We start from the raw sequence: 57,671 nt of genomic DNA, 5'->3' as shown, positions 1-57,671 counted from the left end.
GAAAACCTAAATCAAGCTCAGTTCTCAACTCCTGAAGGTTAGGACTGCTAATCTTCATCATGATCCTCTCTTCATCCAAACCACGCATCGCCAACCAGCTTGTCAGATGGGCGTTACCCAGCATCCCGCCGAATAATACTAGAACCGTCACCACTAGAGAAATGATTGTGTTTCGAATCATTGTTTTTCGTTTTGCCTTCTTAATTACTTTTGAAAGGTTCTGATCATCCTTTTGTTCCCATGGAGCTGTCATTCCACTTCACCTCTATACTTTTTTTGAAATTGCTTGCGGGCACGAAACAATGCCGATTTCACTGTATCTGTCGTAATTCCCAGAAGCTCAGCTATCTCCCGATAGGACAGCTCCAGCTCATACTTCATAATAATGAGTTGTTTATGGAGCGGTAGAAGCTCATCCAACACTCTTTCGATGTCTTCCCGTTTCTCTTTTAACAGCACATGATCCTCTGGCAATTCCATATCCGGCACATCTACATAGTCAATAGGAATGACTATCCGCTTGCGGCGGCGGCACAGATCATAGTAGCGATTGATCGCTACTTTATATAACCATGCACTGAATTTGTTCTCATCAATGGAATCAATATACAAAAGAGCCTTATACACCGTATCCTGTACGATATCTTCAGCGTCGGCTGCAGGTGCCCCGAGACGAATCAAGTATTTTTGAATTTCTAACATTTTAGGTTGAAGTATCTGATGTAGCTGCCCGGGCTTCATCCTGCACCTCCCTTCGTATGTATAACGATAAAGTTCTCGGAATGTTAGCTTATGAGGTGAAAAAAATTATAAAACAAAAGACGGCTGCCTCAGAAAGACATGCCGTCACATTTTAAAGAATGAATAAGGTTCCAGTACAATTCCTATATATCCGTAGGATTCATTGCCTGCTGAGCTGTAGATATGAGTATGGTTTGAACTTTCAGAGATTGTTTGTCAATAATGAAGCCTATATAGAACCCACCCTCCATATTATCCATTTCAAAAGGTGACAATCGGGGCTCATACACTCCACCCTTGTTCTCAAACCAGTAACTCACTATAATCCCGTATTCGTTATCCACTGCAACGTATGTACCGTATGCCTTTAGCACATCTTCCAATGTACTTATCCCAGGTCGAATATTGTTCAATGTACCTATATGGATTGGATCAATGCGCTCATTATCTTTGTCTATTTTCCAAGCGTTCAGCCGACCTTCGGTATCATAATGTACAGATACTTCTTTATACATTTCATTATTGAATACATCTTGACCTGTTGAATCCCCGTAATGTTCCTCTACTAACATTCTAGAACTCCCAAAATCAATAAAAAGATTACGTCCACTATCCGCTATTCCGAAATCACGATCGGTAACCGGAACCGCTATAAAATCCTTCAAACCTGTACCCTGTTCCGGTAATGACGGTAAGTGACTCCGATCCGATCGTCCTTCTGGACGAGAATTCACAGTATATATTCCCTTAAGCTTGAGCATTCTCATCCATTGTATAGCCTCTGCTCTTGTAAGCGGGAGATTTCCTTTGAAACCTACTAGCGTTGGCTCTCCGGGAAGTGGAAGTAGAGAGTTACCCAGCAAATAAACCACGGAATCCGTTTCGTTGTAATTCATCCCTAGACCAGATACAACTAACCTTGCGGCGGCCATTCTGGTGATTGGAGCCGATCTTGCCACTGGATATTGTAGTCCAGTAACTGGATGATTCCACCACTTAGCCATTCTATACGGTGCTGCTGTCCATTCTTCGCCTATGCTAGTAGCCTTTGGATAGCCGAAAGAAAGATAAAATAATTTCAAAAATTCCGCTTCCGTAATCGGCTGATCCGGTCGAAAGCTCCCATCATCATAACCAACCATCAATTGGTTGCCAAACGCCCAGCGCACCCAAGGCTCTGACCAGTGACCTTGAATGTCAGTGAACAGTGAAGATGCCGGATCCTCCTCACCGTCCTCGTCCACTTCTTCATATGTCCCTGTATTCTCGTACGTTGTCGTGTCAGCATGAACTCTATAACTCACGTTGCCGCATGTCACAATTGTCCCTGAGATAAGACCTAGTACCAATAGCTTCATTATCTTCATTTTAATAATCCCTTTCGTTCTTATCGGTAAGGGGTTCCTGCTCTCTTTGCCAGGTTTATCGTGATTCCCCTTTGTCTTAACTATCGGGTGAAATGTCTAATTCGTAAATATACTGCTCTCCTTTTTCACAAGAAGAACAAAAAAAGATCGCCCCACTTCATAGCGGGAACGATCTGGACGTATCTACTACTTAGACCTTTAATCGACGTTCGAAAGCTTTGGGGATAAGCATTATAGCAATTATACCTATAATTATCACCGAAAGGATTGACAAGGGTAGATGTAATATAGGGATGCCAAAAATGTTATAGGATACATATTTTTCGATTAAGGATCTGCTAACCATTACACCTGACGGCAAAAAAGAGATTATTTTGCCCAACATTCCAGGCAAAGAGAAAAGGGGAAGAATAACTACGAATGCTGCCAGTCCAAGACTGCTTAAGCTACTCCGACACAAAGCGGATATCAGCGCCGTCAATAACAATAGACCACATGCAGCCAGCAAGGTTACAGCATATTTCAGGGCAAATCCCTGCAGCTGGGTTAAGGCATATGGAGTCTCATCAAAATAAAAGTAACTATTCAGCGGGGCATTCCAGCCCACGAAGCCGAACGGTAAACAGGCCAGCAATGTGCAAATCCCGTAAAAAAGAGTAACCCAGCTAAACGTAACTATAAATCCAGCTAATAGTTTTGCCGCAACAATCTTCAACCTTCCGTATTTACTAGATAGAATAAGTGCATCCATTCTATAGTTTTCCTCGCCGGAGAACAGGGAGGCCAGTGCAAATACTAGAATAAGACCGATCAAAAGATCCCCGACGCCAGGCGAGCTCGAAAAAAATATATGTAATAAGTCCCAGTCCTCAGTTACATAAAACCCCCGTGGTTTTCCCTCCTCCAGCATGGAGAGCTTTTTAGTAACATCTCTTAGCGCATAAGATCCTGGTTCTTGCCTCTCCATTAAAACCTTCTGCTCTCTCAGCTCTGTTAAATTTCTGTTGAATTGATCTACCATATAAGCTGTACCAGCATAGTGTTGCTCCAGAATTCGTTTCATCTTCTCCTCTTTGGGCCAAGCGCTGTCTTCAGCATATTCTTCTTTGAGTCTAGGTGCGTATTTCAAAGCTAAATCTGGTTGAATCGGTCCTAGATGAGCGGCGATAGCTTCAGGCTTTTCCTTGTTTACAACCAATAGACTATCCGTACCGGATGGGTAGAAACTAACAAAACAAAAAGTGGCTAATGCAATACTTCCAGCTATAGAAATCCAGACTCTGGGAATCATAATTTTACGTAATTCAAACATCACCAGACGTTTCATGTGTGTCATCCCCTCCGAAAATAATGCATATATACATCTTCTAATGAAGGATTCACCATCAGTGCATTCTCAACTGGCAAAGTCTTGCTGACTACCCGAACCACTAGTCCAGTATCTGTCTGCTGCACATTCACTACAGTTCCATTCTCTTCGATTTGAGCCAGCAACCGCCCGGGGACATGTGCCTCCCAAACCTCTCCTTGCAATTCATTGGTCAACTCCTTAATTGTTCCTTGACGAAGTAACTCTCCTCGCCCCATCAGTAGCACCTGTTTAGCTATATGATCAACATCAGAAACGATATGAGTAGACAAAATAACGATGCGCTCATTTGATATTTCAGAAATTAAATTTCGAAATCTTACGCGTTCCGAGGGGTCAAGTCCTGCTGTGGGCTCATCCAGAATGAGGATGCCCGGATTATTAAGCAATGCTTGAGCGATACCGAGTCTACGTTTCATCCCGCCGGAATACTTACCACATTTTTTATCCATTTCTCCGGATAGATTAACCATTTGAGCAAGAACCTCTATACGATCACTCGCCTCCTTCTTGGTCAACCCCTTTAGGGCAGCAACATAATACAAGAAATCGCGAGCTGAAAAATGATTGTACATCCCCAGTTCCTGCGGTAAATAACCTATCTGAGCCCGGTACTGATCCCCCATATCATCCTTGTTTTGTCCATCTAAAAGTACATTTCCACGAGTCGGATACAGAATATCTGCAACAATACGCATCAGTGTCGTTTTTCCTGTTCCGTTAGGTCCTAGAAGACCATACACACCAGGTGACATAGAAAGGTTGATCGTATTTAAAATTCGCTTTTTGCCGAAATCATGTACAATATTACATAGTTTAAGCTCCAATCAGAAACCCTCCCCTGCTCAATATTCTGGATTGAAATCTCATGGCTAGGCTAAATACCACTGCCGACAGAACGCCCAGTCCCATTAACCAAAATAACTCGACCGACATCGTCCATCTCACTGCAAATTCTCCGGAAAATAAAATCATCCAAAAGAGAGGCAACATAAAGAGTACGGTCGTTAATTGTCTAAAATTACGTATCAGCGTGGATAATACTAACGCTACCGCCGCATTGTTTAGGATCGGGATGCACCATAGCAGGGTCATACGCAGCATAAACTCCGTTTCCCCTACCGGGGTTACCATAGCAGTTACACTAACGTTAATCAGTAGTGAGATCACCCCTGCCATAAGGAACCGAGCTTGCACATACCGATGCAATGGGATTCTAAAACTACGTGCGAGTTCTCCCATTCCACAGAGCGTATTCCGAGCCGTATGAGAGACGACCACCAGTAAAGGAATACAACCCACGATGGACAGAATGAACATAGGGCTAACAATCTGCATAACACTCAGCACCAAATATCCTACTACAAACAAGATCACACCAAGCACAACCTCTTTCCACCATCCCTGTGAAAAAAGAATCCTCAGCTGTTGCCGTGCAAATAAAGGAACGGGTGGTACTGGCGCAGGTAAAGCCCGCTTGGATTTTCTCCACCTGCTCATGGCTTCTTCTGCAAAACCGTCAAGGCGTGGCGGTTCAGGAATGCACCTGATATAATTCACGATCTCCTCTACAGACTCTGCTGTCATCTCATCCTGTAAATTCAGATTGAGGTAATCTTGATGGTTACGTTTAACCCTCATTTTCCTGCTCCTTTCTTTAGGGGTTGGGATATGTCCTCTTGCTTGGAATACCTTAGTAAATCACGTAATTTAATCAGCGATCGGCTTACCCTTGACTTCACAGTAGATTCAGGTTCATCAGTTACGGCAGCTATTTCTGCAAACGTAAATTCATATTTATACCTTAACAAGAGCGCATCCCTCTGTTCCTCTGGCAGTGAGTAAATCGCGGCATATACCTGCTTAACCTCTTCACGAAGTAATATTCCTTCAAGAAAATCTCCTTCGACTGTGATTTCATCAGATAAGCTTTGATTCAACTCTGCTTGCCGAGCACCTTTGCTGCGAAAATAGTCAATGCAGACATTTTGCGCGATCGCCATCAACCAAGCTCGGAAACTCCCCTGTTTATTTTGATAGCTGTCAAGCTTGGCCCATGCTTTTTCATACACTGTCTGTGCAAGATCCCAGGCCAATTCGTCATTATGTATTTTCCATCTGATGAATCGATAAATATCACTATAGGTATGCCGAATTAATAATTCCACCGCTGCCTCATTGCCCTGCTGCGCTTCTGTGACCCATTTGTCCTCCCCGATTTAATTCCCCTCCAATCTACCAATCTACCAATCTACTAAATATAACGAAATCGCCTACGAAGTAGACGCATCACATTAAAAAGACCAACCAGAAGGTTCTGGCTGGCCGAATATAAATTTTCCCTAGATTATGTCCCCGGTTCAAATTGTGAGTGAACATTTTTAGCTTGTATCTTAGTGAATTATATAACATTTATTCTATTAATTTCCATAGTGTACACTCATTACAAGTGGTCTTTTTGTGAAAATCTTCGTAAATGGTGGACCTCCTCTTGACCTTACATTTAATTAGACACCGCAGGTTGATTGAAAGCCACATGTCCGTTCAAAAAAATCCATAATAAAAAACTGTCGATTGCTAGACAATTATATAGAGCCAAGTTATAGTATTGATAATACTTTTAATAACCATTTTCAAAAGTCTAGAGGTGAATAAAATAAACCAAATCGCAAACAATTCAATTCGTGTTAAAAAGATAAATCAGGAGCTTATCAAGCAGGCCTTGAAATCGATGAAGGAAGGAACCAAATCCACGATTGCAAGTGCCACCGGATTAAGTATTGCTACCTGCGGAAATATCCTGAATGAACTTCTGGAGACTGGTGAAGTCATTGAGACTGAACTGGAGGCTTCAAATGGAGGCCGACCGGCCAGACGATTTATCTATAACGCTGATTTCTCCTATATTGCATGTATCTATGCCAAAATTGAGGATGGCCAGAAATCCATAACCTATGCGGTGACCAATTCAGTTGGTGATCGTGTGGATCATGGATGGATGGAATTAGAGTACGTAGATGCTGCAGCCATCGACCATCTGCTGGATACGCTTATCCAACAATATAACAATATCAAGGCAGTAGGGATTGGGATTCCCGGCCTTGCTCACCAAGGTGTCATTAATATCTGTGACATTAAAGAGTTAATGAATGCTCCCTTAGAATCACTGCTCAGAGAAAAATACGAGCTTGAAGTCACGATTGAAAATGATATGAATCTGACCGTTTACGGGTTCTATAAACAGCAGGATTATGAAGAGGATAAAACCATTGTCGTAGTGACCTTTATCAAAGGTGCTTTTCCAGGCGCCGGGATGATGATCGACGGGCATATCCACAAAGGTAATACCAGATTTGCTGGTGAAGTCTCTTTTTTACCGTTTGGAATCTCGCGTGAACAGCAATTGAGTAGCTTGGACCACACGGATACCTTCATCCCTTTGGCGGCTCACACTATATCGTCCCTGATTGCAATTATTAATCCAGAGACCATAGCTCTCACAGGAGAACAAGTCAAACAAGAGAATGTGCGGCCGATTTATCAACGTTGTCTGGAAGTGATTCCAGAGGAGCATATGCCTCACTTAATTGTGCTGGATCAACCTGATGATCATTACATGAACGGATTAATTGCGATCACACTGGAAAGCTTAACCTACTCGTTGCAGCTGGTTGAGAAGCGCCGGTAAAACATAAAACTAACATACACTTCAGGAGGAACTACGAATGGCAACAAACAAAGAAAACATGATTGCAGGAAAGCTATATATGGCAGGCGGTGAAGAATTAGCAAAGGATAACAAAAGATCCAGAATGCTCACTCGTTTATTTAACAATACGACGGAAGAACAAGGTGAATATAGAGTAGAACTACTCAAGCAATTATTTGAGTCTACAGGAGAGTCATTATATGTTGAACCTCCTTTCCGTTGTGATTACGGCAGTAATATTACCGTTGGCAATAACTTCTACGCTAATTTTGACTGCATTATCCTTGATGTAGCTAAAGTAACGATTGGTAACAATGTTCTCTTTGGACCTAGAGTAGGTGTATATACTGCTGGTCACCCCATAGATGCGGACGTGCGTATTAGTATGCTTGAATTCGGTACACCGATTACCATTGGAAACAACGTGTGGGTTGGTGGAAACGCAGTAATTAATCCTGGGGTAAAAATCGGCAACAATGTAATCATCGGTGCAGGTTCAGTCGTGACTAAGGATATCCCTGACAATGTAATTGCGGTGGGGAACCCATGCAAGGTATTAAGAGCAATCACCGACGACGATAAGCAACACTGGGAAAAACTTAAAGAAGAGTATTACAGAGACATTGAGCAATAAAGTAACCCGTTCTGGGAGGATCTCAATTTGAAAAAGCGCTTCGGGGGATTTAACAAGATTTACGCCATGCAATTGGCAACCATCTTTTTAGGATTTATAGTGTTTGGCATATCGGAAAATATTAAAGGACCTGCCATTCCGCGAATCCAATTCGACTTTAATCTGGACGAGAAACAGCTCGGCACCCTTTTATCCCTAAATGCATTAGGTTATTTGATCGCCTGCTCCTTTACAGCTGTATTGGTTCGGAAGTGGGGGATCAAGGCTGTCAGTATCATTGCTTTTGCATCCATGATATTCTCAGGAGTGTTAATCTATATCTCCCACAGCTATCCCTTCTTCTCAGCTTCTTATTTCCTGATGTACATCGGAAACGGAATGCTGGAGATTGGTCTTGCCATTTTGGGAGCACGCATCTTCGTAAAAAATACCGGGACGATGATGAACTTATCCCATTTTTTCTACGGATTTAGTTCAACCTTAGCTCCACTGCTGGCAACAGGACTCATGTCGGTAAGTATATTTGGCCATCCACTCGACTGGCGCGGAATGTATCTGATTATGCTAAGCTTATCTTTACTGCCTATTCTATCTGCCTTGCGCAGTACATTTCCGGGTGACGATCTTCCGCAAGAGGACCGGATCCCTTTAAAAACGTTGGTCCGCGATCCCGCTTTATGGCTGATGGTGCTTATTCTTTCTTTCGGTGTAGTGTCAGAGCTTGCAGTAGGTGGATGGCTAGTGAATTTTTTGGAAAAAGCATACTTGTGGGATACAGTTACAGCTTCTGGTATGTTGTCCACCTTTTTTCTCTGCTTCTCGCTAGCAAGGCTCCTGCTGGGGCCGGTTACAGATAAGATTGGTTTCAATCTATCGCTTATCATCTTTTCAGCCTTCTCTGCCTTATGTACGTTTGCTGCTATTTTGGGTGGGGAACAGCTCGCGTTTCTATTCGCAGCAGCAGGCATAGGTATCGCTATGATTTATCCGACCGTTATGGCGTTTATCGCAAAAAGGTATCCGCATGGCAGTGACACTGCCATCACCTTTACAGTTACACTAATGGGAGTCGGTAGCGTGATTGGCAACTATGCCATAGGTGCAGTAATCGAAGGTGTAAAGAGGCTTTACGGAGCAGAAACACAAACTGGCTTGCTACGTGGTCTTCAAGCTGGGTATGGTTTTATCGGCTTATGTGCAGCTATATGCGCGATATCCGGTTGTGTTTTATATCGTTATTTAAATCACCGCCAAGAACTTATCTAGAATAGTTATCACACTTATTTCTGCTCATCCATGCAAAAAACCTGCTGATTTTATGGCAGGTTTTTTGTTGCAAATAGCGACCAACCTCCTACCATCGGACTCAAATGTCCTTATTGGCTTCGAAATAGACAGAAATGAGGTTATTCGGACCCCATAGTCGTTATTGAGTTGTTTTTGTGCAAAAACCGCTGTCTTCTGACCAGATAACGCCTCCTGAGTCCGAACACTCCGCCTAATGAAGCTAAATCCCGAAATAGCGACTATACAGTCCGCAACAATGACCTCTGAGCTGGTGATCACCATCCCAACAATTATCGCAGACCTACCACCAGCTCCATTATTTTTCTAACAATCTGCTCTTCACCGCTACTAACCTTTTCCGTTGCAACTTCTCCCAAGGTTATATGATCGCCAACACAAACCGAATGTGCGGAATGTCTAAACATTTCTATATCATTAGCATCGTTACCAAAAGCAATAAATTGCTGCGGTTCTATGCCTAATCTCTTTAGTCCTGTCCATTTGTTCACACCTTGTGGACTTATATCCATAATATCTTCTTGTCCATGCTGGTAGATCACAATCGGCAGATTTTGCAGCTTATGTATAAGTTGTTCCCCGTTCAGACTGCTCAAAATAACTACCTTCACAATCTCATCCAGCTCTGATGGAGTTACATTTTTGGCGCGTTGTTCTGGATCTACATTTCTCCGGATGGGATGGTTCGCAGAACCCGAATATGCATAGTCCCAATGACTATCAATCAAATAAGTTGCATCAAATTCTTCAATCAAATTCAGGATGTTATCCGCAGTCTGTGGGTCAAAATGTATCGTCGAAATAACCTCCCCACCCTTTGCAATAAACGCGCCATTCCCGCCAACCATAGAAAAATGATGCATATGAGCAGGCAACACAGGCAATAAATCACGAATAGGCCGGGCTGACGCAAAAATAACCTCATGTCCTTTTTCAATTAGAGAATCCAAGGCTTGTACAATAAATCCACTCAAAGGTTTGCCACTAAAACAAATCGTCCCATCTAAATCAAAAATAAATTTCACAGTTAATAACCTCCCCTTTTTCTCTATATTAACGAGTTCAGATATAATGGAAAGGACCGATGTCCAAAAAGGAGTAAACGATGAAATCTATTCACGATCCAAATCTGATATCACATTACATTACACAATTTAATCTAGACCAAGTATTCACAACGTCAACACATGCTTTAATCCAGTTACTTGTCTATGAGCAGAATGAAATCATTTTGCGTGAGGGGGATGAGCTGGACGGAATTTATTTTCAAGTGGAGGGGCGTACCAAGGTTTCTTCTAGTGTGGGGACGGGAAAATCCTTGTTATTACGTTTCTGCTCACCCTTGTCATTATTCGGGGATATTGAATACGTGCAGGAAGTTGTGATCCAATCCCAAGTTGAAGCGGTACAACAAACCAGCCTCTTATTTATCCCGAAACAAAAGGTTGAGTCTGACCTAATGGATAACCACAGGTTTAAAGACTTGTTGCTAAAACATCTTTCTTACAAGCTTCTAACCTGCACATCCGCATCCCGAACGAACTTGCTGGGCTCTGTAGAAGAAAGGTTTGCAAGTTATTTATTGACCATTCAACTCCAACGTGAGTTTGGAAAAGAAATTCAGACACCCTATATCCCAGATATAGCCTCTTTGATTGGGACTACTCCCCGCCATTTAAACCGTGTCATTCAGCGGCTCACCGACATGGAAATTTTATATAAAGTTAAGCAAGAAATTGTTGTACTCGACTGGGAGCGTCTGGATGAATTATCTAACGGAATAAGATTTGAATAGCCTAAAAACCCCTCATTTAATTGAGGATAAAATGATCGATGTCATCATAACGGATATCGATCTTTTCTCCGTTTCTTTTGACAAGATTTATATACAGAGGAGCTGCATCAACACTTCCCCCACCCACCAGCACATGGTAGTTTTCATTAATTTCATATTTACGGATGTACAAGCCTGAACCGACATCTTCAAAGGGATAACCTTCAAAATCCTTCCACGACAACGCCTCGCCTTGCTGAGCTAGATCTCGTATTTCATCCATGGATAATATCGCAGCTTTTTTATCATTACATGCTGAAAGTATAATCGTCAAAGCAAACAATAACAGCATTATCAATTTACGCTTACTTCTCATTCATAAACCTCCAAACTCTATAATTTGTTATTTATAGGAAAATATAAGGTAATAATAACATAGCTTAGACTAGCTTTGAATGGAGTGTGACCAGTTCCATCTCTGAATGTTAGAAATTTAAGTTCCCCACAGCCTCCTCAGTTTCTTCCTGCAAATCTATTTTAAATTTGACGTTAATTTGTTATGTATGCTCTAATATAAATGAAGGGTGGAGCTGCATGTTATCATTTTTACTAACTTTAAAACGTTTATTCTCGGGCTTATGGAAAGCGCTCAAACGTAAAAATTTCCAAGCATTATTCTTATTAGTTTTGATGACGCTGTTGTCCGGAACCATTTTTTATGTCAAACAGGAAGGTTTGTCAGTCCTGGATGCTATTTATTTCTGCGTTGCAACGCTTAGTACATTAGGTCATCCAACATTTGTTCCCCAGACAGCACTCGGAAAAATATTTACGATCGTTTACATTATTGCAGGCACAGGGTTGTTCTTGGGAATGATCGGGTATATCGCTTATGAACTGATCAAACAAACCGATAAAGATAACAATTAAATAATGGAATCCAAACTCGTGACAGTATCAAGAGCCTTGTTAGCCGAAGCTAATGAGGCTCTTTTTTTCAAATAATCGCTTATATACTAACTTTCACCTAACTAAATCACATTTTTCATCTCATGTCACCCTTTAATTTTCGAGCAATAATTCATCAGTAAAGAAAATCGAGACCATTAATATTCATCTCTGGCGATCCTCAAATAAATAAAAAAGACCGTCTCTATTAGAGCGGTCGAAAATTTTAGAGCAAATTTGTAATAGATAAATTCACTCAAAAGAATTGCCCCCTATTACTTCATGGTGTAAAATATACTTTCGTTTAATTTGATAAAGGGGGCTTTAAATTTTAATGGCTTTATTTCTTACATACGTTTTGCTCGGCTTTTCCATCGCTCTCCCCGTAGGTACCATTACCATTGAAATGACCAAACAAGGCTTAAAAAATGGCTTTATGCATGGTTGGATTGTTGGCCTCGGGGGAATGACTATCGACCTCTTCCTAATTCTAGGCTTATACTTGGGTCTAGCTTCTATTCTTTCCATGCCTATCATACAAGTAATCATGTGGTTAGTTGGGGCTCTCTTCCTATGCTACGTTGGATATGACAGCATCAAGAATGCAGATCATGATATTTCCCTTGGAGGAGAGAAGACGTCCAAATCGCTGTTCTCTTCTTACAAAAATGGTTTGCTAGTGGCGATCTCACCAGGAAACCTGGTATTTTGGGTTAGTGTCTTTGGTACCGTATTGTCCGACTCCTTTGACCGTACTAATACGGGCAGCTTTTTACTAGTGGGATTAGGTATCCTGATTGGTATCCTGCTCCATGATATTGGCCTGATGACGATTGTATCCACCACACGAAAAGCAATGAACCGGACGGCTATTAAATGGGTGACTATCAGCGCAAGTGTTGTATTAATCGGCTTTGGCGGGTATTTCTTCTATCAATTCCTGCGGAGCCTCCATATTTTTTAACGTAAAAAAGCCGTTCTCTTTTAAAAGAGAACGGCTTTAAATGTCTTTTTCACAGAAATCCTTAGAACACCCGCTTCTGATTCCGATCATCAATAATAATCTGCACCGCTTCCTTAAACCGTAATGCATGCACAATCTCCCGCTCCCGCAGGAACTTAAGGCTATCCTGCAGATCCACGTCATCCGTCATGTCAATCAGCCACTGATATGTAGCCCGGGCTTTTTCCTCAGCCGCAATGTCTTCATAAAGGTCTGCCAAAGGGTCTCCCTTAGCTTGAATATAGGCTGCGGTGAATGGAACTCCGCTAGCATCCGTGTAGAACAGGGCATGATCATGCGCTACAAAATGTGGCCCTAATCCCGCTTCCTCTAATTCACATACCGAAGCATCCTTCGTCAGCTTGTAGATCATCGTGGCAATCATCTCAAGGTGAGCGAACTCTTCTGTAGAAATATCGTTCAACACGCCAATAACTTTATCTGGAATCGTGTATCTTTGATTCATATAGCGTAGTGCAGCGGCGAGCTCGCCATCTGCGCCTCCGTATTGCTCACTCAAATAACGCGCCATCCGGACATCACATTTACCCACCCGTACCGGATATTGCAGTTTTTTTTCGTATATCCACATTCGGGAACTTCCCTCCTCTAGAAAAATAGTTCCTTACGGTTATACTCCTCTTACACCTGCCAAGGCCAAGGGGGTTGATTCCATTCCCATGGACATTTAGAATAAGCGCGGCCAAAATTCTGCAGCGGACCATATAACTCCTGAAAATGATTCGCTAGCTTAGTTCGTTCCAGCGTAAGCTGATTAAATTGTTCAATACTTCTCAGATCGTCAGGATGCGTATTTAGGTATAGGTTCAACTCCACTAAGGCAAAATCAAGGGTCTGCAACTGTTCAAGCAATTCATAATAACGTTGGTCGCAAGGATTTGCCTCCATAGTCTATTTCCCTCCTCCTTTGCACTTGGATTCATACGGACTAAATAGTGCTGGCCAGAGCGTTCCATACTTCAGAGCCTCCTGCAAACTAAACTGTGGTAAATCGGGTGGCTGAAAGGTGATAAATTGATTGGGTGGAACTACATACGTCTTGAACGGCACCGGTGGGCAAGGATCAAACGGGCCCCTAAAGGGGGTATACCTCCGCAGCTGTGATTCCATCTTTTTTGTACCTCCTTTGTTCCTGTTCCTTCTTTAAAGACTCTGAACATTACTCCCTTAGCTAACTTATGACAGCAGGACACAATATAAAACGTTATTCACAAAAAAAGGCCATTAGCAATTTTTTTTGTGCAATGTGCATGACAAATAAGCTGTCTCCGGAAAAGTACCGAAAACAGCTTATAACTTGGGTTTTTTAGTATTCAGCTTAGGGCTTCGCTCTTTTGAACGAATCTTCGTGGGTAATCTCAAGGATATCCAACATAAATACAAAGATAGGAATACCAAGAATAAGTCCCCAGACACCCATATAATGCTCAGAGAACAACAACACGCTAAAGGTGAAAAACATCGGCAAATTCATTTTTGTGGACATCAACTTAGGATTCAAGAAATAGCCTTCGATAAAATGCAACACCGCAATAATCGCCAGCACATATGTAACTGTTATCAGACCGCCGATGTTGTAACCAATAATTAAAAGCGGAATGAGCGAAATCAAAAAACCAACTACCGGAATGAGACTGAGCAGAAAAATCAAAATCGCTAGGGCAAATAAATACGGGAAGTTAAGCAACCACAAGCCAATAACAGTAAGACAGGTATTGAACATGGCAATGAGAATTTGCGCTTCAATTACTTTCCCAAAGGAAACGATGAATTTTCGGCTGAAATACTCCAGATCTATATAAAACCAGGCAATCCTGCTCTCTCTCATCTTAGAAGTGAAACTGACGACCCGGTTCTTCTCCAGAATAAACACAAAGCTTAAAATGGTTGATAGAACGAAAGTTGCACCCCAGTTGCTAACCTGCAGCACATAATCGATGCCTCTTTTGATATAGGACTGATAGTTAAGGTCCCTGAGCATATCATACAAATATAATGTAATCTTGTTCTGCGGAAGATCCTCTGATTTGAGATTGGTGAGGAAGATGGCTAATTGCTTAATCTGCTCCAATATTTTAGGAAGATATTTTGCAAGGGCCAGTACAATCAATGCGATTAAAGCAAGGTATAAAATGACAATAATCACCTTACTGTTGACCTTCATGAATTTACCAATTCGTTTACTGAGCACAATCTGAAAGCTGTTCATGACAAAAGCAATCAGAAACGTCAGCAGTACCAGATTAAGCATCCCTCGAACCATGTACAGCAGCAACCCGATAAGTACGAGAATAAAAAAGCGTCTGGTAGTACTATTCGCGTAGAATCGCTTGAATACATTCATTGATCTTGCTCCATTCAATTGCGATTAATAATGTTAAACTTCAATGGCTATAAAAAGGAAAACTTAGCCCCCACAAAAAAGCCGATGGAAACAAAAAGGAGTGACCAGGTTAGCGCTCCTGCAGTCGTTATGAGTATATATTTTTTGAAAGACATAGCACTGATTCCAGAGATATAGCTCGATACATGCCTCAGACCTGGAATAAAATAAGCAATGAAAATCGCCCAGTTTCCGAACCGCAAAAACCATCTTTTCATACTGGCAAAACGCTTGGGTGTAAGGCCAACCCACTTGCCGAATTTTGCTACCACAGGTTGTCCTAGCCTTAAACCAATGGTATAGCTGATAAGCATTCCTGTGATGGATCCCATAAAACAAACCAATACGGAAAGTGAAAAATCCAAAACCATAACGGAGGATAAATAGCCTACAAACAGCATTAACACCTCATCAGGCACAGGAAGTCCGATAATCCCAAGTGCCATAAGGCCAAATATGGCTAAATATCCGTATTGTGAAATGAACTCTATAATCCAAGGCATGGTTGTATCACTTCCTGTTGAAGGATTTTTTAAGGGACGGAAATGGGATACGGCTGATCATCATTACGGACAGCAATGCCATTAATCCGATGACCAGTCCTGGTTTCATCCGTTCATCTAGTAAAGAAATCATCGACAGAATGACTCCAGCAGCAGTAATGGGCATCCCCACGAACCCTTTGGAAGGCGCCGACAGATTAAATCTGGCCAAACGAAGTGCCCCACAGATCAAAAAGAAAACTGCAGCTGCAGGTCCAATCCAGTGGGCATCTTCTAACCTATACAACAAGATAAGGAAGGTAGGCGCTAAACCAAATGATATAATATCCGCCAATGAGTCCAATTGTTTACCGAATTCACTAGTACATTGCAATATTCTTGCCAGTAATCCATCCAGTACATCACATATTGCCGCGAGCAATATCATTAATAAAGCTAGGCTATATCGTTCTTGAATCGTAAAATACAAGGATAGTGATCCTAGTCCCAAGTTTCCGAGTGTGCACGTTGAAGGCAACCAGTTCAATTTCATACAATTTCACCCCTTTCATAGCAGTATTTCTGTTGATTCGGTTTAACCTTCAAAGGTCACAGTAAAGCTGACACCGTTCTCCGTATTTTTCACTGTATAAAGACAAGCGTGCATATCTAGTATTCGCTTTGCAATGGAAAGCCCCAGACCCGTACCGCCTGTCATTCGACTGCGGGATGGCTCCGACCGATAGAACCGTTCCCAGATCTGCTCCAGCTGATCTTCAGGGATTGATTCTCCTATATTTTGAATAGTGAATACTATAGTCTGGGCATGACTCTCAATATTGACAGTGATAGAACTTCTTTCTTCCGCATGCCTGATAGCATTGGTCATAAAATTTAGCATAACTTGTTCGATCCAGTTCACATCCGCATAGACCGGTAATTCATTTGCAGGAATAATGATGACCTCCAAATGTTTTTCACTCAGCAAGTGGACCAGCTTGTCTGTCACCTTTTCCGTCAGTTCACTTAACATAAAGGAAGATTTCCGTAGTTTAATCGTGCCCGACTCCAACCGCGCTAGATCTAGCATATTTTTAACAAGAAACTCCATTTTATCGGCTTCCTCAATAATCACCTTAATGTAGTGATCCTGCTTGCCGGCACTAACGCCGTCTTCCAAACCTTCAGCAAACCCTTTGATAATACTGAGGGGTGTCTTCAATTCATGGGAGGCGTTGGCAAAAAAGTCCTGCTGCATGATCTCCATTCTTTGCTTCTGCTCCATATCCTCAACTAGCTGCTGATTGGCCTCTCTTAACTCCCCTAAAGCAGAGTCCAGACTTAGTGATAAGGTGAACATGCTGTTAGAAAGGCTGCCTAGCTCATCCTTCTGCCGAATCGATGTGTCCCCTGTAAAGTCCAGAGAAACCATCCGTTTTGCTATCTTGTTTAACTTAATTAGCGGACGCGTTACCATTTTCGAGAAAAAGAGAGAAAGCACCAGAATCAGGACAAAGCCACCCATTCCCAGATATAAAAAGAACCAACGTAAGGCATCGTTCGAATCCTTAACTTCCTGTAATGAAGTGACTGTGAATAGTAATTCAATTTCTCCGTTACTTTGCTTCAGGGGCAGAATAACCACAGAATTGCGACTCCCACTCCAGGGAGCAACCCAGTCTTGCTTCTGTATTTTCAAATTTTTAAAGTCTTCTATCTGCGCTGGTGTCAAAGGAAACCATTCCTCAAGAGCCTCAAACAATATTCCCTGGCGGGGATTCCATATTTTTAAATCAGGCAGTACAACTTCTGCAACAGTACCAGATGCATGAATCGTCCCAGTCTCTCCCGTCTCCCCTATGGTTCCGCCCCCTTTTTTTGTAATGCTTATGGGGTAGAGTATAACGGGTGAAGCACTGTCTTCATCCAGAAGTTCGCCTTCCACGCTCAACTGATCATCTACTTTAATGTTTGCTGCTCTCAGTGAATCTCCGTACTGATTCATGAATAGGGATAAAGAAACAACCATACTCTTCCCGTCATCATCGATTAGCTTTATATGAAATGGATCTTCTGAATTCATCCTTCCATCCAGCTTCAAAATAACCATTTGTGTTTTATTCCGCAGCATAAACCGGACAAGCTCCTGAGAGGTTCTAGTGCTTCCCCATGGTTCGCTAATATATCTTGCCGCAAAACTCTTAAGGTGTTTCTCCACACGGTGCTCTTTTTGCTTCTGATAGAAATTGTCAAACAACAGCAATTGGCTTAGAATCACCATGCCATAGAAGCAAAGGAAAAAGATAACGGTCATCACAAACAGTTTAAAAGTAATTCCCCGTCTTCTCATGCCTCTTCCTCGAACATGTATCCTGTGCCAATTACCGTACGAATAAAACGTGATTCATAACCCAATTTACTTCGCAGCTTTTTGATATGACTGTCCACAACTCTGGAATCTCCTTCAAATTCAATTCCCCAGATCCGACTGAGGATCGTATCCCTTGAAATAACAATCCCTTTATTTCGTATTAAAAGCCATAAAAGATCATATTCCTTAGGGGTAAGCTCCACTTCCGCATCTTCTACCTCCAGCCGATGGGCCAAGGGATTAAACATTGCGGAACCAAATTTTATTATGCTAGATTCAGGCTGATGAGTGCCTTCAACCCGTTTCATAAGTGCATTTGCCCGGGCTACTAGCACCTTTGGACTAAATGGTTTTGTAACATAATCATCGGCTCCTAATTCAAAACCGTAGATTTTGTCATCATCTGTAGACTTGGCCGTTAACAAAATGATGGGTACCGCTGATTTTTCACGAACTTCACGGCACACTTCAAAGCCATTCATAGCAGGCATCATGATATCCAGAATCAGCAGATCCGGCAGCAGTGAATCAAACCAAACCAATGCATCTTTTCCATTATCCGCTTCAAGTACCTCCCAATCATTCTGTAAGAAATAATCAGATACCAGTTCACGAATACGAATTTCATCCTCAACGAGAAGAAGTTTCTTTTTCAATCTAGACCCCGCTTTCAAACAATTAATAAACATTAGCATAGACGAGCGTTATGTCCTTTATGTGTCCACAAAAAACTCCCCCTGTCATGAGCCATACAGCTCTTGCAGGAGGAGTTCATTATATCCCTGATCAACCGGAACAATACGTTATAATTTTCAATAGGTTATTCTTTATCCTCATTCAGTTCTGCTGAGGTTTCTTCGTCCTCGACTCGTGGTTCCCGGTGGATATTAATTCTAGTGATACGCAATCTTGTTGATTCCTCGACTTCAAAAATAACATCTTCTACTTTGACACGTTTTCCTTTGGTTGGATTACCCTCCAGCTCCTTAAACAACCAGCCGCCGATGGAATCCACCTCATCGTCTTCAATCACAACACCCGTAAGATCGTTGACATCCTCAATCAGCATCCGGCCCTCAACAGAGATGTACTCCCCGTTATGTTCCACACTTGGACGCTCATCTTCGAACTCGTCATGCAGATCGCCTACGATTTCTTCCAGAATCTCTTCTGCTGTCAGCAAACCTGCTGTGCCGCCATATTCATCGACAACTAACGTCAGCTGAGCCTTATTCTTCTGCATAAAACGAAGAGTATGGCTGATTTCCATCGATTCCGGAACGTTAAGGATAGGCCGAACCAGAGTTGTAAGATCATTCTGCTGCTCCGGGGGTGCAAACAACAGGTCGGTAATATGAATAAAACCGATAATACGGTCCTTATCTTCCAGAGCAACCGGATAACGCGAATGTCTCGTTTCGGTAATAATCTTCATATTTTCTTCTAACGAAAGATTGCTGTAAAGCACATCCATATCTGTACGAGGCAGCATGACTTCACGTGCAAGCAGATCTGAGAATTCAAAGATATTATCCATTAGTTTCATTTCATCTTTGTCAATGACACCACTCTTGGCGCTCTGATTCATCAGAATACGTATTTCCTCTTCCGAGTGTGCTGCTTCACTTTCATTTGCAGGCTCCACACCGACCAACCGAAGCAACGCGTTGGCTGAAGCGTTCAGCACCCAGATAAAAGGCATGAACACATTATAGAAGAACATCAGGGGTGCAGATAACAACAGTGCCGAACCTTCTGTTCTTTGAATCGCGAGCGATTTAGGAGCAAGCTCCCCAAGTACAATATGTAAAAATGTAATGATCGAAAATCCAATAATCACAGATACGGTAGAAATCAGGGTATGATCGGTGATCCCCATCTGGTACATTAAAGGTTCGACCAACAGCTCAGAAATCGCGGGCTCTCCAACCCAACCTAAGCCCAGCGACGCAAGTGTTATCCCAAACTGAGTGGCGGATAAATAGGAATCCAGTCTCTTATTTACTTTCAGAGCATATCCAGCCATTTTATTACCTTCACTGACAAGTTGGGTCAGGCGGGACTGCCTGACCTTAACTAATGAAAATTCCGCTGCTACAAAAATACCGTTCAATAATACGAGCACCAGAACCAGCAAAAGATTAAGCAATAATCTCCCTACTTCAAATTCCGTATGCACCACTTAACAACGCCTCATTTCTACAGATTGATCGCTTTTCTAGTTTTGAAGTCAACTTCCGGATAATACATATCAGCCACTAACAGATTAGGTCCGCAGCAGCCTGCTGCATCGCAGTGGCAGTTCACCTTTTGGTTCAGCGGGTGTTTAGTCTGCCAATCGATAAATATATCATCCAGCTTTTGGTTCTCGATGTTGCCAAAGGCTGCGATATCAGCGAAATCTGTAACAAAAACATCGCCAGTAAACATGTTTACGTTCACTCGATTCCGGCCATCCGGATCATTGCGAAGGGTAACATTCTTCTCGGCGCGCATTCTGCTTATCAGCTTCTGATCTTCTTCCAGGAAGCTGCAAGCAAAAAACGGAAGGGTCCCAAACAGCATCCAAATCTCCGGATCACGGGTATCCAGTAGTTTATGGATTGCCGTCCGCATTTCATTCAAGGACAACACTGGCAAAGCCGAAGCAAAACTGGAGTTGTACATAGGATGTACCTCATGCCGTTTGGCGCCCATATCGAGAATCAACTTATGAATTTCAGGCAGCTTAGTATGTGTACGGTAATTAATCATAGTTTCCGCAGAAATTAGCATACCATCCTCACTTAGCCGTCGAGAATTCTCAATCATTGCATTATATAACCGATATGCACTTTCTTTTGAAACTGCATGCCCGCTGTTGGCAAAACCAACTTCATGAAAATCGTCTCCGTTCACATAATTAAAAGAAATATGCATAACGTCCAAATACGGAAGCAGCTTTTCATATCGAGCATACGGCATCGTCAGATTAGAATTAATTTGCGATCTAATCCCCCGCTCTTTGGCATACTTTAAGAGCGGCACTATGATATTATCCACCGTTCCAGCCAAGAACATAGGCTCTCCGCCGGTAATACTAATCGTCTCCAGATGCTCTACCTCATCTAAACGGTCCAACATATTTTTAAGCGGCAGCATATCCCCTTCTCTAGAGGTTAAACTATCACCTACCGCACAGTGTTCACACCGCATATTACATAAATTGGTTACTGTGAATTCCACACTCGTTAGCACATGGCGTCCATGCTTACGTAAAGAAGTAATGGGATCCCACGGATCGTAGCTTGGCGACAGCTCCTTCGGTGAAGATGTTAATGGTCTTAAAACATTCATTTGTACTAGCTCCTTTAAATCTTATTCCTATTATTAACCCATAATCATGAAGATTGAACGGTGTCTTATCCTATATCATACCACGTTAGTCAGAAAAACTGCACTTCGGATGTCTTTCAGACTGTCCTTACAAGCTTTTTCACTGTAAAAAATAATAGCAGCGAGACGAAAAATAGGCTTCCGCGAGTTATGCGGACAAGCCTAATCTTCTCTCTTCGCTGCTATGATAAATATTTTGGCGTTCCCACAGAATCGCCTTGATCTGCGACGTCAACGATAACAACGGAGAGGGCTTTTCCTAGATCCCTTTCGAACGGTACGACTTTCTCTCCTTCAGGCCCTGTAAGCACACGTACAATCGGTCTGTGAGGCGTACTTGGGTCTATTTTGACAACAACTCCACTTTCACCCGTACTGAGCTTCACCGTAAGACCAAGAGGATAGATAGCCACACGATCTCTAAATAACTCTAGCTGCTTCTGCTCATACAATGTACCAGAACCTACATAAAGCGCCTCAACGGCTTGATGTGGCAGCATAGCCTTTTTGTAGACCCGGTTGGAGGTCATGGCATCGTAGGAATCAGCCACGCCCAACCATTTGGCATATTCATGAATTTGAGGTCCTTTTAATCCCCGCGGATATCCGGATCCGTCAATGCGTTCATGATGCTGAAGCGCACAATGAGCCGCGAGCAGCGGGATATTCGGTTCTTCCTTGAGAATCTGATACCCGATCTCGGTGTGTGCCTGCATATGGCGAAATTCATCTTCACTGAGCTTACCAGGTTTTTGAATGATTTTTATCGGGACTTGGGTCTTGCCAATATCATGCAACAGCGCACCCAGACCAATCACTCGAAGCTCCTCTTTGCTGTACCCATGCGCAATGCCAAGCACCAAAGTGTACAAGCAGACATTCAGGGAATGGACGTACAAGTAGTTATCAGCGGTGTGCATATCAAGCAGCATGATCATCGGATCTTCTTGTAAAGACAAATCATCCAGGATGCTATCCATGATCTTTGAGAATTTTTTATCCAGATGGTAGAATCCCTTGCTTATTCCTGAAGCGCCTGTCATTTGCTGAAACTGATTACGAATCACCTTCAGTGCCTGATTACGTGTCTCATCTTGAAGCATACCTATAATCTCAACATCGTCCGTGACAGAGTCCTCTATGTAAATATAACCGATGTCAATTCTTGAAAGCCTCTTGATCAATGCATCAGTAAGCTCCACCCCATCCGCGAGGAGAGTTAGACCTTCATCATTATATATTTTTTTACCTAATTTCATGCCTGCTTGAAGCTGATTCACGGATACTAAACGCACTTAGCTCACTCCTGCCTTTAACGGTAAAATGCTATTCTGTTTTGAAATCCTTGGGTCACACGCTTTGTCTATACCGTTTATGTAGAGATCAGACAGGTGCACCATGAAGAACATCGGGTGTGTCTAGGTCTTTGCCTATGGGCATTAACGCATAATAAACAACCAGAATATAGCAGCAAGAATAAATCTGTAGATCGCGAAATGCGTCAATCTAATCTTTTGAATCAATTTCATAAACAAAATAACCACTACATAAGCCACTACAAAAGAAATCAGAAATCCAATTACAAAATAGCCAATCGTCTCACTAGTGAAGTTCTTATAAGAATCCAACATTTCATATCCGGAAGCCGCACACATAATAGGAATGGCTATAAGGAAGGAGAAATCCGCAGACGCTTTATAACTAACCCCACTTAACATCCCTCCGGAGATCGTAGATCCCGAACGGGAAAATCCTGGCCACAGCACTGAAATAATCTGATACATCCCGATAGCCAGCGCCTGTCCGTAAGAAAGATCGTCCAGCTCATGCGCTGTAATTCTAATTTTGCGTCTGTTTACCCATTCTGCGATAATCATTAGAATCCCGCCGGCGACAAGCGCCCAAAGAACAGTCGTGGCTCCAAAGAGACTTTTTATAAAATCGCGGGCAAAAAATGCCACAGCTAGTGCTGGGGCAATCCCAAGTATTACATGGATTAAGTTCAAACGAGACGCCGGCATCACACCGCCTCTTCCTGAGTTCTTACGCCCAATGCCCAGCAAATTAAGCACACGCTCGCGGTAAACAAGCGCAATCGCCAATATTGCCCCTAGCTGAATAACGATTTCATAAGTCTTCATAATCGAATCCTGCTCATCAAAGCCCAGAAGCTTCGAGGTCAAGATCATGTGTCCTGTAGAAGAAACAGGAATAAATTCAGTGATCCCTTCGACAATTGCTAAAATAATAGCTGTAATCGTGTCCATAATCTCCTCCTATTTTTCGGGAATCTAGCACTGTTTAAATGGAATCAAAAAGTATATCTTGTGAGCTGCAGGTTTACTCAGACTTGATCTCCCACCGAGTGAGCATACATTCATCAAGACTGTCCGGACGCTGCAATTCCATCCCAAGCAGGTCGCGTAAAAAATGAGGCAGCAAAAATACAGGATCCTTCCCATTGGCGATCGTCTCATAGCCTGCACGGAAAGTAAACATGTCCAGCGTACCAACATTATACTCTTTATCATCCTCCAGCGGGTTTCCTTCGACAAAAACTGCAATATTGTTATCATACGGTATCTTCTGCGGATCGTACAAGATTTTTATCCCATCTACTGCTAAGCTGCCCAGATAATTCCCGCGAAAGCCATACCCAAAAATCACCTTATTATAAAATTCTTCAGTAAGACTCTGCTCCAAAGCTATGCGAATATCTAGGCCTTTCAGCTTGATTACGCAGGTGTTAATGGGAGAAGGACATAGGGCGTGCAGCATTCCCGCTGTAACCTCCCCTTCAGGCAAAGGTCCTAGAAGCTGACCTGTGTTAACTATCGACAAACTGGTGCCTGTAAATCTACGTACAGCTTGGGCTAAAAGATTGCCAAAAGGGGATTCTCCCTGCAAATTCAAAGGAAGCTCACGATCTGTGATCGCAACGGTCTGCTGAAGAGCCTCACGACCACGCTCCAAATGAATAGTAGCGGCAGGACCTACAATCTCTTCCTTCAGTCCTGGGTCAATCGGAATACATTCACCCGCCACCAGGCTAAATCCAGGTTGTCCCTCTCTCCGCTCAAATTGAAGCCGCCCGAGGTAACGCCCGAATTTCCCGGCTCCACATACAGCTGTTCCGTTAATCATGAGCGGTTCTTCCAGCATATGATGTGTATGTCCACCTAGAATAGCATGCACACCTTCCAGCCGCTCTGCCAGAATTCGATCTGCGGGAAGCCCCAAATGAGAAAGGATGATTAGAATGTCCACCTGAGGAGCTAGAAGAAGGCATTGTTCACGAAGGGTTGTCTCGGGATCCAGAGCATCCCAGCCCAGCAAGGAATAAAACGAAGTAAATGCCGCTGTCGCTCCAGTCACTCCTATTCTGATTCCGTCCTTCTCCAAGATGGCATGACGCTTCATCCAGTGGGGAGGTTCCCCTGTTGCAGTCTCCACAAAATTACAGCATACCACTGGACACTGTAACCCGGAGAAAATAGAGGATAACATCTCCTGTGAGAATGTTAACCCCTCATTATTACCGATGGTTACAGCATCATATCCTGTTAAATTAAGTACATCAATGTTAGCCTGACCCATAGTTCCTTCTGTCTCGACGGCTGCACGATCCATATGATCGCCAATATCCAGCAGCAGCACAGGCGCTTCTCCCGCTGCAGCTCTTTGTCTCCCGATTTCTGCTGCCAATGGACTCACCATTTCGAAATGGCTATGTATATCATTGGTATGAAGTATGGTCAGTCTTTGCGGCACATGCCCCATTAGCAACATTCCTCCTACCTGTTGAGCCGCTCTTTAATGAAGCAGCCGATGCATGATCTTATAGAGCCTAGCATAACATTTTCAGGCTCATTATGGTATATTGTAGACATTACAACATATTTCAGAGGTGAATAAGTATGCATATCACAATCCGCCTGTTCGCGGGTTTGGCTGAGATTATCGGTTCATCTTCTCTGACCTTTCATGCGACGGAGAATCCCTTAACCGCTGGGAAGTTAAAAGAACTCCTTACAACCTCTTATCCGGATGCAGCATCCCTAATTGGAACTTCTTTGGTCGCTATTGACCGGGAATATGCACCTGATGAAGCCCTCATCACCGAGTCTGCCGAAGTTGCATTAATCCCTCCCGTTTCCGGGGGAGAGAATGGTTCTTTATATGAGAGCACTCCTGACGGCCTCTATAGCATAACGGATCTGCCATTAAATGCTGAGAAGCTTCTGGATGCCGTCCTCGATGCCAATCATGGAGCATCCCTATTATTTGTAGGAACTACACGCGAAATGACCGGAGAACAACGCACAACAGCATTAGACTATGAAGCCTATATTCCTATGGCCTTAAATAAGCTGAAAGAAATTGGTGATGAGGTACAAAATCGCTGGAATGCACGCTGCGCGATTTCCCACCGCATTGGGCTTGTTGGTCTTAAGGAAGCAAGCGTTATCATTGCTGTCTCCACCCCTCATCGCGATACCTGTTACGAGGCTAGTCGTTTGGCCATTGAACTGCTGAAACAGACCGTCCCTATCTGGAAAAAAGACATCAATGAATCAGGCCAGCACTGGGTAGGCTCTGAACAAAAGGCTGCCGATTCCCTCCACAATTAATCTTCACTCCTTTTTCATTGAAAAATCTGCACTTTGTTGATATTCTGGATAAAATCGGATAAAAGGTGGCATAGGCATTGAGAGTACACGTCTCGGATCTAAAACCTGGTAATCACCTCAACTCAGACGCTTATAGTTCAAGAGGTCTGCATGTATTACCAAAGGGATCGCTGCTCCAGATAGATGATATCGCCAAGCTGATGCAGCATGGAGTTGATTATGTTGATATCCAGACGTTAGTGGAAGAACCTGCCCCATTAAGCAGACCTTCAATTATTCAGACGGTGACCACTAGTTTTGATACCATGATTGACGGCTTTGAGAATCTTTATATGGAAGCACTATTAAAAGGAAGCTTTAACCAATCCGTGGTTAACGACATTCTTCAGCCTTCGCTTCAATCGTTGGACAAGCAAAAGGATGTAGTCTCCCTCCTGCTTCTGCTCGATCGCGAAGATAATTATACCTACAATCACTCTTTGCAGGTAGGTATGCTCTCTTATTATATTGCAATCTGGCTTGGGTATTCCAAACAAGAATGCTATGAGATTGGACGAGCTGGATATTTAATTGATATTGGAAAATGTAGAATCTCACCTGCTCTATTAAATAAGCCTGGAAAATTAACTGCGGAAGAATTCGAAGAAGTTAAACTACATACTAAGTACGGCTACGAAATTATCCGCAATTCGATGGATGACTCACATACAGCCTTGGCAGCCCTACAGCATCATGAACGTGAGGACGGCTCTGGCTATCCTAATAATCTAACCAAATCCGAGATTCATCCTTATGCGCAAATTGCTGCTGTAGCTGACATCTATAGTGCGATGACTTCCAAACGCGTCTATCAGTCCAAGCAAGAGCTTATTTCTGTCCTACGTGAACTAAATGACCTCAGCTTTGGTAAGCTGAACGGCAGAACGGTTCAAGCCTTTATACAACATTTAATGCCCAACTTTATCGGCAAGCGAGTATTACTGAACACGGGTGATACAGGTGTGATTATCATGAACAATCCAGTTGATATTTTCCGTCCGCTGGTAAAGATCGATGGATTATTTGTCGATCTAGCCCGCGAACGTAACGTTACGATTGTGGAAATCTACATGGACTAGGGCGTTTCTTGAGGTCCTGCGTTGCTTAGCAGAAGGTTCAGAGCTGCTGTTTGTACACTAAATCCTCCGGTTTGACTACGGGGGATTTTTTAGTTGTACTTTGTGCAACAGAACCCACGTCTACCAGGCTGAATTCTGATTTAGTTGTACTTTGTGCAACAGAATCCATGTCTAGCGAGCTGAATGGTGATTTAGTTGTACTTTGTGCAACAGAATCCACGTCTTGCGAGCTCAATGGTGATTTAGTTGTACTTTGTGCAACAGTATCCACGTCTTGCGAGCTGAATGGTGATTTAGTTGTACTTTGTGCAACTAGAATTAAGGAAAATGCTCTTTATAAGCACATTTCTCGAAAATAGCTGCACAAAGTGCAATTAACAGTATTTTTATAACGAGAATGATGGTTTCTATTGTACAAACTGCAACTAAAGATTGGTTTCCAGATTACTCCTAAACATTCCTCGATTTTCACCTCTCTCACCTCTCTCACCTCTATTGTTTCCTTCCGACTTCGAAGATAGTTCCTCTTACCCTCAACATAGTAAGGCCCCTCAATTTAATTATCTGACGTAACGTTTGAATTCCTCTTCTAATGGCGAGACTAATATGTGGTTTTAAATTGCTATAGGAGGAAAAAAGCATGCTTCCTGTCCATGAACGCCTTGCCGAGTTGTTCACCCTGAGCCGTAGACGGCAGCTTACTGCTGCTGAGGAAACGGAGCAACAGCAGTGCCTGCAAATTAATGCTACCTACTGCTATGAGATGGCCCGATTACAAAATGAAATCCTATTAGCGGAACAGACAGCTGATCTACAATGGCATCAAGATATTTGTGCACAAATGTTTGAGCTGCGTGTGACGGGCAGGGTATCCAAACGCCCCAAGTAACTGAATAGAAATCTTACCCTGCTATATTATTTTCTTCCGTTCTTCCGTTCTTCGGTTGCCTTGTTCCGTAATACCTCTGCCATATTCCACTCTACTCTGATCCACCAAGCCCCGACCACCTTAATCACTATATCCCTATAAAAAACAGCCCACCCCGCAGTTGCCTAAGCAACGGGAATGAGCTGTTGTTCTGTTCTGTTCTGTTCTGTTCTGTTCTGTTTTGTTGTGTTATGTTGTGTTATGTTGTGTTGTGTTCTGTTCTGTTCCGTTCTGTCGGTCTATAGGAAGCGGAATTGCGCTTCGATCAGACCGTTGTATACCCCATCACGGGATGTCAACTCATGATGGTTTCCTTCTTCTTTAATCTCTCCATGATCGAGGACGACTATTTTATCCGCATGACGGATGGTAGAGAGTCTGTGCGCTACGATAAAGGAGGTTCGGCCTTGAAGCAGGATTTTGAGTGCCTCCTGGATCTTCAGCTCCGTCTCCGTATCAATGCTGGCAGTTGCCTCATCCAGGATTAGTATCCGCGGATTTGCCAAAAGCGCCCGGGCGAAGGAGAGCAGCTGACGTTGTCCCATCGACAATGCGCTACCGCGCTCTTCCACCTCAGTCTCATACCCTCCGGGCAGCTTCATAATAAAGTCATGGGCATCCACGGCTTTTGCGGCATTTTCCACTTCTTCATCTGTAGCCTCCAGACGGCCAAAACGGATATTATCCCGAATCGTTCCCGAGAAAATAAAGGTATCTTGCAGCACGATTCCGATCTGCCTTCGCAGGCTGTCTAACGTAACCCCGCGGATATCTTCACCGTCTATCGTGATTCGGCCGCTCTTAATATCATAGAACCGGCCAATCAGGTTAATGATCGTACTTTTACCAGAACCTGTATGACCTACGAGCGCGATCGACTGTCCTGCTTGAACATCCAGATCAATACCTTTTAGTGCAGCCCGGCCTTTTTCATATTCAAAAATGACCTTTTCAAAGTTAATATCCCCACGAATCGTTCCCATTGGCTTAGCACCAGGATTATCTTGCACCGCCGGTTGCTCATCCAAATATTCAAAGATCCGTTCCGAGGAAGCCATTGCCACAAGCAGCTGATTGTACATCTGCCCAAGGCGATTAATCGGGTCCCAGAAATTGCTGACATAAGAACTGAATGCTACCAGCATACCTACTGTGAGTTCTCCAGATTGGATCAGATAAGCCCCCAGCCAAAAGAGGATCATTGTTCCAAAACCACCTGTGACCTCAATAATCGGACCGAACGCCTGGTTCATCGCAGAGGCTTTGTTCCAGGATTTTTTGCTGTCGGTATTCATAACATCGAAATAATTCATGTTTTCTTGTTCTTGGGTGTAGGCTTGTGTGACTCTGATTCCCTGAATCGATTCATTTAAATGAGAATTAATTCTGGAGTTCTTCATCCGCACATCCTGCCAAGCAATCCGAATCTTTTGGCGCAGCTTAGTTGAAACAAAGAACATAATCGGAACCGTAACCATTACTGCAAGACCTAGCTTCCAGTTGATCACTAGCAGAATAATGGTAATCCCCATAAGCTGCACGCAGTCAATCATCAGATTGACAACCCCGTTTGTGAACAGATCCTGCAGTGAGTTGATATCATTGGTTACCCGTACTAATACCGAACCTGCCGGACGTTTATCAAAGAAGTTAAAGGAGAGCTTCTGAATATGCTTGAACAAATCTGAGCGCAAATCATAAATCACTCTTTGGCCTATGATGTTCGTGTATTTAATCCGGTACACTCCCGCAATCCATTGAATCAGATATAAGACGATTACCCCTGCTGTAAGCGAATAAAGCAGTGATAAGCTGGGATTCCCCACCTTTGGCGCAATTGCACGGTCAATGGCTAAACTTGTTAGGAACGGGACGGTCAACTTCGTGATGGTTCCCAGAATCATCATGATGGACACCAATGGAAGCATCTGCTTTGCATAAGGCTTCATGTACCCGAACAGTCTGGTGAATTGCTTCCAGTCAAAAGCCTTATCGATGACATCATCATCTTTATATACAAAACGTTCATCCAGCTCTTGCTGCTCGGCTGCTTTATTTTTTGCTCCCGTAGCGGTCATTGGTTTGGCTTCAAGTTTCATATGCCTCCCTCCTCCCCTCTTCCGGTCGCTCTGGCCAGATAATCAGCATACTGTATCCGGTATACATCCTGATAAGGACCCGGCACTTCAATTAGCTCTTTATGGGTACCACGCTGCTGTACATGACCTTCGTTCATGACGATAATTTGATCCGCATGGCGCAAGGAGGAGATCCGATGGGCAATAATAAGTGTAGTGCGCCCCTTCATGACCTCTTGGAATCCGGCTTGAATCTCGTGCTCCGTCTCCATATCGACAGCGCTGGTCGCATCATCGAGGATAAGAATCCGCGGATTCTTAAGCAGGGCTCTAGCGATGGCAATCCGTTGCTTTTGTCCACCGGAAAGACCCATTCCGCGCTCACCCACCACAGTGTCATAACCGTCTTCCATCTCCATGATGAAATCATGGGCTTTGGCAAGTTGTGCAGCTCGGATAATTTCTTCCATGCTTACATTCTTCAACCCATAGGAGATGTTGTTGCGAATTGAGGAGGAGAACAGGAAGGTCTCCTGAAAGACCGTCGCGATCTGTGAACGCAAGCTGCGAACATTGTATTCTCTGATGTCCATCCCATCCAGTGTGATGCTGCCTTCATTAACGTCATAAGCACGCATCATCAGCTGTGTAATGGTCGATTTACCAGAGCCCGTACCTCCAAGGAACCCTATAACCGCACCAGATTTGGCCTCAAAATCAATGTCTGTAACCGCAGGCATTTTGTTCCCATAAGCAAATGTGACGTGATTAAACGCTACATCTCCTTTAACCTCAGAAGGTACCAGTTCACGGGCGTTCTCTTTATCCTTCACATCAATATTCTGATTAAGTACTTCCAATACACGTTCTCCCGATGCTTTGGACTGTGTATAGTTATTAATATGGAATCCAAGACCCCAAATCGGTCCAATGATGTACCAAATTAAGCTGAAAAAAGCAACCAGTTCGCCTAGTGACATTTTCCCCTTAATAACTAACGTTCCGCCTACTCCAAGCAGAATAGCTGCACTGATCGATGCTAAAAACTCCATCGCCGGAAAAAACTTACTCCAGAGCTCAGCGGCAAAAATCTGGTTATTCTTATAACGTTCGTTGCGGTGTGAGAATTTCTCTACTTCATGAGCCTCTCTCGCAAATGATTTGACGGTGCGCACACCCGTGATATTCTCCTGTACAGCCGTTGTCAGAGAACTGAGTGCAAGACGCATCTCTTGAAAGGCCGGGTGAATCTTAGACTCGAATTTTAGCGCAATAAACGCCAGGATGGGCATCGTAATCAAAGTTACTAGAGTAAGCTGCCAATTGAGTGAGAACATCATAATCGAACCAAAAATGACCATAAAAAAGACATTCAGCAGCTGAGCAAAACCGAAACCGATAAAGTTACGAATCGCTTCCAAATCTCCGGTTAGCCGGGACATCAAATCTCCCGTTTTCGCGGTATCATAATAACGGAAAGATAGGAATTGCAGCTTCTCATAACAAGCATTACGCAGCCGGTATGCAAGAAAGTTACCTAGCCGTCCTCCAAAAAATCCATGTGCAAACTGCAGGCATGCTTTTACTATTACTACAGCTAACACGCTCAATGCGAGCACTGGCACCTCTGTAAACTTAAGTGGCACAATAACATCATCGATCAGCTTTCTTAACAAATTGGGGGTAATCAGCCCCACTGCAGTTGCAGCGGCCAAACATATAATCGAAAGAATCAGAAAATGCAGCTTCTCCCGATAATAACCGCGCAGTTGCCTGAGAACATCCATATCTCTCCTCCTTAAGGCTTACTTAGTAAGCAATTTTTTGTATAAAGCAAATGTTACATCGTAAGCTAGCTTTTTTTAGCGCTTACAATTTAGTGACTTTAAGCAGTGTATCATCCATAATTTAATGCGGCAAAGGGGAGAATTGCGCGTTTTTGCGGTTATTTCGGAAAAAAGCAGCATCTACATGATATAAAGGACCCTCGTTATCTTAAAATGCTCGTGTTTCCTCCTTAATCCTGATGAATTAAGAATCTACATGATTATTGTAATCATCGTGTAATATTAGGAGGACCTTTATTCGGTTTTTTGCATAATTATTGGAATTTATTCCGGGATACGAAGAGTTCACTTTTTCGCCGTCTTAAATTTGCTTCAGATGTAAAACTTTTACCACAATTTACCGTAATATAGTAATACAACACTTTTTACTTATATTATGGAGGGGAACTATATTGAAAAAGCAGCTTGTTTTATCTTGTATTATCGCCATTATCCTTCTTTCAGGGTGTAGCAATACAAATAACAATAACCCTACGGACGCAAACACAGCGATCAACGAATCTAAAAACTTGTTTAATTTCGGGGAAATCTCCTCAAAAACTGATACAGCACCCTCACCTGAAAAAATGCTAAGAGAAATAAGCAATTTTGTTATTGCTGACATTTGGAATGTTGGGTTTGTAGATGTTATCTCATACACTAGAAGTGGTACAAGCAGTACAGGAGCGAGCATGGACATTGACTTTACGATCGAACAGCTTGGCAAAGCCATGGAAGAGAAAAAAGAATACGATACATATATGAACGAGTTAGATACTAAGTATGATTCTATAAAAAAAATATGGGCCAAGCTTTCCCCAGAAATTGATCTTTTATATAAACAGATTCAGGAGACACCTCCAAAAGCAAACGACAACAGCTTAAAACTTGATGCAGGTAAATTCAATCAATATTCAGAGGCTTTTAGTAAAGAAGTGAATGATCTGGCAAAACAGTAACCTATACCATATAAAAACCCCCGCCAAGTGATTGGCGGGGGTTCTGTTTATAATTGGGTTTCAGCAGCGTTTCATATAATCAACCCGCTATCTGTTTGTATCTTACACACCATTCTATTTTTCTCTCATAAAATATAAAATCTACAATGAGAGGTTAGGTGAATAGGATGAGTATACAGTTTCTTGATATGCGAATTTCACAGGGCAGCACTATGGATGCACAAAGTCTTAATTTAGTTCGTTCAAGTGCAATTTTCGGTGACATTGGACTTCAGACAGTAAATGTTACACCTGCAAATGCAGGCTTAGTGAGAGTCACATTGAATGCTTTTGCCAGACTTAGTGTTGATGTCAGCATTATAGTTCAGAATGATGTTACTTTTAGTATTTACCGCAATAATATATTAATTTTTAGTACAACCTACCCCGGAAACATTAATAATACAACGACCCAATATGAAATGGTTGGAATCACCGCTGTCGACTATCCGCCTTCAACCGATGTGCTTACCGGCCAGATCCAATACACCATTGTAGCATCAGCGATTAGAACGGCATCTCTGGGAGCCAGATCCTTCAGTGGAATTGCCGTTGCCGGAAATGGATAATTGAAAATATTAAAGGTGTGTCCCCGGAGCATTCGGGGATTTTTTCAATTGTGCCAATAAAAAAGCATCCGTAGAAAAATATCTACGGATGCTTTGAAGAAATATAAGCGTTGGGAGGACAAGCCTCCATTCATAAGCGCTCTTATTAACCGATAGAACCTTCCATCTCGAACTTGATCAGACGGTTCATTTCGACCGCATATTCCATCGGCAGTTCTTTTGTGAACGGCTCGATGAAGCCCATGATGATCATTTGAGTCGCTTCTGCTTCTGTGAGGCCACGGCTCATCAGGTAGAACAGTTGCTCCTCAGAAACTTTAGACACGGTTGCTTCATGCTCAAGAACGATGTTATCGTTCATGATTTCATTGTAAGGAATAGTATCCGAAGTGGACTCATTATCCAAAATCAGCGTATCACATTTAATGTTCGATTTCGCACCTTCTGCTTGACGGCCGAAGGAAGCTAGACCACGGTAAGTTACTTTACCGCCATGTTTACTGATGGATTTCGATACAATGGTGGATGTTGTATCTGGAGCCAAATGGATCATCTTGGCACCCGCATCCTGATGCTGGTCTTTACCTGCTACCGCGATGGATAGTACTGAACCTTTAGCACCACGGCCTTTAAGAACAACCGCAGGGTATTTCATGGTCAGCTTGGAACCGATGTTACCATCGACCCATTCCATAGTAGCATTCTCTTCTGCAACCGCACGTTTCGTAACGAGGTTGTAGATGTTTGGAGCCCAGTTCTGGATTGTGGTATAACGAACGCGAGCGTTCTTCATACACAAGATTTCAACAACCGCACTGTGCAGAGAGTTCGTGCTATAGATTGGAGCAGTACATCCTTCTACGTAGTGCACGAAGCTGTCTTCATCAGCAAGGATCAAAGTACGTTCGAATTGTCCCATGTTCTCAGAGTTAATACGGAAGTAAGCCTGCAAAGGAACTTCACATTTCACACCTTTAGGAACATAGATGAAGCTGCCGCCTGACCAAACTGCACTGTTAAGTGCGGCAAACTTATTATCGGTTGGAGGGATGATCGTCCCGAAATATTTTTTCAGAAGCTCTGGGTGCTCACGCAATGCAGTGTCGGTATCTGTAAAAATAACCCCTTGATCTTCAAGGCTCTTCTGCATGCTGTGATAGACTACCTCAGATTCATATTGTGCCGAAACGCCGGCGAGGAACTTCTGTTCCGCTTCCGGAATCCCCAGCTTATCAAAGGTTTCTTTGATTTCGGAAGGAACTTCTTCCCAAGTCTTCCCTTGCTTCTCTGAAGGTCTTACATAGTATTGAATATCCTCGAAGTCCAAATCATCCATATTGCCGCCCCATGTTGGCATTGGCATTTTACGGAACTGCTCCAAAGATTTCAAGCGGAAGTCAAGCATCCACTGTGGTTCATTTTTGATTGCTGAAATTTCTTTAACAATTTCGGCCGTCAAACCTTTACCAGACTGGAATATCGATTTATGCTCATCACGGAACCCGTACTGGTATTCTTCCATATCAGGCGCTTTCTTAGCCATGGTGTCAGCCTCCTTGTTCTACTGTTATTTATGTTGCTCTTCTTCGTCAATTCCTTTACGAAGTGCGTTCCAAGCCAGTGTTGCGCATTTGATCCGCGCAGGGAATTTATTCACACCCGAAAGGGCTTCAATGTCTTCGTAATCTCCAAAATCCACGTCTTCACCCTTCATCAGTAAGGAGAAGTTATCAGCCAGTTCAAGCGCACGTTCAACCGTTTGTCCTTTGATCGCCTCAGTCATCATCGAAGCCGACGACATACTGATCGAACAGCCTTCACCATTATAACGGGCATCCTTTACGATTCCATCCTCTACCTTAAGCTGAAGAGTAATCCGGTCACCACAGGTTGGGTTATTCAGTTCAATTTTTAGAGCATCATCTTCAAATGAACCGCGATTTCGAGGACTTTTATAATGATCCATAATTACGCGTCTGTATAAGTCATCCAAGTTCATAGCTGAAGTACTCCTTTGTCTTGATTAAAGCGTCCACCAGTTGATCTACATCCTGCTCGTTATTATACAGATAAAAGCTTGCACGTGCTGTAGAGCTGGCTTCCAGCCAGCGCATCAGCGGCTGACAGCAGTGATGCCCGGCGCGGATGGCAATGCCTTCCGCATCTAGCACTGTAGCGACATCATGCGGGTGAACGTCACCCAGATTAAAGGTGACAACGCCGACTTCTCGATTTCGAGGGCCATAAATGTTCAGACCCTCGATCTCTGACAGACGTTGCTCTGCATACGCTGCAAGAGCTTTCTCATGGCGGTGTATCTCATCCAAACCGATTTCTTGTAAGAAATCAATGGCTGCACCTAGACCAACAGCACCAGCTATGATCGGCGTACCGCCTTCAAACTTCCAAGGCAGTTCTTTCCATGTGGATTCATAAAGACCCACATCATCGATCATCTCGCCACCGAATTCGACGGGCTCCATGGCTTCGAGAAGTGCTCTCTTGCCATACAAAGCGCCAATTCCGGTGGGTGCGAGCATTTTATGACCAGATAGTGCATAGAAATCACAATCCAGATCCTGCACATCGACCTTCATATGTGGTGTGCTTTGTGCACCATCTACGACAATTACTGCACCATGACGATGAGCAATAGCCGCAAGCTCTTTAATAGGATGAGTTACTCCCATAACGTTGGATACATAAGCGATAGCAACGATTTTGGTTTTATCCGTAATCGTCTGCTCGGCAGCTTCCAACGTAACCGTTCCATCAGGTTGCAACGGTATATATTTTAATGTAGCACCTGTCTTCTTAGCGAGCTGCTGCCATGGAATCAGATTACTATGATGCTCCATTAAGGTGATGACGATTTCGTCGCCTTCACCCACAGCAGAGGGTCCGTAAGAAGAGGCCACAAGATTTAAGGCTGTAGTTGTTCCGCGTGTAAAGATAATTTCTTTAGTGCTGCGGGCGTTAATAAACTTAGCTAGCTTCTCCCGGGCTCCCTCGTAGGCATCGGTTGCTCGGCTGCCTAAAGTATGGACGCCACGGTGTACGTTGGCGTTATCCCACTCATAATACGACTTGACCGCCTCAATTACTTTCCGAGGCTTCTGTGAAGTAGCAGCACTGTCCAGATAGACCAGTGGATGTCCGTTCACATTTTGGTTCAGTATGGGAAATTGCTCCCGGATGGCGTTGCTAATCATTGCACTAACTTCCTTTCCACAAGAGATTGGAGCTGATTGCGCAGTCCCTCCAGTGGAATTTGTGACACAACAGGAGCCAAGAAGCCGTAGATGATCAGAGTCTCTGCATCATGCCGTGTAATTCCGCGGGACATTAGGTAAAAGACTTGCTCGTGATTGACCTGACCTACGGAAGCGGCATGGCCGGCTGTAACATCATCTTCATCAATAAGCAGGATCGGATTGGCGTCACCACGGGCTTTTGGACTCAGCATCAATACTTTTTCCGTTTGCTGGCCGTCCGCTCTAGTAGCACCTTTCTCAATCTTGGTGATTCCGTTGATGATAGAAGTAGCAGAATCACGCATAACTGCACGAGTGATCATGTCACTTGGTGTGCTTTTGCCAAAATGCTGAGCTTGAGTGGTGTAATTCAGTTTCTGTGATCCCGTACCTACTGCAATTACTTTAGCATCGGAGCTAGAACCGTTGCCTTTAAGCACAGACTTGGTATCACTCGCAGTATCTCCGTAGTTCATCTCACCAACGATCCATTCGATGACTCCGTCATTCTCAACAACAGCCCGGCGATAAGTTACATCTGTAGTATCTACACCAAGCTGATGCACTGTAGCATAACGAACTTTAGCGCCAGCGCCCACGAATACCTCTACCGCACCATTGTGTAGTCCAGCTTCTTCTTTATCCGATACGTAGTTGTCTACATAGGTTACGGAACTGTTAGTATCAGCTACGACCAGAATGTGTGGAACAAAAGTAGCTTCCGCATCATCCGTTAACAGCACTGCTTGAAGCGGAGTTTCAATAACAACATTCTTAGGAACATAGAGGAATACTCCACCATTCCACAATGCAGCATGAAGCGCTGCGATAGAATGTTCGTCTGGCTGAATGGCTTTATGCAAGTAACGTTGAACCAAATCTCCGTGTTCTTTAACAGCTGTCTGTAGATCAGTAAAAATAACACCCTGTTCTGCAAGCTCAGGAGCGATACGTGTATATACTGCACCAGAGTTGCGTTGAATAATCAGGCTGCCTTCCTCCTGATCCTTAATCAAGGAAGAAATAGATGCAGGTGCATCACTTAGCGAAGCAAAAGGTTCACTTGCTTTATAGCTACCATAATTATTGACATTCCAACGATCAATCCGTGTCTTCTCTAATTTAGGCAGTGTCAGAGTAGCTGCCAATTCTAGTGCCTTCAAGCGGCTTTCTTTCAGCCAACCCGGTTCGCCGCTGCTGTGCGATAATTCGCTCAAGCGTTCGGCATCCACCGGAAGAATGGTCTGTGTCGTCATAGTGGTCTCCTCCTTCCTGGCGTTTCTTACGCTTCTTGCCCTACAGTTTCATCTTCAATTCCGAGTTCTTCTTTAATCCATTCATAACCCTCTGCTTCCAGACGCTGTGCAAGCTCTGGACCACCGGATTTCACGATTCTACCTTGCATCATAACGTGAACGTAATCAGGTTTGATGTAGTTCAAAAGACGTTGATAGTGGGTAATAACTAAGAAGCCGCGTTCTTCGCTACGCATGGAGTTTACGCCTTCAGCTACAATTTTCAAAGCATCAATATCAAGACCGGAGTCAATTTCGTCCAAGATCACGATTTTTGGATCCAGCATCATCATTTGTAGAATTTCATTACGTTTCTTCTCACCACCGGAGAAGCCTTCGTTCAAGTAACGGTGTAAAAACTCAGGGTTCATATCTAGTTCTTTCATCTTTGCTTCCATTTGGCGAATAAAACGAATCAACGAGATTTCGCTTCCCTCTTCACGACGGGAATTAATGGCAGAACGCAAGAAGTCGGAGTTAGTTACTCCAGAGATTTCGCTTGGATATTGCATTGCAAGGAAAAGACCTGCACGTGCGCGTTCATCAACAGCCATCTCCAGAAGATCTTCACCATCAAGAGTTGCAGTTCCATCAGTTACTTCGTATTTAGGATGACCCATTAGCGCCGAAGCCAAAGTACTTTTACCTGTACCGTTTGGTCCCATGATGGCGTGAATTTCGCCACCTTTCATTTGAAGGTTAATCCCCTTCAAAATTTCTTTTCCCTCAATCGTCGCTTTAAGACCCTCAATGACAAATTCTGCTGCCATAATATTATTCCCTCCATTGATCGATTTGCGAAATCAAAAGTTGTATTGAAACAGGATAATCCTGATTCCCAGCACAATTAGATTTTCTATCACATTATAATTATTATAAATTGAATCACAATGATTATCAATGATTCTCACTAATTTTATATCAAACCTTGTTTTTTTACAAATTTCTCTTTAGCTAATCACTTGTGACTCAGAGAAGATTTTCATTAAACATAAGACTACGCAAAAATAAGACTTCCCGCAGGAAGCCTTATTCAAACTGCTTAATGATTAGCTAAGAAACGAACGTAGCATCCATTGGTGTTTCTCCAGATCACTACGGATTTTAATGAACATATCTGAGGTTGGCTGATCCTTGGTTTCTTCGGCAAGCTCGATGCCTTCTGTCAGCTCTTCAGAGATGGTGGCGAAGTCTTCAATCAGAGACTGAACCATTCCCCGTGTATCTTCCTTACCTGTAGCTTCTTGAATTGTAGCTAATTCCAAATATTCTTTCAATGTTGCTGCCGGACTGCCTTTGATGGTTAGCAAGCGTTCTGCTACTTCATCCATTTGAAGGGTTACTTCATTATATAATTCCTCAAATTTCACATGAAGGGAGAAAAATTGTTCTCCTTTGACATACCAATGAAAGTTATGAATTTTTACGTACAGGACATTTAAGTTAGCAACCTGACGATTCATGATCTGTTCCAGTGAAGTTGTATTTACTTTATTCGATGCTTTAGCCATGAGATGATCCCTACCTTATCCATTATATTTACCGGTTACTATTTCCTTCGTCCGGTAGTAACTTGTCTATTCTTAATTTACCCTTTTACCTGTAATACGAAACAAGGAGAAGCCTTCCATAACACCTTTATTTGTTCTAGCATTAGCAAAGACACACCCGATTATGCTTAAATGTGAATACTTGCACACAAACAAAAAGGGCCTAAGCCCCGTTTGTTTGGAATTGTTAAATTTTCCGGTCAGACCATAAGAAGTAACGCTTCCGCACCCGTCATACCTGGTACGATGCCAAGACTCTCTGCTTCTATCGTTACAGACTCCAACGGGGCAGCTAAAAGCTGGGCAAGCGTCCGTACACCCACCGCACGAGCTGCGATGATATGCCGATCACTAAGTGTTTCATTGAGGAGACCGACATCCAGTGCACCGCACATAATATAACCTCGGTTCGTGCTGATGGAGAGCAGTGTAGTTTTGGGAAGCTTAACCTCTACCCCGATCAGCGTATGTTCACCTACTGTAATAGGCTCCATAGTAACCAATAGCAGCACCTCCTTTTTTTCACTATCCACGTTGTATATGTATGCTAATTTTCCTGTGGGTGTGCTGACGGTAGTCCTATGCCTAGTATAAAATGCAGTATAATAGTCCCTATTCCAGTAGTCCTGGGTATATGAATATTGCATGTTTAATGTTATAGTTAATTACATTCCTGTAACCATTCAGAGATGTTCTAAACGAAAAGCTGGGGGATTTATGGACGAGAAACTACAACGCACAGACGGCAATTATTTATTTAACGTCGACATCCTGATTAATGCCCGTACCAACCCGCTTGCACTGCAATTTCTGCTCGAAATGTTGAACAATAATGACCATATCACAGATTTCAACATTAATTCCGGTCTTGAATTAGGGAGAACCATTGACAGCTTGCTACGCTCCGCTAAACTAGCTTTGAATCAAAACTCTGCTCCTCCCATTTCATTAAAGCTGCCTCCAAAATCTACGAAGAAGCAGCTGGATACACCGATAAAAAAACAGGCAGAAACGCCTGCACAGCAAACGGCCATTGAGACGCCAGCTGATGCATACGGGAAGATTCGTCAGTATATTCAGAATAATCAATTGGTACGTTTACGAGCGAACCGGTACGGGAAACAAGTGTCCATGCCCTGTCGTATTTTAAACTTTGATGAAGCAGCCAACTCTATAAGTGTCTACCATGTGGATGAGAAGCAGGTGTACAGCTTTAATCTAAATGAAATCGACGAGTTTCTGTAAGCGCATGCGTTACAAGCAAATAAGCACCCTCCCTCATTGGGGAACAGGTGCTTATTGGTCTTTCTTTTTTTAACAACTAAGACGACGTTTTACGTGAAAATCCCTCTATCGCAAGGCATAACCAGCCAATTATAAAGCATACCCCACCGATAGGTGTAATCGCTCCTAGCACCTTAATTCCGGAGATACTCAGAACATACAAACTGCCAGAGAACAAAATGGTACCTGCAATTAACAACCGGCCCGCCCAACGTAATCGGACACTTTCGCCCCATTGGCCCACAGCCAGTGCGATGAGAATTACCCCCAGCGCATGTACCAAGTGATACTGCACACCAGTCTCATATACCTTCATATAGTCTTCACTGATCACTGGTTTTAGTAGATGGGCACCGAAAGCACCAATTCCTACTGCCAGCATTGCTAGCACAGCCCCCCAGGCCATAAATTTCCGTTGCAAATGATTACACCCCCTTAATTTTAGACTCATTCTATCATAACGTAATGCCCGTTCCTATTTCCAGCAGTCATTTTTTATTTTGCCTCATTCAGGGGTTGCTTTTTTAGCATCAATATGAAAAAGTGGATATTAACAACATTTTCATTCTAATCTCTCAAGGAGTGCAAACCATGGACTTAAATTCTCTGTCAAAATCAGACGTACCTGCGGCAGAGGTGGGAAATCCCAACCCTCATCCGGATTACCCAAGCGCTGATTTATCATCTACGCATCAAAAAGTAGAACATGATCTTCAACATTCTGGACCTGGTATTGCTTCATTCATTATCTGTCTCGTGTCGATCATCGGCTATGCAGCCATCTTTATCTCTATTATAATGAAGTCTTCTTCATTGGTTAATGAGAATTCCGAACTATTAAGCCAGTCCTCGCAATTCATAATGCTTCTAGGATTAACGGTTATTATTCTGGCTGCTCTAAATGTAATCGGTGTAGTCATCGGCATCATTGGGCTTTCCATTCGGAAACGTCGCAAGGTGTTTGGCATTATTGGCACGATAGTCAATGGTGTTATTATCTTACTCTTTATGCTGCTTATTACAACCTTCCTAGTCAATGCTGGAACGCTTTAAGCTTCTTTTAAACATGCTAACTTCATTAAAAAGGGTATCCCAACAACTTTGAGCGGGTTGTGAGGATACCTTTATTTATGTATGAATCTAAAATCTGCATTGGGGAGTCCTCATCTTCATCCGCGGCTCACGGACTCAGATGACGTTATTTACGTTTTTTTCGCCTTTGGAGCACAGTTTCGGACCCCAGTGTCGCTATTGCATCGAAAAAGGATCATATTGAGCGGTTTTTATGGCAATAGCTGCTATGGGGTCCGATAGCGAATCAAATGTGGGGAAAAGCTGCGTTTTAGGGCTGCTGGGTCCGATAATACTGATTCCGATAATGCTAATTCCGATAATGCTGGATCCTATCCCTCATCCGCGGCTTGCGGACTCAGATGACGTTATTTACGTTTTTTTCGCCTTTGGAGCACAGTTTCGGACCCCAGTGACGCTATTGCATCGAAAAAGGATCCTATTGGGCGGTTTTTATGGCAATAGCTGCTATGGGGTCCGATAGCGAATCAAAAGTGGGGAAAAGCTGCGTTTAAGGGCTGCTGGGTCCGATAATGCTGGATCCTATCCCTCATCCGCGGCTTGCGAACTCAGATGGCGTTATTTACGTTTTTTTCGCCTTTGGAGCACAGTTTCGGACCCCAGTGACGCTATTGCATCGAAAAAGGATCCTATTGGGCGGTTTTTATGGCAATAGCTGCGATGGGGTCCGATAGCGAACCAAATGTGGGGAAAAGCTGCGTTTAAGGGCTGCTGAGTCCGATAATGCTGAGTCCAATATAGGTGCTACTAGTTCCGTTAGTGGTGCTGCTAGTTCCAATAGTGTGGCTCCTAATCCATAATGGTGCTAGGTATGCGGACTGTGATCGATCAAACAAAGTTTAGTGTTTTGAGCAAGAACTATGCTTAAAAAATACGAGGGTGTCCCAGCAACCACTATATGATTGCTGAGACACCCTCTATTTACAAATCAATACATTCAATTATTTTGCTAGAGCCAGCTTTGTTAGCACACGTTGCTTGACGGACGGATCGCCCTCCACTGCTTTTTCCACGTATTCAATAACTACGGAATCATCTGAATTCAAAGTATCAAGTATACTCTCCATTCCAGCTGAAATCTCAAAAGCGGTTGGGCCTTCTTTTGTCGCAATCTCAACGGAATGACTATCTATTTGTCCGATATAAACGGCCGTCATTTTTATTGTTTTACCTTCTGCTTTTGGAGTAGAACTAGGTTTAGCTGTGCTCGGATTTTCGGTTGGTGTGGCTGTACTTGGGTTCTCAGTGGGTACGGGAGTGCTTGGAGCTTCAGTAGGCTCAGCAGTGCTTGCGCTCTCGGTTGGTGTTGGAGAAGGTGTTGCAGTCGGTTCTCCTGAAGTCTGTGCCGAATTATTCCCACCGCAAGCGGTTAAGGCAAATGTTAAGGCAGCAATCGCTGCTATGGCGGGTAATGAACGTTGTTTTTTCATGTTGAGTGCCTCCTCTATGTGGCGATTATTTTCAAAGTCATCTTCATAAGTATACTCTTATAACGTTAACCACTCTATGAAAGTTTCATATGAAGTAATTTTAGATAACTTCCAGCCTCTATTAGGCATCCGTCGGATGCAGGCTACAGCGGTATTAATACAATAGTGTGAGCCTGATTTATCCCAAAGGAGTGAGCCCCTTGAAAATCGATATCGGCTGTGGATCTAATAAGGAAGCAGGTTATCTCGGGATCGATCGGATCGCGGGTCCTGTTGTAGATATTGTCTGCGATATTTGCCAAGAGATTCCTCTCCCTGACAATAGTGCTGAGTTTGTTATGGCTAGCCGTGTACTGCCTTATGTGGACAATTTATTCACAGCCATGGCGGAAATTCACAGAATTAGCATCCATAAAGCAGTTGTTTGCATTCTAGCACCCTATGCCCACAGCTTTGCCCATATGTCCAATCCTTCCTTTAAGCAGAAGTTTGACGAATATACCCCCCGGCATTTTACAGGATCCTTCTTCCAACCCCCATCCGGTCCAGTATGCCCAGCTATTCCAGACTACCCTGTACCCGCACCACCCTTCGATTATCGGTTGCTGCGGATGGAGTTATTCTATCAACACCCTTATGAAGATCCGCTTTACGAAACTGAAGAACTAGAAATACTAAAGACCCTTCAAGCAAATGTAGTGCATGAAATCATGTACCATTTTGTCGTAGTCAAGCACAATATCACTGATCAGGAGCTGGAGCTGATGAGCAGAAGTCATTATCCTGAACCTCATGTTCTTGTCGAACGAAGACTTAAATCACAAAACAGACATTTTTTTCTATAATTTTAAGATGGGACATACACTAATACCCATTTTGTATCATAGGCTAACATACAGGTATTAACTGTGCCGTCCTAACTATAGGACGGTTCACTTTTGGCCAAAATCAACCTCGAAGGAGGTGAGAATCATTCCACTAGTCGTACGGGCAACGATCAATGCGACCGGTGCTATCACATTTACCGGCAACACGCTTGGACTTAGCCGCTCCGATACGATCGGAGTGCCAGGGACACTAGACAGCATCGGTGGCTTTACTACTGTTAATACTTCATCGACATTTGGTTCCTATCCTAGCGGAACTACTAGTCTTTATACAAGCAACAGTTCAGCAGCCATACTGGTCCTACCATCTGGCAGCACAGTGCTGTATGCAGAACTGATATGGGGCGGTACCTATATTAACGGAACCGTTAACCTCAGTTCGGCCATTAACAATCCTGTCTCCCTAATAACTCCTGCTGGCACTACATTCAGCGTTACTCCCGATTCAGCAACGAGCAACGTAGTCGATTTGGGAGGTGGTGCATCAGCATATGTTCGTTCCGCCAACGTGACCAGCATTATCCAACAAGGCGGCGCCGGCACCTACACCACTGGCGGTGTAGTGGGTACGATTGTTATCCCTAGTGATTCCACGGCCAACCATGCTGGCTGGACATTAGGCGTAATCTACCAAAATACAGCCTTACCTTTTCGCAATATGTCCCTACGGGCAGGTGCAATACTTGTACAGGCAACCTCAGCCCCAGTTTCAACTACGATCACAGGCTTCGCAACACCAATTACAGGTGCGCTTGGCGGCAGAGCGTTATTCAGCGCACAGGAGGGGGATGCCAACCGTTCGGGGGATCAAGCGTTATTTGGTCCAACCTCGGCTACACTTGTTGCTTTATCGGGACCAAACAACTTTGCCAACAACTTTTTTGCGTCACAGATTAACAATGATGCAGGTAATCTAAACACAACAGGTACCTTTGGAAACCGCAATCAAATAAACGGAAACCCAGGGACCAACATTATCGGCGGCCGTCAAGGCTGGGATATTACCAATGTTGACGTCTCCGCACGGCTGATAAACAATCAATCTTCAGCCGTATTACAATTAACCACCTCAGGCGATGCTTATGTACTCAACGGTAATGCCATACAGGTTGATATCAATGCTCCTAAAATAAACCTCACTAAAAGCGCTAATGTAGCCGGCCCCATAGTCGGTGATACGGTAACTTATACGGTGACTGTCAGTAATACAGGAACAGCGGGAGCAGCAAGTGTCGTTTTATCAGATGCGCTGCCGGCAGGATCCACTTTTGTAACTGGAAGCGTAGTCGTTGCTGGCGTCGTAAGGCCTACTTTTGATATTACAGCAGGAATCCCATTAGGCTCATTAGCTTTAAGCAGTTCAATAACGGTTACATATCAAGCCAAAGTCACTTCATTGCCGCCAAGTCCACAAAATATCGCAAATACTGCCAACGCTGCCTTTACGTTTCAAAGTGTAGCCGGAGGCCCTATCATGACGGGGGTCATTCCATCTAATACAGTAACCTTACCTGTATATTCACCCGTCCTTAACATTGTGAAATCAGCCAGTACCACCAATGCTACGGTTGGAGATCAGATCACCTATACTCTTCAAATCACGAACACAGGAAATATCGGCGCGTTAACAACACTTACAGATAATATTCCTTCAGGCAGCTCTTATGTCGCAGGCAGCTTCACCGTCAATGGAAATCCTGTCGCTGGTAACCCTGCCACAGGGATTGCTATCGGTACGGTTGCTGCCGGTGGCAGTTCTACTGTTCAATTTCGGGTCATTGTAAATAGTCTTCCCTCTCCGCCACAACTGGTCGATCAAGCAAGCGCCGCTTATACGTTTCAGGTTCCAGATGGGCGAACTATTGCTGGATCAGCCTCATCCAATACACTATCTATTCCAGTTAGAACACCCAATGTTACCGTAGTCAAAAGCGCAGGATTTGCTGACGTTGTTGTCGGTGATACACTACTCTACACTTCCGTAATCAGTAACAACGGCATAGCGGCAATTACCAACGTCTCACTCTCAGATACCATACCTGCGGGGACATCGCTGGTCCCCGGAAGTGTTACCGTCGCCGGTGTATCACAACCCTCAGCTAATCCTGGAACAGGGATTGCTGTCGGTACCATCGCTCCCGGAAGCTCCGTCGCCGTCACTTTTCAAGTCAACGTTATCTCATTACCAAGTCCTGCTCAGCTATTGAATAAATCTAGTGCCTCTTTTAGCTCGGGTGCTTTTACTGGCATTTCAGTCTCAAACACGACTACAACTCCCGTGTATCAGCCTGTAATCCAAATTGCAAAAAGCTCGAACGTTTCCAGTGCAACTGTAGGCGGCAATATTCTTTATACGTTAAATGTTCAGAATTCAGGGAATATCGGGGCGGCTGTAACCCTGAGCGACAATATTCCTTCAGGAAGCGCCTTTGTCTCGGGAAGTGTAACTGTTAACGGTGTTGCTAGACCTGCTGACTCTCCAATTACAGGAATTAACTTAGGCACTTTAGCTTCAGGGGCAGCTGTTCCTGTGACCTTTCTTGTCTCGGTACAATCTCTGCCTGCTCCACCTGTTCTGAATAATCAAGGCAATAGCAATTACACCTACCAACTGCCAAGTGGAAGATCATTCTCCGGGACCAGTCTATCCAATACCCTAACCATTCCGGTCTCCGCTCCAAACATTACACTAACCAAAACTGCAAATCTAACTAATGTAGCGGTTGGAGAAAATCTTACTTATTCAGTCATAGTGTCCAACCCAAGCAGCGTCACTGTCACTAACGTTGTTGTCTCTGACCCTATTCCTACGGGGGGAGCTTTTGTAGCAGGCAGTGTGACTGTCAACGGTTCGACGGTTGCAGCGGCTAACCCAAGTACAGGTATAGCAATCGGAAGTATCGCCGCGGGCAGCTCTGTCACGGTGTCTTTTAGAGTGAATGTTGCTTCCTTGCCAAGTCCAGCACAGTTTACAAACAGAGCCAGCGCCTCCTTCACCTCTGGGGCGTTCACCGGTTCTTCGCTCTCAAACACGATAGTAACACCTGTATTTCAGCCCATCCTTAGTATGGTCAAAAGCGCCAATGCAGCACAGGCATCTGTAGGGGGATCTCTCTCATACTCCATCCTGATCAGCAACACCGGGAATATTGCAGCTACTCTATTAGTAACTGATATCCTGCCACCCCAAGCCGTGTTTGACACGAATAGTGTCATTATTGGAGGAACACCTTTGCCCGGATATAATCCGGCAACTGGCATTCCAGTTGGACCGCTCGCTCCTGGTGATAGTGTCACCGTAAGTTTTCTGGTCACAATCACAGCCCTACCTCCATCACAAGTATTGCTGAACTCTGCTTCAGCGACATATAATTTCACCCTTCCAGACGGGCGTCAGCTCGGTGGAAATGTAGTGTCCAATACGCTCTCTGTCCCAGTGTCCGCCCCTAACGTCAGTGTTGTAAAAAGCGTAAACGCTGCTACTGCTGTTACTGGTGATATCCTTACCTTTACCTCTGTATTGACCAACAACAGTATTGCAACAGTAAGCAATATCATTCTCAGCGATCCTCTGCCTGAGAATGTCGCTTTTATTCCCGGAACCGTAATTGTAAGTGGCACTACCCTGCCGCTAGCAGTTCCGTCCGCCGGCATTCCAATCGGTAGTTTGAGCCCTGGCGCCACAGCTACCGTAACATTCGAGGTGAGGATAACGATGCCGATACCATCACAGATTAACAATCAGTCGTCTGTCAGTTTTACATCCGGTGTATTCTCCGGTTCTTCTTCATCTAATATCACAACTACACCAGTTATTCAGCCCCAAATCTCCTTAGTAAAAAGTGCCGCTGATGGAGACGGCGATTTCGATGCTTTAGTTGTCGGTGATTCTGTCATCTACACAGTGATTGTTAGCAACACAGGTAATCTGGCTGCAAATCTTACGCTAACTGATAACATTCCAGCAGGTACAGTTTTTGTTCCTAATAGTGTCATTGTAGGTGGCATGCCTCAACCCGGATCAGCCCCAGATACAGGGATAGCTGTAGGAAATGTCGCTCCTGGTGCCAGTATTGCAGTCAGCTTCACCGTTGATATCATCTCCCTGCCAACACCTCAGCAGATTAGTAATCAGGCTTCTGCAAGCTTTACCTTTACTCCGCCTGACGGTAGACCGTTATCTGGGACTGCTGTGTCTAACACTGTAACTTTACAAGTCTCTGCTCCTAACATTGTCGTTACCAAGAGCACTACTTCAACATCAGTTGCTGTTGGTGAAACGGTCACATACAACGTCAATATAACTAATAATGGTATAGAATCTGTTACTAGCGTCTTACTCAATGATCCTACACCGGTAGGGAGTACTTTTGTAACAGGCAGCGTGTCTGTCAACGGAGTTCCATTCCCGAACTTGAATCCTGCTTCGGGGATATCTATCGGCACTCTAGCAGCTGGTGCATCAGCGCTGGTTACCTACAGTGTTACTGTTACCTCCGTCCCTCCTACAGCTTCACTCATCAATCAGGCATCTGTTACCTTCACTTCAGGCGTTATTTCAAGCTCCACTTTTTCTAATACCGTTACAGTCCCTGTGTTCCAGCCGAACATTGCCGTAGTCAAGAGTGCTAGTACAGCCAATGCCACGGTTGGCGATTCCGTTAGCTACACACTGACAGTGAGTAACACAGGAAACTATGCTGCTAATTTAACATTGACGGATAATATTCCCGCAGGTACGGCTTTTGTTCCGAATAGCGTGCTCATCAATGGACTCCCTTTAGCGCAAGCGGATCCTTCCACCGGAATTGCAGCTGGAATAATACAGCCTGGAGGAACGACCGTAGTCATTTTCACGGTTGACATCACTTCATTGCCTAGTCCTCAGCAACTGGTCAATCAAGGAACCGCAGCATACAGCTTCACCTTACCCGACGGACGTACACTTAATGGGTCTGCACTCTCTAACACCGTCACTATTCCGGTCTCCTCACCTAATATTGCTGTAGTTAAAACTACAACCACAACATCAACTACAGTCGGTGACACTATTACTTATTCCATAGCTTTAACTAATAACGGGATTGCCACTGTAAATAATGTGGTCTTCACAGACGCCCTTCCTGCCGGCACCACCTTTGTGACAGGCAGCGTGCTTGTGGACGGTGTGCCTCGCACAGGAGTTAGCCCAGCTACTGGAGTGACCCTAGGCAGCATAGCACCCGGTGTAACCGTAACTGTTGCTTTTACCGTAAATGTAGTTTCACTGCCGCCTACTGGATTGTTAAATAATCAGTCAACAGTCAGCTTCACCTCAGGTGTTGTCTCAAATGTAGCCTTCTCAAATATCGTCACGACGCCTGTCTATCTGCCTATCCTTGCAGCAGCAAAAAGCTCCAATTCAGTCAATGCTACCGTTGGGGATACGATTACTTATACTATAAATGTGACCAACACAGGTAACTACGGAGCTTTAGCAACCCTGAGTGACACCATTCCAGCGGGTACAACGTTTATTCCAAACAGTGTACTCATTCAAGGCGCTCCTGCTCCAGGAGCAGACCCAGCTGCCGGGATCTCACTGGGGGTAATCTCCGCGAATGGAAGCCTGTCTGTAATGTTCTCAGTGCTTATCACAACATTGCCGGCAAGCCAACAGCTGCTCAATCAAGCTTCCGTCGCGTTTGCTTACACACTTCCAGATGGACGGACATTTAACAATTCGATCAATTCCAATACAACAACAATCTCAGTATCCTCACCGAATGTTATCGTCACTAAATCTTCGACAGCTACCGATGCCGTTGTTGGGGATACCATCACTTATAACTTCACTGTTACCAACAGCGGAATAGCAAATATCAGTAACGTTAACCTCAGTGATCCAATACCTGCAGGCTCTAGCTTTGTCGCTGGCAGTGTGACCGTAGATGGCACTCCACGCCCTAGCGCGAACCCAGCGAACGGGATCTCGCTCGGTACACTTGCACCGGGAGCATCTTTCCAAGTCTCGTTCAACACGATTGTCAATGTGCTGCCTAATCCTGCAACGCTTAGTAATCAAGCTTCCGTCAGTTTCACCTCCGGCGCATTCTCAGGATCTTCATTCTCAAATACACTTGTTATTCCGGTATATCAACCTATCATTGTAGTTGTCAAAGGGGCGGACAGAACCGCCGCAACTGTCGGAGATACGATTACTTACTCCTTAAATGTGACGAATACTGGTAACCTCATAGCAAATGTAGTTATCACCGATACCATTCCGAACGGAGCTGTCTTTGTTCCAAACAGCGTGCTCGTGAATGGGGTACCACAACCAGGATCAGATCCGGCTACTGGCTTAAGTATTGGGTCGGTAGCTCCGGGAAGTACAGTAACAGTAACCATTACGTTGCAGGTTACTATTGCTTCCCTCCCTTCGCCACAACAGTTAGTCAATCAAGCTACAGCAAATTTCACATTCACACCACCAGATGGACGTTTACTCACGGGATCCTCTGTCTCAAACGTCCTAATTATCCCTGTATCTTCACCAGACGTAAGTGTGGTTAAGAGCACTACTTCTATTGATGCGGTTGTGGGCGATATCATCACCTATACGATTGTTGTCACCAACTTAGGGATTTCACCAGTTAATAATGTCATCATGGTTGACCCTATTCCAGCTGGCAGCCAGTTCGTAACGGGAAGCATTACCGTAGATGGAGCCCCACGTCCTAGTGGCAGTCCGGCTTCGGGAATCGCAATTGGTACAATTGCTGCAGGTGCTTCTTCAACCATTACCTTCCAGGTTCAGGTAGTAGCGTTATGATTCCCGGCTCACGTACCCAACCTGTCGTAACCAATCAGTCCATGGTACTCTTCAACTCGGCAGCGGGTGTTGACGGAATTGTCTATTCCAATACCGTTAACACCCCGGTCGTGGGCCCCGTGCTTTCATTGCTGAAGAGTACAGATAAACTCCACGCCTCTTTAGGCGACACTTTGGTGTATACCATTACAGCCAGTAATAATGGAAATACAGATGCTTTTTTGACGGTGTTTGACATTCTTCCAGAAGGTGTATCCTTTATTTCCAACAGTGTGCTCAGAGACGGTGTGCCTCTTCCGGGGGCTACACCGTCTTCAGGCATCCCCCTTGGTTCTATTGCACCGCAGAGTCAAGTGAGCATCGCCTTTCAAGTCGTCATCATTTCCCTGCCGTCTTCCCTAGTGCTGCAAAATAAAGCGCTGGGCCGTTTTTCTTTTTCCACACCGGAGGGAAGAATCGTTAAAGGAGATCTATTTTCAAATTCCGTACAGGTTTCTTTACGCTCCTACCAGCTCTCGACCTCTTTGTCTGCAAGTACTCCGACTTCTTTTATAGGGGATGTAGTCACTTACACCTTGCGGCTTACAAATGAAGGCAACAGCCCTTTAACTCAAATCAACGCAATAATTTCTATTCCGGACGGGGCGGTGTTTATACCGGGGAGTGTCATTGCAGGTGGGATTTATTACCCAGAATCGGACCCGGCGCAGGGGATATTACTCGGTTCGCTGGACACAGACCTAAGCGTTGATATTACTTTTCGTGTCCGAGTAACAGAGTTTTCTCCCTCGTTGGCCTTAACCAACAGCGCGGTTGTCACCTATTCAGTCGATGAGCATACAATTACGACCGAAAGTAACACTGCGGTTGTCTCACTTGTCCAAGCGGGGGTCACCATTAGCAAAAAAGTGGATCATGTTACAGCAGCTCCGGGCGATAATTTGAGATATGAGCTTACGGTAACGAACAACGGGAATCTGGCTGTAAATGCGGTCCTAACAGATGCCATACCTTCAGGTACTCTTTTCGTATGGGATAGTGTTCTCTTAAATGGAGTGTTGCAAAAAAGTGCACGACCAGCGGAAGGCATCCAGTTAGGTACTTTAAGAGGCGGTACTACAGCAGTTGTAGTTTTTCAAGTGAGTATACCTGCAGCCATTAACATTCATGAAATCGCAGCCGTACAAAACCATGGTAGTGTTCAGTATACCTTTGTGCTTCCAGACGGACGGACCGTACGACAAACCTCTCGTTCCAATACAGTTACCACCTTAGTAGTCACACCTGTCATTTCACTCGTAGTCCATGCAAAACCAACTATCGTAGAAGCAGGAGAGCGAGTCCAATGCTGGATCTCACTAACCAATAGTGGAAATTGGCCTGCGGAAATATCTCTGAATCGGCTAACCCCGGAAAAATGTTTTCTTGATCCCAACAGCATTGTGATTGATGGAGTTCCGAATCCACAATCTTCATTTGCCGGCACCTTGCCGCTGGGGGTAGTTAATGCTGCATCTATGGTTAACATTCATTATTTTGTCCAGGTGAGTGAACAGGTAATGGGTCGTTTTCTTAAGGGCTCCGTAAATGCTCAATACTCTTTCAATATGGATGGACGTAACTACTCTGGCGAAAGCCAATCTAACAGCTATGTGCTGACCGTAGATGAGATCAGTGAATAAGAAATCACATATCCCTCATCCCCATGAATATACTTTAGTTACAACCCCAAAACATCCCCACAAAGTGAGGCTTTGCTTTCTATGCGTACTCAGGTGCTTTGCGGGGGATCCAAATATATACTTTGCAAAAAATTGCCTCAATCAACATTTCATATTCCATGGGAGGTGGTCATCCTGTCGCAATCATCCGGTCCCTTTTCCTTCGTAGTCTCAAAAGAAGACTGGTCCCTTCATCGTAAAGGTCATCAGGATCAGGAACGCCATCAGCAAAAGGTCAGAGAAGCCATCAAGGATAATTTGCCTGACCTCGTTACCGAAGAAAATATTATTTTGTCAGGCGGTAAGCAGATTGTGAAGGTTCCGATTCGCAGTCTGGATGAATACCGGATTATTTATAACTTCCGTAAACAGAAGCATGTAGGACAGGGCGACGGGGAAAGTCAGGTTGGCGATGTGCTTGGGCGCGATTCACAATCGGCACAGCCCGGTAAAGGAGAAAAAGCAGGCGATCAGCCGGGCCAAGATACCGTGGAAGCAGAGGTCAATCTGGAAGATCTGGAGGACATTCTGTTTCAGGATATGGAATTGCCTCATCTGAAGCCTAAGAATAAAGAAGAGATCGAGGTCAAATCCATAATTTTTAACGATATTCGTAAAAAAGGGATGATGTCCAACATCGATAAAAAACGTACGCTGCTGGAAAATCTTCGACGCAATGCAAGCAGCGGAAATCCCGGCATTCACAGTATCAGCCCAGATGATCTGCGCTACAAAACATGGGATGATATTAGAACACCTCATTCCAATGCGGTCATTATTGCGATGATGGATACGTCAGGTTCGATGGGTTCATTTGAAAAATACTGCGCCCGCAGCTTCTTCTTCTGGATGACCCGTTTTCTGCGCCGCCAGTATGAGAAGGTAGAGATTGTTTTTCTCGCCCACCATACGGAGGCTAAGGAAGTCAGTGAGCATGATTTCTTCACCCGTGGCGAAAGCGGGGGAACGATTTGTTCCTCGGCATATCAGCGAGCGATTGAAATTATCGATAGCCGCTACCCGCCTGCGCAGTACAATATTTATCCATTTCACTTCTCCGATGGTGATAATCTCACCTCCGACAACGAACGTTGCGTGAAGCTGATCGGAGAACTGCTGAAACGAAGCAATATGTTCGGCTACGGTGAGGTGAACCAATACAATCGAAGCAGTACCTTGATGTCAGCTTATCGCCATCTGAAACATGAACAATTCATGCATTACGTCATTAAAGACAAAAAAGAAGTGTATCAGGCGCTGAAGACCTTCTTTAGTCCAAAGGGTATGGTTAATTCTTAATCCCCCACTCCAAAACGCGGATGTCCCAAAAGCCAAAAATGGCTGATGGGACATCCGCGTTTTTGGTGTTGCTCCTTCTTGAACAAAACAACAAACTTCGTAAATTGCGTCATCTAAGTTCGCAAGTATCAGGGGAGGGACAAATAGCGTCATCTGGGTCCGCAAGTATCGGGGGATGGACGAATAGCGTCATCTGGATCCGTAAGATCAGGGAATGGACGAATAGCGTCATCTGGGTCCGTAAGATCGAGGGATGAGCGAATAGCGTCATCTAGGTACGTAAGATGAAGGGATGGACAAAGTGCGTCATCTGGGTCCGCAAGTATCGGGGGATGGGCAAATAGCGTCACCTGGGTCCGTAAGTATCGGGGATGCGTCAGAATAGTATGTAGGGCAACTGTGGGATTCTGGGGGATCGGCGCTTTCGGACACAGATGACCTTATAAGTAGCTTTAGCGCACATTTGGATTGCTATCGGACCCCATAGCTGCTATTAGCACGAAAAACACCAAAAACGAGCCTCTTTCTGAGCAATAGCTGCACTGGAGTCCGATAATACGCTCCAAAGGCGATAAATTGATAAATAGAGTCATCTAGGTCCGTAGGTATCGGGGATGGACGAATAGCGTCATCTGGGTCCGTAAGATCGAGGGATGGACGAATAGCGTCATCTGGGTCCGTAAGTATCGGGGATGCGTCAGAATAGTATGTAGGGCAACTGTGGGATTACTGGGGGTTCGGCGCTTTCGGACACAGATGACCTTATAAGTAGCTTTAGCGCACATTTGGATTGCTATCGGACCCCATAGCCGCTATAGGCATGAAAAACACCAAAAAAGAGCCTCTTTCTGAGCAATAGCTGCACTGGAGTCCGATAATACGCTCCAAAGGCGATAAATTGCTAAATAGCGTCATCTAGGTCCGTAGGTATCGTGGATGGACAAATAGCGTCATCTAGGTCCGCAAGTATCGGGGGATGGGCAAATAGCGTCATCTGGGTCCGCAAGATCGAGGGATGGGCGAATAGGGTCATCTGGGTCCGTATGTATCGGGGATGCGTCAGAATAGTATGTAGGGCAACTGTGGGATTCTGGGGGATCGGCGCTTTCGGACACAGATGACCTTATACGTAGCTTTATCGCATATTTGGCTTGCTATCGGACCCCATAGCCGCTATAGGCATGAAAAACACCAAAAACGAGCCTCATTCTGAGCAATAGCTGCACTGGGGTCCGATAATACGCTCCAAAGGCGATAAATTGCTAAATAGCGTCATCTAGGTCCGCAAGTATCGGGGGATGGGCAAATAGCGTCATCTAGGTCCGCAAGTATCGGGGGATGGGCAAATAGCGTCATCTAGGCCCGCAAGTACCGGGGGATGGGCGAATAGCGTCATATGGGACCGCAAGTATCGGGGATGGGCAAATTGCTCATCTGAGTCCGTAAGTATCGAGGAATGCGTCAGTATAGTATGTAGGGCAACTGTGTGGGATTACTGTAGCCCTCGGCGCTACGGTATAGATAAAAAAATAAGCCAGTGAAATTAAACTAACTTTCTTTTTTCAGTTACATAATAACTCCTACTATAAACCTAATTTCACAATTTGGATCGGTACCGATAAACTTGTACTCCCCACCCATGTCAGCTTATTTTCGTAAGCTATGACTGCTGTTTTGTTTTTCCCCCGCTTAGATTTCCATCCTAAAATAACCTCCAATCCCAAACTCTGGAATGCGGAGGTTATTTATAGTTAAAAAGCTTTCAACGCTACAGCCTAATGAACCTTCTCTCTATCCTTGCCTTTATCAGACTCACCAGCATTTTTGTTCGCTGCTTCCCGGTCCTGCATCATCTCATCCACCGACTTCACCTTCAGGCGAGCAGCGCCCTCGTTGTTAGCGTTCGTTGGGATAAGCTCTCCTGAAGCCAAACGTTCCTTGGCTTTAGCAATAGCTTCGCTGTATTGAGGCAGCCACTGTTCCCCTGCGACGAGCATCTCATCGACCATCTGCCAGATTTCTTTTGGATTACATACAGCACCAACGAGTGGGTCCATCATAAATGCCTGACGTAACAGCTTATCATCGCCGTGTACAGCTGCTTCAACCGCCAGACGTTGCACTGAAATGCTCACGTTACATACGGCGGCAGGCCCAAGCGGCAATTCACCTACCAATGGCATGGAGATACCGTTCCGGTCTACATATCCCGGTGCTTCGATAATGGCGTCCTCTGGTAAATTAGAGATTACGCCATTGTTCACTGTATTAAAGTGCCCCCGGTACACTCGTCCCGTTTCCAATCCTTCTATAATATAAGAGCCGTGCTCTTCCCCGCGATTCTCCTTCGTATACTCCAATGCCGGGTCTTTCATCCAGTTTGGAAAATCGGTCTCGAACCAATTTCGACCTTCCGTGCAGACACGCAGATAACCGCCAGTTTCTCCGTTAATCCAGCTCCCCAGATCGATCCAATCCATAATTTCATCACTGCGTTTACGGTACCATGGCACGTACTCACTTAAGTGTCCATTGGATTCTGTACTATAGTAGCCAAAGCGACGAAGCATATCGATGCGCACTTTTTCCGTACGGCTGAATTCCGGATGTTTCTCAAAAGCCTCTAAAAGACCTTCGGTCAGATCCTTCCCCTCATGACTTGCTGAAATATACCAGGTCTGGTGATTGATGCCCGCACAGATAATATCAACTTCGGATTTCTTAAGACCATACACATCCGCAATTTGTTGGTGCCCATGCTGTACACCATGACATAGACCGATGGTCCGAACACCACCATATTTATTGCAGGCCCAGGTCAGCATAGCCATCGGATTCGAATAGTTAAGCAAAAGCACATCCGGTGCTGCCATCTCCCTAATATCACGGCAAATATTCAGCATCTCCGCAATTCCGCGTTGCCCGTACATGATGCCACCCGCACACAGAGTATCTCCCACACACTGATCGACTCCGTATTTTAAGGGAATGTCCACATCCGTAGCAAAGGCTTCAAGCCCACCCATCCGAATAGTACAAAATACGTACTTGGCATCCTTCAGTGCTTCTCTGCGATCCGTTGTCGCCTGAATTTGTATATTTAAACCATTCTCCTTAATATCACGCTGGCATAGCTCCGTGACCATCTCCAGATTGTGGCTATTAATATCCATAAATGAGACTTCGATATTTTTAAATTCCGGTACAGTTAGTAAGTCCCGCAACAATCCACGGGTAAATCCAATGCTGCCTGCCCCTATAAAAGACACTTTAAATGACATGGTTATCATCCTCCGGTAATGAATTGGTTGTTCCTGTCCATTGTAGCAAGGGACCTAAGGAAAGCGTAACCAATATCATGACCTCTTTTGAAAGAAGGTGTCAAAAATCCTAACCTATCTACTGAAAATCATAC

Annotated in this window: 52 protein-coding genes (2 of these 52 only partly in view); 17 read left to right on the top strand and 35 right to left on the bottom strand. The window is 44.1% G+C overall.

The window, feature by feature from the left end; all coding sequences use genetic code 11:
• The 7 genes from MHH46_RS09080 to MHH46_RS09050 all read right to left on the bottom strand — a co-directional run.
• A protein-coding gene (locus tag MHH46_RS09080; protein WP_076191104.1) for an anti sigma factor C-terminal domain-containing protein crosses the window boundary here: on the bottom strand, nt 1-253 show its start. It extends 749 nt beyond the left edge of the window; the window shows 253 of its 1,002 coding nt (coding positions 1-253); the start codon lies at nt 251-253; its stop codon lies beyond the left edge, outside the window.
• Nucleotides 250-741, bottom strand: coding sequence for an RNA polymerase sigma factor (locus MHH46_RS09075; RefSeq protein ID WP_076191102.1), 492 nt, complete (start codon nt 739-741; stop codon nt 250-252). The genes MHH46_RS09080 and MHH46_RS09075 overlap by 4 nt, the downstream gene beginning before the upstream one ends.
• A 143-nt stretch (nt 742-884) precedes the next feature.
• Entirely contained in the window at nt 885-2,108 is a 1,224-nt protein-coding gene (locus MHH46_RS09070; protein ID WP_076191100.1) for an S-layer homology domain-containing protein, read from the bottom strand.
• Nucleotides 2,109-2,298: 190 nt separating this feature from the next.
• Nucleotides 2,299-3,435, bottom strand: a complete 1,137-nt coding sequence (locus MHH46_RS09065; protein WP_076191098.1) for an ABC transporter permease subunit — start codon at nt 3,433-3,435, stop codon at nt 2,299-2,301.
• Between the two features lie 5 nt (nt 3,436-3,440).
• The gene (locus tag MHH46_RS09060) at nt 3,441-4,304 is read right to left on the bottom strand and encodes an ABC transporter ATP-binding protein (protein WP_076187118.1); all 864 of its coding nucleotides are present in this window, start codon (nt 4,302-4,304) and stop codon (nt 3,441-3,443) included.
• Nucleotides 4,294-5,118: a hypothetical protein gene (locus MHH46_RS09055; protein ID WP_076191096.1), complete on the bottom strand. Its 825-nt coding sequence runs from the start codon at nt 5,116-5,118 to the stop codon at nt 4,294-4,296. Before MHH46_RS09055 ends, MHH46_RS09060 begins: the two co-directional genes overlap by 11 nt.
• Nucleotides 5,115-5,645: an RNA polymerase sigma factor gene (locus MHH46_RS09050; protein WP_076191094.1), complete on the bottom strand. Its 531-nt coding sequence runs from the start codon at nt 5,643-5,645 to the stop codon at nt 5,115-5,117. The genes MHH46_RS09055 and MHH46_RS09050 overlap by 4 nt, the downstream gene beginning before the upstream one ends.
• A 479-nt stretch (nt 5,646-6,124) precedes the next feature.
• Here MHH46_RS09050 and MHH46_RS09045 point away from each other — a divergent pair, with 479 nt between their 5' ends.
• From MHH46_RS09045 to MHH46_RS09035, 3 genes are all read left to right on the top strand, one after another.
• Nucleotides 6,125-7,165 carry an ROK family protein gene (locus tag MHH46_RS09045; protein ID WP_256719068.1) on the top strand — a complete coding sequence of 347 codons (1,041 nt, stop codon included), beginning with the start codon at nt 6,125-6,127 and terminating at the stop codon, nt 7,163-7,165.
• Nucleotides 7,166-7,202: 37 nt separating this feature from the next.
• On the top strand, nt 7,203-7,820 hold the full coding sequence (locus tag MHH46_RS09040; RefSeq protein ID WP_076187110.1) for a sugar O-acetyltransferase: 618 nt from the start codon (nt 7,203-7,205) through the stop codon (nt 7,818-7,820).
• 66 nt (nt 7,821-7,886) lie between these two features.
• On the top strand, nt 7,887-9,086 hold the full coding sequence (locus tag MHH46_RS09035; RefSeq protein ID WP_076191403.1) for a sugar MFS transporter: 1,200 nt from the start codon (nt 7,887-7,889) through the stop codon (nt 9,084-9,086).
• 311 nt (nt 9,087-9,397) lie between these two features.
• Here MHH46_RS09035 and MHH46_RS09030 read toward each other — a convergent pair whose 3' ends face one another.
• Complete coding sequence (locus tag MHH46_RS09030) at nt 9,398-10,150, bottom strand: HAD-IIB family hydrolase (RefSeq protein WP_076191092.1); 753 nt, start codon at nt 10,148-10,150, stop codon at nt 9,398-9,400.
• An 80-nt stretch (nt 10,151-10,230) separates the two neighbouring features.
• Between MHH46_RS09030 and MHH46_RS09025 the strand changes: the two genes are divergently transcribed.
• Nucleotides 10,231-10,920, top strand: a complete 690-nt coding sequence (locus MHH46_RS09025) for a Crp/Fnr family transcriptional regulator (protein WP_076191090.1) — start codon at nt 10,231-10,233, stop codon at nt 10,918-10,920.
• Between the two features lie 16 nt (nt 10,921-10,936).
• Here MHH46_RS09025 and MHH46_RS09020 read toward each other — a convergent pair whose 3' ends face one another.
• On the bottom strand, nt 10,937-11,275 hold the full coding sequence (locus tag MHH46_RS09020; RefSeq protein ID WP_076191088.1) for a hypothetical protein: 339 nt from the start codon (nt 11,273-11,275) through the stop codon (nt 10,937-10,939).
• Nucleotides 11,276-11,493: 218 nt separating this feature from the next.
• Between MHH46_RS09020 and MHH46_RS09015 the strand changes: the two genes are divergently transcribed.
• Nucleotides 11,494-11,829: a potassium channel family protein gene (locus tag MHH46_RS09015; RefSeq protein ID WP_076124810.1), complete on the top strand. Its 336-nt coding sequence runs from the start codon at nt 11,494-11,496 to the stop codon at nt 11,827-11,829.
• A 352-nt stretch (nt 11,830-12,181) separates the two neighbouring features.
• A complete protein-coding gene (locus MHH46_RS09010) occupies nt 12,182-12,811 on the top strand; it encodes a LysE family translocator (RefSeq protein WP_076191086.1) in 630 nt (209 codons plus the stop codon).
• A gap of 61 nt (nt 12,812-12,872) precedes the next feature.
• Here the strand turns inward: MHH46_RS09010 and MHH46_RS09005 are convergent, their stop codons facing one another.
• The 13 genes from MHH46_RS09005 to MHH46_RS08945 all read right to left on the bottom strand — a co-directional run bounded on the left by MHH46_RS09005 (nt 12,873) and on the right by MHH46_RS08945 (nt 25,262).
• Nucleotides 12,873-13,442 carry a manganese catalase family protein gene (locus MHH46_RS09005; protein ID WP_036684067.1) on the bottom strand — a complete coding sequence of 190 codons (570 nt, stop codon included), beginning with the start codon at nt 13,440-13,442 and terminating at the stop codon, nt 12,873-12,875.
• Between the two features lie 50 nt (nt 13,443-13,492).
• A complete protein-coding gene (locus MHH46_RS09000; protein ID WP_036684069.1) occupies nt 13,493-13,759 on the bottom strand; it encodes a spore coat protein CotJB in 267 nt (88 codons plus the stop codon).
• A 3-nt stretch (nt 13,760-13,762) separates the two neighbouring features.
• Nucleotides 13,763-13,981: a spore coat associated protein CotJA gene (locus MHH46_RS08995; protein WP_036684070.1), complete on the bottom strand. Its 219-nt coding sequence runs from the start codon at nt 13,979-13,981 to the stop codon at nt 13,763-13,765.
• A gap of 208 nt (nt 13,982-14,189) precedes the next feature.
• Complete coding sequence (locus tag MHH46_RS08990) at nt 14,190-15,215, bottom strand: AI-2E family transporter (RefSeq protein ID WP_076191084.1); 1,026 nt, start codon at nt 15,213-15,215, stop codon at nt 14,190-14,192.
• A 47-nt stretch (nt 15,216-15,262) separates the two neighbouring features.
• A complete protein-coding gene (locus tag MHH46_RS08985) occupies nt 15,263-15,757 on the bottom strand; it encodes a DedA family protein (RefSeq protein ID WP_076100017.1) in 495 nt (164 codons plus the stop codon).
• Nucleotides 15,758-15,764: 7 nt separating this feature from the next.
• On the bottom strand, nt 15,765-16,289 hold the full coding sequence (gene pssA, locus MHH46_RS08980) for a CDP-diacylglycerol--serine O-phosphatidyltransferase (protein WP_036684073.1): 525 nt from the start codon (nt 16,287-16,289) through the stop codon (nt 15,765-15,767).
• 42 nt (nt 16,290-16,331) lie between these two features.
• Nucleotides 16,332-18,086 carry a HAMP domain-containing sensor histidine kinase gene (locus MHH46_RS08975; RefSeq protein ID WP_076124801.1) on the bottom strand — a complete coding sequence of 585 codons (1,755 nt, stop codon included), beginning with the start codon at nt 18,084-18,086 and terminating at the stop codon, nt 16,332-16,334.
• The gene (locus tag MHH46_RS08970; RefSeq protein WP_076191082.1) at nt 18,083-18,763 is read right to left on the bottom strand and encodes a response regulator transcription factor; all 681 of its coding nucleotides are present in this window, start codon (nt 18,761-18,763) and stop codon (nt 18,083-18,085) included. The genes MHH46_RS08975 and MHH46_RS08970 overlap by 4 nt, the downstream gene beginning before the upstream one ends.
• A 164-nt stretch (nt 18,764-18,927) precedes the next feature.
• The gene (locus MHH46_RS08965) at nt 18,928-20,286 is read right to left on the bottom strand and encodes a hemolysin family protein (protein ID WP_076125129.1); all 1,359 of its coding nucleotides are present in this window, start codon (nt 20,284-20,286) and stop codon (nt 18,928-18,930) included.
• Between the two features lie 20 nt (nt 20,287-20,306).
• Nucleotides 20,307-21,443 (bottom strand): radical SAM/CxCxxxxC motif protein YfkAB, encoded by a 1,137-nt coding sequence (yfkAB, locus tag MHH46_RS08960; protein ID WP_036684078.1) that lies wholly within the window; start codon nt 21,441-21,443, stop codon nt 20,307-20,309.
• A gap of 221 nt (nt 21,444-21,664) precedes the next feature.
• A complete protein-coding gene (locus MHH46_RS08955) occupies nt 21,665-22,777 on the bottom strand; it encodes an HD-GYP domain-containing protein (RefSeq protein ID WP_076187093.1) in 1,113 nt (370 codons plus the stop codon).
• A 144-nt stretch (nt 22,778-22,921) separates the two neighbouring features.
• Nucleotides 22,922-23,749 carry an undecaprenyl-diphosphate phosphatase gene (locus tag MHH46_RS08950; protein ID WP_076124791.1) on the bottom strand — a complete coding sequence of 276 codons (828 nt, stop codon included), beginning with the start codon at nt 23,747-23,749 and terminating at the stop codon, nt 22,922-22,924.
• Between the two features lie 73 nt (nt 23,750-23,822).
• Complete coding sequence (locus MHH46_RS08945; protein WP_076191080.1) at nt 23,823-25,262, bottom strand: bifunctional UDP-sugar hydrolase/5'-nucleotidase; 1,440 nt, start codon at nt 25,260-25,262, stop codon at nt 23,823-23,825.
• Between the two features lie 137 nt (nt 25,263-25,399).
• Between MHH46_RS08945 and MHH46_RS08940 the strand changes: the two genes are divergently transcribed.
• The 3 genes from MHH46_RS08940 (at nt 25,400) to MHH46_RS08930 (ending at nt 28,120) form a co-directional block, all read left to right on the top strand.
• Complete coding sequence (locus MHH46_RS08940) at nt 25,400-26,113, top strand: molybdenum cofactor biosynthesis protein MoaE (RefSeq protein ID WP_076191077.1); 714 nt, start codon at nt 25,400-25,402, stop codon at nt 26,111-26,113.
• 77 nt (nt 26,114-26,190) lie between these two features.
• Nucleotides 26,191-27,231 carry an HD-GYP domain-containing protein gene (locus MHH46_RS08935; RefSeq protein WP_076191074.1) on the top strand — a complete coding sequence of 347 codons (1,041 nt, stop codon included), beginning with the start codon at nt 26,191-26,193 and terminating at the stop codon, nt 27,229-27,231.
• A 640-nt stretch (nt 27,232-27,871) separates the two neighbouring features.
• A complete protein-coding gene (locus MHH46_RS08930) occupies nt 27,872-28,120 on the top strand; it encodes a hypothetical protein (RefSeq protein WP_076124783.1) in 249 nt (82 codons plus the stop codon).
• Nucleotides 28,121-28,398: 278 nt separating this feature from the next.
• Here MHH46_RS08930 and MHH46_RS08925 read toward each other — a convergent pair whose 3' ends face one another.
• Both MHH46_RS08925 and MHH46_RS08920 read right to left on the bottom strand, forming a co-directional pair.
• Complete coding sequence (locus MHH46_RS08925) at nt 28,399-30,237, bottom strand: ABC transporter ATP-binding protein (RefSeq protein ID WP_172628886.1); 1,839 nt, start codon at nt 30,235-30,237, stop codon at nt 28,399-28,401.
• 17 nt (nt 30,238-30,254) lie between these two features.
• Entirely contained in the window at nt 30,255-32,024 is a 1,770-nt protein-coding gene (locus MHH46_RS08920; protein WP_076191071.1) for an ABC transporter ATP-binding protein, read from the bottom strand.
• A gap of 452 nt (nt 32,025-32,476) precedes the next feature.
• Here MHH46_RS08920 and MHH46_RS08915 point away from each other — a divergent pair, with 452 nt between their 5' ends.
• Together MHH46_RS08915 and MHH46_RS08910 are read left to right on the top strand one after the other, a co-directional pair.
• Nucleotides 32,477-33,022, top strand: a complete 546-nt coding sequence (locus MHH46_RS08915) for a hypothetical protein (protein WP_076191068.1) — start codon at nt 32,477-32,479, stop codon at nt 33,020-33,022.
• Nucleotides 33,023-33,189: 167 nt separating this feature from the next.
• Entirely contained in the window at nt 33,190-33,630 is a 441-nt protein-coding gene (locus MHH46_RS08910; RefSeq protein WP_076191066.1) for a hypothetical protein, read from the top strand.
• A gap of 145 nt (nt 33,631-33,775) precedes the next feature.
• On the opposite strand, the gene sufB is transcribed toward MHH46_RS08910, so the two are convergent.
• The 7 genes from sufB to MHH46_RS08875 form a co-directional block, all read right to left on the bottom strand.
• Nucleotides 33,776-35,173, bottom strand: a complete 1,398-nt coding sequence (gene sufB / locus MHH46_RS08905; RefSeq protein ID WP_036684335.1) for a Fe-S cluster assembly protein SufB — start codon at nt 35,171-35,173, stop codon at nt 33,776-33,778.
• 24 nt (nt 35,174-35,197) lie between these two features.
• Complete coding sequence (gene sufU / locus MHH46_RS08900) at nt 35,198-35,629, bottom strand: Fe-S cluster assembly sulfur transfer protein SufU (RefSeq protein ID WP_036684339.1); 432 nt, start codon at nt 35,627-35,629, stop codon at nt 35,198-35,200.
• Entirely contained in the window at nt 35,616-36,842 is a 1,227-nt protein-coding gene (locus tag MHH46_RS08895) for a cysteine desulfurase (RefSeq protein ID WP_076191063.1), read from the bottom strand. Before MHH46_RS08895 ends, sufU begins: the two co-directional genes overlap by 14 nt.
• Complete coding sequence (gene sufD, locus MHH46_RS08890) at nt 36,839-38,140, bottom strand: Fe-S cluster assembly protein SufD (RefSeq protein ID WP_036684344.1); 1,302 nt, start codon at nt 38,138-38,140, stop codon at nt 36,839-36,841. The genes MHH46_RS08895 and sufD overlap by 4 nt, the downstream gene beginning before the upstream one ends.
• Before the next feature lie 26 nt (nt 38,141-38,166).
• The gene (sufC, locus tag MHH46_RS08885) at nt 38,167-38,949 is read right to left on the bottom strand and encodes a Fe-S cluster assembly ATPase SufC (protein ID WP_036684347.1); all 783 of its coding nucleotides are present in this window, start codon (nt 38,947-38,949) and stop codon (nt 38,167-38,169) included.
• Between the two features lie 279 nt (nt 38,950-39,228).
• Nucleotides 39,229-39,690, bottom strand: a complete 462-nt coding sequence (locus MHH46_RS08880; protein ID WP_076135846.1) for a Dps family protein — start codon at nt 39,688-39,690, stop codon at nt 39,229-39,231.
• A 239-nt stretch (nt 39,691-39,929) separates the two neighbouring features.
• The gene (locus MHH46_RS08875; RefSeq protein ID WP_036684352.1) at nt 39,930-40,232 is read right to left on the bottom strand and encodes a YunC family protein; all 303 of its coding nucleotides are present in this window, start codon (nt 40,230-40,232) and stop codon (nt 39,930-39,932) included.
• A gap of 214 nt (nt 40,233-40,446) precedes the next feature.
• Between MHH46_RS08875 and MHH46_RS08870 the strand changes: the two genes are divergently transcribed.
• Complete coding sequence (locus tag MHH46_RS08870) at nt 40,447-40,974, top strand: hypothetical protein (protein WP_036684355.1); 528 nt, start codon at nt 40,447-40,449, stop codon at nt 40,972-40,974.
• 76 nt (nt 40,975-41,050) lie between these two features.
• Here MHH46_RS08870 and MHH46_RS08865 read toward each other — a convergent pair whose 3' ends face one another.
• Entirely contained in the window at nt 41,051-41,434 is a 384-nt protein-coding gene (locus tag MHH46_RS08865; RefSeq protein WP_076124773.1) for a DUF423 domain-containing protein, read from the bottom strand.
• Between the two features lie 170 nt (nt 41,435-41,604).
• On the opposite strand from MHH46_RS08865, the gene MHH46_RS08860 reads away from it, so the two are divergent.
• On the top strand, nt 41,605-42,066 hold the full coding sequence (locus tag MHH46_RS08860) for a hypothetical protein (RefSeq protein WP_076124771.1): 462 nt from the start codon (nt 41,605-41,607) through the stop codon (nt 42,064-42,066).
• A 980-nt stretch (nt 42,067-43,046) separates the two neighbouring features.
• Here the strand turns inward: MHH46_RS08860 and MHH46_RS08855 are convergent.
• Nucleotides 43,047-43,535 (bottom strand): hypothetical protein, encoded by a 489-nt coding sequence (locus MHH46_RS08855; protein WP_036684361.1) that lies wholly within the window; start codon nt 43,533-43,535, stop codon nt 43,047-43,049.
• Between the two features lie 200 nt (nt 43,536-43,735).
• Between MHH46_RS08855 and MHH46_RS08850 the strand changes: the two genes are divergently transcribed.
• From MHH46_RS08850 to yhbH, 4 genes are all read left to right on the top strand, one after another.
• Nucleotides 43,736-44,380, top strand: coding sequence for a methyltransferase domain-containing protein (locus MHH46_RS08850; RefSeq protein ID WP_076195236.1), 645 nt, complete (start codon nt 43,736-43,738; stop codon nt 44,378-44,380).
• Between the two features lie 118 nt (nt 44,381-44,498).
• Nucleotides 44,499-51,236: a DUF11 domain-containing protein gene (locus MHH46_RS08845; RefSeq protein ID WP_143762801.1), complete on the top strand. Its 6,738-nt coding sequence runs from the start codon at nt 44,499-44,501 to the stop codon at nt 51,234-51,236.
• Nucleotides 51,233-52,918, top strand: coding sequence for a DUF11 domain-containing protein (locus tag MHH46_RS08840; protein WP_076195233.1), 1,686 nt, complete (start codon nt 51,233-51,235; stop codon nt 52,916-52,918). Before MHH46_RS08845 ends, MHH46_RS08840 begins: the two co-directional genes overlap by 4 nt.
• Nucleotides 52,919-53,092: 174 nt before the next feature.
• Nucleotides 53,093-54,256, top strand: a complete 1,164-nt coding sequence (gene yhbH, locus MHH46_RS08835; RefSeq protein WP_076195239.1) for a sporulation protein YhbH — start codon at nt 53,093-53,095, stop codon at nt 54,254-54,256.
• Between the two features lie 1,775 nt (nt 54,257-56,031).
• On the opposite strand, the gene MHH46_RS08830 is transcribed toward yhbH, so the two are convergent.
• Both MHH46_RS08830 and MHH46_RS08825 read right to left on the bottom strand, forming a co-directional pair.
• Nucleotides 56,032-57,537, bottom strand: coding sequence for an alpha-glucosidase/alpha-galactosidase (locus MHH46_RS08830; protein ID WP_076195096.1), 1,506 nt, complete (start codon nt 57,535-57,537; stop codon nt 56,032-56,034).
• Between the two features lie 118 nt (nt 57,538-57,655).
• On the bottom strand, nt 57,656-57,671 hold the 3' end of the coding sequence (locus tag MHH46_RS08825) for an AraC family transcriptional regulator (RefSeq protein WP_076195100.1). It continues 902 nt past the right edge of the window; the window shows 16 of its 918 coding nt (coding positions 903-918); its start codon lies off the right edge, out of view — the gene reads right to left on this strand; the stop codon is at nt 57,656-57,658.

Origin of the sequence: Paenibacillus sp. FSL H8-0175 (assembly GCF_045040615.1) — a bacterium.
GTDB lineage: Bacteria > Bacillota > Bacilli > Paenibacillales > Paenibacillaceae > Paenibacillus_AQ > Paenibacillus_AQ odorifer.
This window is presented reverse-complemented; position numbering and strand designations above follow the sequence as displayed.

Excerpts from the sequence above, each read along its gene's own strand:
- MHH46_RS09040 (WP_076187110.1), top strand. The coding sequence starts at position 7,203 with ATGGCAACAAACAAAGAAAACATGATTGCAGGAAAGCTATATATGGCA.
- yfkAB (WP_036684078.1), bottom strand. The coding sequence starts at position 21,443 with ATGAATGTTTTAAGACCATTAACATCTTCACCGAAGGAGCTGTCGCCA.
- MHH46_RS09000 (WP_036684069.1), bottom strand. The coding sequence starts at position 13,759 with ATGGAGGCAAATCCTTGCGACCAACGTTATTATGAATTGCTTGAACAG.
- MHH46_RS09070 (WP_076191100.1), bottom strand. The coding sequence starts at position 2,108 with ATGAAGATAATGAAGCTATTGGTACTAGGTCTTATCTCAGGGACAATT.
- MHH46_RS08940 (WP_076191077.1), top strand. The coding sequence starts at position 25,400 with ATGCATATCACAATCCGCCTGTTCGCGGGTTTGGCTGAGATTATCGGT.
- MHH46_RS08920 (WP_076191071.1), bottom strand. The coding sequence starts at position 32,024 with ATGGATGTTCTCAGGCAACTGCGCGGTTATTATCGGGAGAAGCTGCAT.
- MHH46_RS09020 (WP_076191088.1), bottom strand. The coding sequence starts at position 11,275 with ATGAGAAGTAAGCGTAAATTGATAATGCTGTTATTGTTTGCTTTGACG.
- MHH46_RS09005 (WP_036684067.1), bottom strand. The coding sequence starts at position 13,442 with ATGTGGATATACGAAAAAAAACTGCAATATCCGGTACGGGTGGGTAAA.
- MHH46_RS08855 (WP_036684361.1), bottom strand. The coding sequence starts at position 43,535 with ATGAAAAAACAACGTTCATTACCCGCCATAGCAGCGATTGCTGCCTTA.
- MHH46_RS09035 (WP_076191403.1), top strand. The coding sequence starts at position 7,887 with ATGCAATTGGCAACCATCTTTTTAGGATTTATAGTGTTTGGCATATCG.
- sufU (WP_036684339.1), bottom strand. The coding sequence starts at position 35,629 with ATGAACTTGGATGACTTATACAGACGCGTAATTATGGATCATTATAAA.
- MHH46_RS09015 (WP_076124810.1), top strand. The coding sequence starts at position 11,494 with ATGTTATCATTTTTACTAACTTTAAAACGTTTATTCTCGGGCTTATGG.
- sufD (WP_036684344.1), bottom strand. The coding sequence starts at position 38,140 with ATGACGACACAGACCATTCTTCCGGTGGATGCCGAACGCTTGAGCGAA.
- MHH46_RS08910 (WP_076191066.1), top strand. The coding sequence starts at position 33,190 with ATGAGTATACAGTTTCTTGATATGCGAATTTCACAGGGCAGCACTATG.
- sufC (WP_036684347.1), bottom strand. The coding sequence starts at position 38,949 with ATGGCAGCAGAATTTGTCATTGAGGGTCTTAAAGCGACGATTGAGGGA.
- sufB (WP_036684335.1), bottom strand. The coding sequence starts at position 35,173 with ATGGCTAAGAAAGCGCCTGATATGGAAGAATACCAGTACGGGTTCCGT.
- MHH46_RS08930 (WP_076124783.1), top strand. The coding sequence starts at position 27,872 with ATGCTTCCTGTCCATGAACGCCTTGCCGAGTTGTTCACCCTGAGCCGT.
- MHH46_RS08870 (WP_036684355.1), top strand. The coding sequence starts at position 40,447 with ATGGACGAGAAACTACAACGCACAGACGGCAATTATTTATTTAACGTC.
- MHH46_RS08985 (WP_076100017.1), bottom strand. The coding sequence starts at position 15,757 with ATGCCTTGGATTATAGAGTTCATTTCACAATACGGATATTTAGCCATA.
- MHH46_RS08880 (WP_076135846.1), bottom strand. The coding sequence starts at position 39,690 with ATGGCTAAAGCATCGAATAAAGTAAATACAACTTCACTGGAACAGATC.
- MHH46_RS09010 (WP_076191086.1), top strand. The coding sequence starts at position 12,182 with ATGGCTTTATTTCTTACATACGTTTTGCTCGGCTTTTCCATCGCTCTC.
- MHH46_RS08840 (WP_076195233.1), top strand. The coding sequence starts at position 51,233 with ATGATTCCCGGCTCACGTACCCAACCTGTCGTAACCAATCAGTCCATG.
- MHH46_RS09065 (WP_076191098.1), bottom strand. The coding sequence starts at position 3,435 with ATGAAACGTCTGGTGATGTTTGAATTACGTAAAATTATGATTCCCAGA.
- MHH46_RS09075 (WP_076191102.1), bottom strand. The coding sequence starts at position 741 with ATGAAGCCCGGGCAGCTACATCAGATACTTCAACCTAAAATGTTAGAA.
- MHH46_RS08995 (WP_036684070.1), bottom strand. The coding sequence starts at position 13,981 with ATGGAATCACAGCTGCGGAGGTATACCCCCTTTAGGGGCCCGTTTGAT.
- MHH46_RS09055 (WP_076191096.1), bottom strand. The coding sequence starts at position 5,118 with ATGAGGGTTAAACGTAACCATCAAGATTACCTCAATCTGAATTTACAG.
- pssA (WP_036684073.1), bottom strand. The coding sequence starts at position 16,289 with ATGAAATTGAACTGGTTGCCTTCAACGTGCACACTCGGAAACTTGGGA.
- MHH46_RS08860 (WP_076124771.1), top strand. The coding sequence starts at position 41,605 with ATGGACTTAAATTCTCTGTCAAAATCAGACGTACCTGCGGCAGAGGTG.
- MHH46_RS08895 (WP_076191063.1), bottom strand. The coding sequence starts at position 36,842 with ATGATTAGCAACGCCATCCGGGAGCAATTTCCCATACTGAACCAAAAT.
- MHH46_RS09025 (WP_076191090.1), top strand. The coding sequence starts at position 10,231 with ATGAAATCTATTCACGATCCAAATCTGATATCACATTACATTACACAA.
- MHH46_RS08925 (WP_172628886.1), bottom strand. The coding sequence starts at position 30,237 with ATGACCGCTACGGGAGCAAAAAATAAAGCAGCCGAGCAGCAAGAGCTG.
- MHH46_RS08990 (WP_076191084.1), bottom strand. The coding sequence starts at position 15,215 with ATGAATGTATTCAAGCGATTCTACGCGAATAGTACTACCAGACGCTTT.
- MHH46_RS08830 (WP_076195096.1), bottom strand. The coding sequence starts at position 57,537 with ATGTCATTTAAAGTGTCTTTTATAGGGGCAGGCAGCATTGGATTTACC.
- MHH46_RS08950 (WP_076124791.1), bottom strand. The coding sequence starts at position 23,749 with ATGGACACGATTACAGCTATTATTTTAGCAATTGTCGAAGGGATCACT.
- MHH46_RS08975 (WP_076124801.1), bottom strand. The coding sequence starts at position 18,086 with ATGAGAAGACGGGGAATTACTTTTAAACTGTTTGTGATGACCGTTATC.
- MHH46_RS08945 (WP_076191080.1), bottom strand. The coding sequence starts at position 25,262 with ATGGGGCATGTGCCGCAAAGACTGACCATACTTCATACCAATGATATA.